The following is a 57,671-nucleotide window of genomic DNA, read 5'->3' as shown; positions in this document are numbered from 1 at the left end:
CGACCCGTCAAAGGTGACGCTACGTTTTGCCGGCGACGATGGCCGCGTGTTCGAGCAATCCGGCGCCAGTTTTGCAACCAGCGACAACGACATCGGCTGGTCGCCAACGGTAAGCGGTGAGACGCTGCTGGTGGAAATCTCGTTGCCGGCCGGCCAGTATCCGGAGAACTTCAGTCTGCGCATTCCGCAGCTGTCGCATCTGGACATCAGCCCCACCGCCAGTACGCGCGAGATGATGACCATTGCCATCGGCGAAAGCGACTCATGCCAGAACGATGTCGTCTGCCGAGCCAATCCCACTGCCGGTTTCACCAATGCCACAAAAGCCGTGGCACGTATGGTGTTCACCACCAGCCAGGGCTCGTTCCTGTGCACCGGCACCTTGCTCAACAACAGCAACTCGCCCAAGCGCTATCTGTTCTGGACTGCCGCGCACTGCATCAGCACCCAGACCGTTGCCAATACACTGCAGACCTACTGGTTCTACGATGCAGCCAGTTGCAACGGCAGTACAGTGAGCTCGCAGGCAACGACATTGAGCGGCGGCGCGTTCCTGCGCCATGCCAATACCACGCGCGACACCGCCTTGCTGGAACTGAAGAGTGCACCGCCCAGCGGGGCGTTCTATGCGGCCTGGAATAGCGCAGCGATCGGCGCCACCGGCACCTCGATCGTGGGCATCCACCACCCGGCGGGCGACGTCAAGAAGTATTCGCTGGGCACCGTCAATGCACTGAGCACGTCCCTGGACGGCAAGAGCCCGCTGTACCGCGTGGTCTGGAACGATGGCGTCACCGAAGGTGGCTCGTCCGGCTCCGGCCTGTTCACCGTCGCCAGCGGTGGTGCGTATCAGCTACGCGGCGGCCTGTATGGCGGTTATTCGTTCTGCAGCGCGCAAACAGATCCGGATTACTACTCGCGCTTCTCGGACGTGTATTCCACGATCTCCAGCTACTTGGGCCAGTAAGCGGTTCAAGGCACGTGGCGGGTGGTAGACCGCCTGCCACGTTCGATCGCACCTGGCTTACAGTGAGCGCTTTCGACAGGAGGCCTCATGTCCGCCGCTTCTCCACATCGCTCCCGTCGGCAGCTGCTGCGCATCGCATTGGCTGCGGGCACGCTGACCGTGGCAGGTCAACTCGGCGCTGCACGACGGGTCGAGTCGAAGAAAGCAGGTTCACCAGCCGACCCGGCACCGCCGGCGCCTTTCCCTGACAATTTTCCGGCCAAGGGCAGCGTGCTGGTGCTGCTCGGCACCAAGGGTGGCCCAACCCCATCGCCGCTGCGCGCCGCAGCCGCCAATGCCTTGGTCATCGACGGGCAACCGTATCTCATCGATTGCGGCAATGGTGTTGCACAGCAACTGGCCAAAGCCGGCATCCGCCTGCCTGCGCTACGCGATATCTTCCTGACCCATCACCACTCCGATCACAACGCCGACCTGCTCAACGTGGTGTGGCTGGCGTGGGCGAGCGGGCTGCAAACCCCGGTGCATCTGTATGGCCCGCCTGGTATCGCCAGGATGGTCGACGCCTTTGTCGACATGAATGCCATCGACATCGAGGCACGCATCCGCGAAGAAGGCCGCCCGCCGTTCAAGCCGCTGATCCACGTACACGAATTTGACCGACCCGGCACGGTGCTGCAGAACGATCAGGTGACCGTCACCGCGACGCTGGTCGATCACTACACACTCAAGCCGGCATTTGCTTACCGCTTCGATACACGCGACCGCAGCGTGGTGTTCTCCGGCGACACGCGCTACGTGCCGGCGTTGGCCGCGTTCGCGAAGAACACCGACATCCTGGTGCATGAGGTGATGTATCTGCCAGCACTGGAGAAGATGCTCAAGACCAACGACAGCGCGCCGACGCTGCTCGACCACCTGCTCGAGAGCCACGCCACCAGCGAGGACGTGGGCAAGATCGCGACGGCGGCGAACGCAAAGCGACTGGTCCTCAATCACTTCGTGCCCGGCGGCGACCCGACCATTACCGATGCGATGTGGAGCGAAGGCGCGCGCAAGCACTACGCCGGACCGATTGTGGTTGGCAAGGATCTGATGCGATTGTAGCCAAGCAACGGGGCGAGCCGATGCCAGCGCATCCCGGCGGTGTCACGTCATGTGCCTGTGCACCAGCGAGCATGCACGAGCGAACGGCGCAGAGCAGGCGCTGCATGAACATCGACAGCGCTGCATCTCCGTTTGCCTTTTACGCCACAACCGGATTGCGCAACCCCCATACGCTCGCTCCGGCTTTGCAATACCCATCGATAAACGCCTGCTGCGATGGCATCTGCGCCACCGCATGCCGGATCGGCTGTGCGATGCCGTCGAGCAGCCGGTGCAGGTCCCGATCGGAGATGGCGCGTGCCAGCGGGTGATGCTGCTGCGGCATGATGCCCTGGCCCATCAATACATGGGTCCAGGAATCGACGCGGAACAGCTCATCGGCACCTTGCCACGCATGCGCACGTTCGCGCCAGGCACGCAGGCGCAAGGCGAGCGACGCGGGCAGTTCCATGCTGCGGCATTGCTGCCATAGCGGTTCGTCACGCTGGGTGGCGTGGTAATGCAGGATGACGAAGTCGCGCACGTGTTCCATCTCGGCGCGGCTGATGTCGTTGAACAGGTCCACCTGCGACGGCGCGATACCTTCTGCCGGGAACAAGGTGAGCAGGCGCACGACGGCGGCAATGGTGAGATGGATGCTGGTGGATTCCAGCGGCTCGATAAAACCGCTGGCCAGGCCCAGCGAAACCACGTTCCTGTTCCAGGCCTTGAGCCGGCGGCCGGTGCGGAACGGTACCAACCACGGTTCCTTGAGCGGCGTTGCGGCAACGTCGCGCAGCAACTTGGAATGGGCCTCGTCATCGGATAAATGCCGGCTGGAAAATACCAACCCGTTGCCTACCCGATGTTGCAGCGGGATGTGCCAGCGCCAGCCGGTGGCATGCGCGATGGCGCGGGTATACGGCACCGGCGGACCGACCGCTTCGGTCTGCACTGCAACGGCGCGGTCGCACGGCAACCAGTGGCTCCAGTCTTCGTAGCCGGTGTGCAGGGCCTGTTCGATCAGCAGGCCGCGAAAGCCGCTGCAATCGATAAACAGATCGCCTTCGAGCACCTGCCCGTCGTCCAGCACCATACTGGCGACATCGCCGCTATCGGGCTGCAACGTCACCTGCTGAATCTTGCCTTCGATGCGTTTGACGCCATAGGCTTCGCTGCGCGCGCGCAGGAATTTCGCGTACAACGCCGCATCCAGGTGATAGGCGTAATTGACCGCAGGCTCGCGCAGCAAGGCAAAACGGTCGACGCGCGAGGCCGCCGTCTCCAGGCAGTAATCGCCGAACGTGCCGGGCATGCCGCGACGCTGACCTTCCAGCCATAGATGATGGAAGGCGCAGACCAGCGTGCTTTGTCCGGTGATCCCGAACGGATGGAGATAGCGCTCTCCCTCGCGACGCCAATGCTCGAAGGAAATCGACAACTTGAAGGTGCCGGCCACTGCACGCAAGAATTCCTGTTCGTCGATCTGCAGGAAACGATGGAAGCTGCGGATCGGCGGCACGGTGGATTCGCCCACGCCCACGGTGCCGATCTGCTCGGATTCGACCAGGGTGATATCGAGCAACTCGCGGAACTGATGCGACAACGCACATGCAGCGATCCAGCCAGCGGTACCGCCGCCGACGATGACGACCTTGCGAATCCGAGCCTGGGTCACTGCGCGCTCCTGTGCGTAGGGTTGGGGCGGCCAACAAACCGGTGCCAGCGGTTGCAAGGTGGCTGCAGATCGATCAGAAAACCCGGAGTAAGCGAGCGTCAAATAACGATTCCGGACAGCCGTCTTGCCTGCCCGGCGGCTGTGCAGTGCGCTGGCGATGCGCGCTCGAGCTGATCCCGGCCCTCAACGATTCAACCTGCCGATCAACATGGCGCGCAGCTGGCGCGCCAGGGTGGGATCGATCGGCCCCAAGACATGCCGCGCCTGTTCGGGGAGATGTTCGCCGGCACGCTCGGCAGGACCGAACACGTAGTAATCGAACAATGCCTGCCACGCCTGTTTTTCCGAAGCGGGCCGGTCGCGGATGGCCCACAGCGCGTGATACAGCGCCTGCATCGGCGCCGGCAGGTGGGCGGGCATGCTGCTCCACCAATAATTGACCAGCACGTTGAACGGCTGCAGCGACTGCACGTGGTGCCACCACATGCTGGGAATAAACAAGGCATCGCCCGGCTCAAGCACGGCGGTCTGTGCGTGTGCCAGCGCGCCGGCCACACGCGGATAACGCTGCAGATCCGGGTTGGCGATATCGACCATGCTCACCACCTGCCCGCCCGGAGTGGGCTCCAGCGGGCCGGGATACAGGTTGGCGATTTGCCCTGGCGGAAACAGCGTGAAACGACGCTGCCCCACCGCGCAGCAGGCCAGATTATTGGGGGCATCGTAGTGGCATGAAGCAATGACACGATTGCCGATCCAGATGCTGGGCTGCACCGCGTTGCCATCAGCCACCACGTCGAGCGCATTGGCCGCACGCAAACCCGGCAAGCTGTCGTCGACCGGCAACGAAGCCAGGTAATACGTGGGCGGCTGCGGGTCATCGCGATGGCTGGCGATGGCATCCAGCAACATGCTCAGGCTGCCGCGCTGCACATCGAAGTTCAACGCCGTGCAATCGTCGGTATAGAACGGGCGGCCGGCGATGGTCGGGGCACCATAGGAGAACTGCAGGATACGTCCGCTGTCGTGCGTGCGCAGCAGCGCCATCGCCTCGTCCGGGCTACGACGCCCTGCCTGCACCAGCGACCAGTCGCGTGCGATGCCGCGCAGCACCACCGGCACGGCCGCCTCGCAGAGTTCGGCAAGCGGCAATGCGTCAGGCTGGCAATCGCCGCGCTCGGCAATCGCGGCGATTGCCGGCAGTGACGCCATGGATGCGCTCGCCGTCATCGGTCAGGCGTATGCGGCGGCGGCAGGCGTGCGCTGTGCCTGCTGCTGCAAGCGGCGTTGTTTCTCGGCCATCAACCGGCGCACATTGTGCAGCGAGGCCAGCATCAGGAATGCGGCTTCCAGATAGCCGGCCTGATGCAACTGCTGCAACGCTTGCGCATCGAGCGCGGCAAGCCGCTCGCGGTCGATGACGAACAGACCTTCCAGCTGCGTGGCATGGGTTGCATCCAGCATGACATCCAGCTGCATGGGCTGGATCAGCCCGAGCGCATCGAAGGCAGCGGCCATCGCCTGACCGGCCTCCACGCCGTCGCGGATGCCGCGCAGCACACCGATGATGTGCTCCAGATAGGGGCTGTGGCCGCCCTGCGGCAAAAACACCGCCTCGCCTTCGTCCCGGCTTACGCGCGGGTGCTCCAGATCGACATGGATCACCGGCTCCTGCACCAGTACGCCATCGACGTGCTGCTCCTGAAAACCGATCAGAAATGGCCCCTTGGCCACGATGCCCGGCAGGTAGCTGGCATTCCAGCGCCCGTCATGCAGGAACAGATTTTCATCCTGGGCAAAGCCCAGCAACGCCACCGACTGGTAGCCGGCAGTTGCAGGATCCTTGCGAAAGAACAACGGATACTCACGCTGCAATTCGGCGTACTCGGTGACGAAGGCCGGCACCAGGCCGAGCGCATCGCCGAACTCGGCGCCGAAGCGCAGGATGACGCGAAGATCGTGATGGGCCACGTTGTTGAGCACTGCGTATCGCGTCATCTGAACCTCCAGCAGTGATCCGCGACGGACGACCGCATTGCGTGGGTGTGAGCCGATCATGCGGCGGCATGCTGCGCTAGCCGGAGACCAGCATTGCCAAAAAGCCGCAGGCGGGCAAGCGGCAAAGCAGCATGCACTGCAGGGCTGCAGACACCGGTGCCGCTATGCGCACCCTGCCAATATGAGGCTAGCCGCACTTTCGCATGCACGCGCGGCTCTGCGCACGGTGGCGGCCACGACAAGGACGCGTGGGCATGCGCCTCGGCAATACGGTCGCGGCCGCCGTCCAGGACAGCGGCCGCATCGATATGCAGCACACCGATCCCCTAGAACACGTAGCGCACGCCCAACGTGTAACGCGGTTGCTGGTCGATCAGGCGGATGACCTGCTTGTCCGAGCGCCCGTGCCAACGCACGTCTTCGCCAGTCAGATTGATTGCCTCAAACCCCACCGATAGTTGCTTGCTGAAGGCGTAGCTGACACTGAGATCCCACTGCTGGTAGGCCTCGACGTAGTAGGGATTGCGGTTGGAATTGTCCTGGTTGGCGGCGATCAGATACTCGTCGCGCCAGTTCCAGGCCAGACGCGCGCTCCAGCCGTACTTTTCGTACATCAGCATGGCATTGGCGGTGTCGCTCAGGCCGAGCAATGCGAACTGATCCCGATCGATCACGGTGTTGTCGAAACCCACATCGCCTTCGACGATGGTGTAGTTGGCGTAGATACCGAAACCGCTGCTGCCGAAGAAGTACTGCCCGCCCAGTTCCCAGCCGTGGATGTTGGCCTTGTTCTGGTTGATCGGCCGTGACACGTCGAACTGATACAGCGGGTCGGACGTATTGCCGACGATGTCGTAGGCGCTCTCCAGTGCAAGGCTCTGCGCAGAACTGCCGTTATAGGCAGCCAGGCCGCCGGTGGCAGCGGCGTTGCGCAGCAACGCCATCGCGGCGAACAGCGAGGTGTCGTTGGCCGAGCATGCCGCCGCGACGTCGTTGCCCGACGCCCCCACCTGCGCAGCACAGGCACCGCTCTGCAGGAAGGCCAGCGCCGATTGTGCGTCCGGGCCGGAGGTGGGATCGCGCAGCCCGTACAGCGATTCGCGCGAGACCGTGTTGCCGATGAAGTTGCTGACGCGCTTGTTCCAGAACGTGGCCGACACGTAGCTGGCGTCGGCGAAATACCACTCCAGCGCCAGATCGAGGTTGTCCGATTCCAGCGGGTCCAGTTGCGGATTCTGCGAATCGCCGCCGGCACGGTTGGATGGATTGATCAGGATCGAGCCATTGGGCGTATTCGGCGTCGGGCCTGCGATGAGGTTGTTGTAGGGCGCACGCGCAATGGTCTGGCCGAACGACGCGCGGCCCTTCAACTGGTCGGTGATGTCGATGCTGAAGTCGAGATTGGGCAGGATGTAGTTGTAGCTGGTCTTCTCGCTGAAGGGTTGCTGCTGGCCGGAGCGCTCCAGCAGGAAGTCGTTGTTGGCCTGCCAGAGCAGCCCGGTGGGCGTGGCCACCTGCGAGGTGGACTCCACATCGGTACGCTCGTAGCGCAACCCCAGCCGCGTATTGGTGGTCATGCCGGAGATGTCGCCCTTCAATTCCAGCTGCACGTAGGCGGCGCGGGTCTTTTCTTCCACCTGGTTGTTGGCGCTGTACTGCGGGTTGTAGCGCGTGGTGGCACCGTACTGGCTTCCGCCCCAGAGTGCGAGCTGATCGGCATCGCCACGCCACGCATTGGGCGCGGCACCGTTGGCGTTGAAGTCCTTGAACATGCCGGTGATGCTCACCGGCCGCAACAACGCCTGCATGCCCGGCTCGTTGCCGGCATTGGTCACACCCCAGTCGCCGAGCGTGGAATTGGTGTCGCTGGTGAGCCGGTTCATGGTGGTATTGGCCGTGCTTACACCGAACTGGAAGCGCCCGTCATCGAAGTCGAAGGTGCCATCCACGCGCCCTTCCTTGATTTCGGTCACCTGCGATTGGTAGTAGATGCGCAACACCTGCGAGCCGAGCTCGGCGGGAGTGAAATCCGGGTTGACCACGCCGTTGGTGCCGGCCAACGAATCGGCGGCGGTGGGATACCAGGTGCGTGACCCGATCGGCAGCGAGTTGTTGAACCACAGTTCCTGCCCCCACTGACCGTTACAGGACGGGCCGTTGGTGCAGTTGTTGGTGCCGGCGAAACTGAAATAGGTGGCACTGCCGCCGGTGACCGGGTCGTTGGGCATGCTCTTGGTTTTGGAGTTGTGCGCGTCGAACGAGAGCTGGAAACGATCGCTCACTTGCCAGTCGGCATTGAAGCCTAGCGAGCCGAGCGTGTACTTCTGCTCGTTGCGCTGCTGCTCCATGCCGAAGTCCTTGGCGCCGTTGGGCACGTCGCGCAGATACACCGGCGTGGCCACCGCCTGGCCGGTGTCGAAGGTCAGATCGGTGAAGCTGTTGGCGCGTTGCAGCCAGATCCCCTGCTCACCGCGCTCCTCGCGGATTTCATTGGACGAATAGGTGTAGTCCAGGGTCAGGGTGAGGCTGTCGCTCGGCGCGAACTGCATCACCGCCTGGCCATTCATGCGCTCGCGCTGGAAGTCGGCGAATGCGTAGCGCAGATCGTTGGGCATGCCGTACAGCTGGCCGATCGCCGGTGCGTTGGTCACCACCGCATCCGGCCGTAGCGCCGGATCGGTGCCGGTCCAGCGCTGGATATTCCAGGCGTTTTCGGTGGCCTGCACCGAGCCGCCGTGCCGCTTCTGGTAGCTGCCGCTCAAGCCGATACCGAAGGTCTTGTCGGGATTGGTATAGCTGAAAATGCCCGACACCTCAGGCGTGAGCGAATCGCCGAACGGCTGCGACCGGTCGGAGACCATCTTGGCGCCGGCATTGGCGACCACCCCGGAGTGATTGAACGGCTTGTCGGTCTGGATGTTGATGGTGGCGCCGATGCCGCCGCTGGGCGCGGTGGCGCGGCTGGTCTTGTAGACCTCGATGCCGGTGATGGCTTCGGAGGCGAGCTGGGCGAAGTTGAACGCGCGCGTGCCCACGTCCACGCCACCGATCGGCGTCTGGCCCGGCGCACCGAACGCATCGGCACCAGGAATCAGACGACCATTGAGCGTGACGGTGTTGAACTGCGGGCCGAAACCGCGTGCGGTGACCTGTGCACCTTCGCCGTCGCGGCGTTCGATCGAAATACCGGTGATGCGTTGCAGCGACTCTGCCAGATTGGTATCGGGAAATTTACCGATGTCCTCGGCACTGATCGCATCCACCACGCCGGCTGCATCGCGCTTGATGCCCATCGACTGATCCAGGCTGCTACGGATGCCGGTGACATTGACCGCATCGAGCGTGGTGGCGTCGGTAGCGGACTGCGGCGTTGCGACCTGCCGCGCGGGCACGTCCTGCGCAAATGCAGGGTTGATGACCAACAGGCCACCGACGAAGGTAAACATGGCCTTCGACTTCAAACTGCTCAACGTACGACGCATCGATCTATCCTCGGGTCTGGAGTCAACACCCACGGCCGCCGTCGCGGGATGCGACACGGCGATTGTTTGGCTACGCGACTTGATCCGCCACGTGCGCTTATCTCTCTGCAGCACTGCATCTGATTCCCCGCGTGTGATGCACGCGGCCATCCCCCTGATGCCGACCATGCGTGCCGGGTTGCAGACGAACCCGGCCTGAGCCACAACCCATGCAACACCTGCGTACCGACCTTTCAAGCGGCACGCCTGCGACCAACGCTGCTACGCGACCACTCGCTCAAGCCAGTGCCAGCAACCGTTTCAAGACTGATAGCGCTAACACGGGGCGCAGCCTAGTCATGCGTGCCAGTGCTTGTCACCGTGCGTTGCAACAAACACGCAATGCCACGCGACAGCACAAAACAGCGCGCGCGCTTGAGCCTGCAAGGTAAATGCAGATGCACCGTGGCTGTAAGCGTTATCAGCCGATGCCTGCGGTGATGCGGCATCCCCCTTTCCCGCGCGCGCAATCGCAAGGCTGCACGAAGGCGGCGTTGAAAAGTTGCGCAAACTCTCGCAGTGACGGAACAGCACATGCGATGCAAGGTCGCGATGGCAACACTGCAACGCCATCATCCCCAAGCCGGAGACGGGCACATGCGCTGCGGTTGTCGAGTACGTCGCTCGCACTGGCCACAACAAAAAAGCGCGCAACCGTTGCAATCGATTGCGCGCTTTTGCGCTCCAGCCTGGCACATCGTGCCCGTCGCATCCGCGCCATGGCGGCGCGGATGATTGCATCGGCAACAGCTAGCCGATCACATCCAGTCGGTTGTCGCTGCGTTGCGCATCGGGCAACACATGGTCCGGGTCCAGCGTGACGTGCAGCACCTTCTGCGTGGTCGGCAGCGTCAACGTGGGCGCGGTGCTCTGCAGCCACGTCTCCACCGGCACACGGCGATCCAGATGACTGCCGTCGGCCAGGTCCACGCGCACGGTCACCGGCATCACCAGTTTCTGCCGGCTGCGCAGCGTGAGCTGTACGCCCTTGGCAGGATTGTGATCGATGTAATGCGCCTCGCTGATTCCCATGTCCAGCTGCCAGTTATTGAGATACCAGCCGCGCCACCACCATGCGAGATCCTCGCCGCTTTCGCTTTCCATCAGCCTGAAGAAATCCGACGGCGTGGGATGTTTGTAGGCCCAGGTGGCGATGTATTTGCGGAAGGCCGGATCGAAGCGTTCCGGCCCGAGGATCTGCTCGCGCAACAGCACCAGCCCCAATGCGCCTTTGAAATAGGTCAGTGAATGGCGGTACTTCTCGCTGGTGGAATCGGCATTGTCCATCAACGTCGGCGCGCTGGTATCGGCCAGCAACGGCAGGATTTCATCGACCGGGTTGCCGCCCTTGGGCGCATATTCCGAATCGCGCTTGGGCGCGTATTCGCCCTTGTTGAAGGCGTCCGATGCATACACGTCGATGAAGGTGTTGAAGCCTTCATCCATGAACGCATGCCGGCGCTCGTTGGAGCCGACGATCATCGGGAACCAGGTGTGGCCGATCTCGTGCGCGGTGATCCAGAACAGATCCTTGCCGCCATCTTCAAAGCCATCGAAGACGATGCCCGGATACTCCATGCCCGCGCCATACCCACCCAGGTTGACCGCCGCCGGCCATGGATAGGGGTACCACTGCGAAAAATGCTCGATCGCGCCTTTGACGTATTCGGTGGAGCGGTTCCACTTGTCCGCGCCCACGCCTTCGACCGGATACACCGACATCGCCAGCGACTGCTTGCCGCCGGGCAGCTTGATGCGCGCGGCGTCCCAGACGAACGCAGGCGAGGCGGCAAACGCAACATCGCGCGTGTGTTCCATATGGAAGCGCCAGGTGCGCGTGCCGGCTCCCGCCGGCTTGGCAGCACGCGCGGTCACTTCATCGGGGGTGCGGATCAGGACGGTGCGATCGCTCTCACGCGCCTGTTCCAGACGTTGCTGCTCGGCGCGGCTGAGCACCTCGGACGGGTTGGTCAGCGCGCCGGAACCGGCGACCAGAAAGCCCTCCGGCACGGTCACCGCATAGTCGAAATCACCGTATTCCAGATAGAACTCCGAGCCCAGATACGGCTGCGTGTCCCAGCCACGCAGATCGTCGTAGACCGCCATGCGCGGATACCACTGCGCGATCTCGTAGATCTCGCCCTGCTTGCTGGCACTGAACGCCGTACGGCCGCCCCAGGTGCCCGGAATCGTGTAGCGGTAGCGGATATGCACGGTGAGCGCCTTGCCCTGCCCGGGCAGCGGCTGCGGCAGGTCCACCCGCATGCGGGTGTCGTCGACGACAAAGTGCGCGGGCTGGCGGCGGCCACCGGTGTCGATCTCGACACTGGCGATCTGCATGCCCTCAGTGAACTGGGTGCGCCGCGACGGCCGGCTGGCGGCAGCGCGCGCATCGGTGCGGTAGATATTCTGATCCAGCTGCAACCACAACACGTCCAGCGTGTCCGGGCTGTGGTTGGTGTAACGGATCGCCGCCTCGCCGGTGAGCGTATGGCTGGCCGGATCGATACTGGCGTTGAGGGTGTAGTCGGCACGGTTCTGCCAGAACAGCGGGCCGGGCACGCCGCTACCGCTGCGGTAGGCACTGGGTGCATCGGGCAATTGCAGCGGGGCGAACAGGGCCAGCGGATCGAACGCGGCGTTGGCACCTGGCGGGCTTTTTGCCGGCGCGGCCTGCGCATACGAGGTGACGCACGCCAGCGACAGCGCAATGGTGAGCGAGCGACGCAAGCTGGGGAACATGGGGGAGATCCTGCGGCGGAGGGGATGCCCATCCTACGGTTGCCTTCGCCTGCCGTGGCACTGCCATTGGTCCCGGTTGGGGCGTTCAGGTATCGCCCGATGCCGGGCACGCCGGCTTGAGACGCCTCGCAGCGCAACCGCTGCGGGCGTGGGCCAGAGCGCCAGGCTGCTGGCCCGTCCACGCTCGCCCGAAAGCGACGCCGCTGCCCGGCCGACGCCGTCAGTCGGCGGCAAGCCGTGCCAGTCGCATCGGGCCATCTCCACCCTCGGCCAGCGTGTCGTCTGGATTGCTCAAGCGACAACGCCGCAGCGACAGGCAACCGCAGCCGATGCAGTCGGTGAGCTGATCGCGCAAGGCCTGCAGCTCGGCGATACGTGCGTCCAGTTGACCGCGCCAGCGCGCCGACATGCGCGCCCACTCCGCGCGCGTGGGGGTGCGCTGGTCCGGCAATACCGAGAACGCATCGAGCACCTGCTGCAGCGGTACACCCAGCCGTTGCGCCACGCGGATGACCGCAATGCGTCGCAGCACATCGCGCGCATAGCGGCGTTGATTGCCCGCCGTGCGCAGGCTGTGGATCAAGCCTTTGCGCTCGTAAAAATGCAGCGCCGACACCGCCACGCCGCTGCGCCTGGCCACTTCACCCACGGACAACTCACGCTGCATTGCCTTGACCTCAACCTTGGTTGAGGCAGGATGCTGCGCTGCCATGACCGGTGCAAGCACTGTCGCCATGGCCTGCACACTTCAGTTTCTGGATATTCGATGCCCGCCGATACCGCCTCGCCCGCTACAGCCAATCGCCACACGCACCCCACGTCCATCCTCGCCGCTCCCTATCGCGCCGCGACGCTGGGCATGGTGGCACTGGTGTCGCTCAACGCTTTCGAATCGCTGGCAGTTGCCGCCGCCATGCCGACCGTGGCACGCGAATTGAACGGGTTGTCGCTGTATGCGCTGGCGTTTGGCGGCACGCTGGCGACCAGTGTGGTGGGCATGACCGCTGCGGGGCACTGGAGTGATCGTCGCGGCCCGGGTGGCGCGCTGGCCGCAGGGCTGGTGTGTTTCGTGATCGGCCTGTTGGTTGCCGGGCTGGCGCCGAGCATGCCGCTGCTGATCGCCGGCCGCTTGCTGCAAGGACTCGGCGCCGGCGCGTACTCGGTGGCGCTGTACGTGATCGTCGGCCAGCTGTATCCGGCAGCCTTGCAACCGCGCGTGTTCGCCGCGTTCTCGGCCGGCTGGGTGGTGCCCTCGTTGATCGGGCCGGGCATCAGCGGGTTGATCGTGCAGCACGCGGGATGGCGCTGGGTGTTTCTGTCGGTGCCGCTGCTGGCCATTCCGGCCGGGCTGATGCTGTGGCCGGCAATCCGCGGGCGGGCGTGGTCGAGCGCGGCACCCGGCGACTCCACTGCGGCATTGGGCTGGGCGATCGGCGCGGCGATCGGCGTGCTCGGCGTGTATCTGGGCGGACAATTGCAGGGAATGTTCGCGTTGTTGGCGATGACGCCAGCGCTGTTGCTCACGGTGTTCTGCGCCTGGCGCCTGCTGCCGGCCGGCACGCTGCGGCTTGCCCGCGGCCTGCCCAGCGTGATCGCGCTGCGCGGCATCGCGGCGGCGGCGTTCTTCGGTTTCGAGGCGTTTCTGCCGCTGCTGCTGTCGCGCGAACGCGGGCTGTCGCCATTACTGGCCGGGGTCGCGCTGAGCGTCGGTGCGCTGGGCTGGTTCAGCGGTTCGTGGTACCAGGGCCATAGCCGTGCTGGCTGGTCGCGCCCACGCCTGCTCAAGACCGGCGCGCTGTTGATGTCGTTGGGCATCGTGATCAGCGCCGGCGCGGTGTGGCCGGCGATTCCGGTGCCAGTGGCGATGACGGGTTGGGCGCTGACCGGCCTGGGGATGGGGCTGCTGTATCCGAGCCTGTCGGTGTTGATGTTGTCGCTGTCGCCGCCCGCGCAACAGGGTGCCAACAGCTCGGCGCTGCAGTTGAGCGAAGCGATTGCGGTGGCCGCCGCGCTGGCGCTGGCCGGTGCGTTGTTCGCCGCGCTGCTGACATCGGCGACGGTCGCCGCGTACCTGAGCGTGTTCGCACTGGCCTGGCTGCTGACGGCGGCGAGCTTTTGCGTGGCGCGTCGGGTGTGATGGCTGGCGCGGCGTCCAGCCAGCGATGCAGCGAAGCGCTGACCATGGAGGCGGGCCAACCGATCTGCATCGCACGCAACCGCTGCCGCGATTGCACGGTGCACACCGGCGCCTCGCTCGGCACGTCACGCATCGGTCGCACGCTGCCGGCCAGCACAGCGCACCGATGAACGTGCCAGGCGCTTTGCCGATCCTGTCGGGATCACTCTGGCAGGGAATGAAAAACCTAACTCGCCAGCGACTGGTCATTTTTTCGCCACCCATCTTGACAGCGTTGCGGGCCGGGGCCTGTACGCACTTGTCCACAGCCTTGTGCAGCGTCCATCCACAGGGGGTGTGGAAAACCTGCGCAGCTTGGCAGGCACTGCAGGGCTTGCGCGCAACGTCAGCGTGTGCGACGCGATAAGCCGCATCGCCGCACATCCGTCTGGCTGATGGCACAACGCCTGCCGCCGCATGCATGCCTCTGCTCGAGGCATGCCGTCACCACCAGCATTCGACCCGACGCGCAGCACCGCCACCTCACAGTGGCGATGCATGCTCAGCACCGGATCACCCGACGATGACGTGTGGCACGAAGCGCGAAGTGTCGCGGGTGATCGGGCCGTCGTCGTCGCGCATACCCAAACCGGCGGGGCGATCGGCCACCACCCAGCTGCCCACCAGGGCATGCCGGCCGTCGAACACCGGCAACGGATGATGTGCCTGCAGGATCGCCGGTCCATCCATATACGGCCCATCGGTCTGCGCGGCGTCGCCTTGTGCGGTCACCAGCGAAATGTTGGCGCCCTCGCGCGACAGCAGCGGCTTGCGCACCCAGCCTGCCGTCGGCGCCTCGCCGGCTTGCGCAAACCGCGCAGGCAACAGGTTGGGATGGCCCTGATGCCGTTCCCACAGCAGCGGCAGGATGCCCTTGTTGCTCAATACCGATTTCCACGCCGGCTCGATCAGGCGCACGCGGTTGGCGCACAGCGCCGGGCCGAAGCGCTCTTCCATCATGAATTCCAGCGGGTAGAGCTTGAACAGGGTCTGGATCACCCGATCCTGCTCATCGGTGAACCAGCCCTCGGCACTGAGGCCGATGTCTTCGATGGCCACTTCTTCGGTGCTGATGCCCACCTGATGTGCGCAGTCGCGCAGGTAACGCACCGTGGCGCGATCTTCCAGCGAATCGCGTACCGCCGAAAAATGCATCTGCGCACCGATCGCGCCATCCACCGCCAACGCGCCCAGGGTCTCGCACAGCAGATCCTGGATCAGGTTGTACTGATCGGTGCCCTTGGGCAACGCACCGGCGGCAATCTGCTGCTCCAGCCACAACCACTGGAAATACGCCGACTCGTACAGCGACGTCGGCGTGTCGTAATTGAGCTCGTACAACTTGGCCGGGCCGTTGCCGGAGTACGCCAGGTCCATGCGGCCATACAGATGCGGGTCGCGGTTCTTCCACGAATTGGCGATCCAGTCCCAATAGAACGGCGGAATCGCCAGCTGCGTCATCAGCTGTTCGGAGCCCACCACCTCGTCCACCAACTGCATCGCCATGTCGTGCAGGTCTTGCGTGGGCGCTTCGATGTCGTCTTCGATCTGCTGCAGCGAAAACGCGTAGTACGCGCTTTCGTCCCAGTACGGCTCGCCGTCGATGGTGTGAAAATGGAAACCGAGCGACTCGGCCTGCGCGCGCCAATCCGGCCGTTCGGCAATTGCGATGCGTTGCATGTCAGCCGCCGAATCCGGAACTGCGCCCGCCGCTGCCGAACGAGCTGCGCGCCGCCGCACTGGAGCCGAAACCCGAGCGCGACACGGTGATCGCGCGCGTCGGCATGTCGATCGCACCGCTGCGGCCGCGCACGGTGCCGATGCGGTTGCTGGCCAGATCGCCGTTGGGCTTGTAATACCCACCGCTGCGGTAATCGCGGTACAGCGGGATCGAGCCGCCATAGCGATAGCCGCCGCCACCGCTCATGTTGCCCAGTGCGTAGCCCAGCAGAAAACCGCCCATCGGCGGGATCCAGCTCTGCTGGCCCTGCGCCGTCTGCACCGCCGTACAACTGCCGAACTGCTCGTCGCACTCGTAACGCGTATTGAAGCGCGGGGCTGCCTGCTGGTGCTTGGTCACCGCCTCGTCGTAGGCCTTGAGGCATTGCTGGATATCGGTCTGTTCCTGCTTGATCTTGTAGCAGTCGGAGGCCGATTGCAGCACCACACCCGTTTCCGGTTCGGAACCGCAACCGGTAACCAGCGCGGCCGGCAATGCGGCCATCAGGGTGAGTTTGAGATTGCGTGATCGCTTCATGCCTGCGCTCCGTTACGGCGTGATCGCTGCGGCATTGATCAGCCCGACCGCGATCGAGACACCAGCCGAAAAGATGCCGGCGGCGGCGACGTTGTCGGTGATCTGCCGCGAGATGCGCCCGGCCACCAGATTGGCCAGCAGATACGCCACCACCTGGATGCCGCAGGCGACCACGCCCCAGATCAGCGCATCGATCAGGCTCACCGAGTGGGTGATGGCCGAATGCAGCGGCAAGGCCACGCCGATCAAATTGCCGGCCAGCGCGGTGGCGGCCGCCACATTGCCCTGCCGCAGCAGGGTGAAATCCTTGTGCGGGGTGACCAGGGTCACCAGTACCACCGAGACGATCAACACGCCCAGGCCGGTACCGAAGTAGGAAACAAACGCGAGAAAACTTTGCAGGTTGATCGGGTTCATGGCAGGACCAGGGTAAGGGGAAGACGAGCGCGCACGCTCAGGTGATATCCAGATCGGCGACGGTGACATCGATGCCGACCGCATAGGTGACGCAGAATTCGTTGGGGCCGGAATCCTCACCGGTGACCAGCAGGAACTCTTCGCGCTGCAACGCCGGCACATCGCGGCTATAGAGCATGGCGTAATGGGTCAGGTCGCCATCGCGGCGCGGCGGCTGATAGCGGTACAGCACCTCGTCGTAGGCGATCGGCGGGATGCGCGCACTGTCGTCGGTGGATTGGGTGGCGCGCTCCCAGCGCTTGCCGGCGTACTCGATCTGCGCCGCGCCCAGATGCGGGTGCTGCATCACGAACTCCTGGAAGGCCTGCTTGCTCGGCGGGTTCACCGTCTCGCAATACACGAACGCCTTCATCGCCTCCAGATCGCCGCCGACCGTGGTGACCTGCAAGAACGCATCGTCATCCAGATAGAACCGATGCAGCGAATAGCCATCGCCCAGATTGACGTGGCCGTAGCACGGGATGCCCTGATTTCCGCCCGGCAACTCGGCAGTCATGGCATCCGGCGCCATGCGGTACAAGGTGGTGTCGATCTCCACCTGACCACCGACGCGCAGGCCCAGCGGCAGCGTGTGGCCGATCGCGCCGCTACCGGTGGTGGGCAGCGGCGGCGGCTGTGGTTGACCGAACAACTTGCTGAAAAAACTCATCGTCATGCACCTCGTGGCGATGTAGGAATGGAAGCAGCCGCTGGGCGCAGGGCCTGCCATGCGATGGCGTGCACCGGCACGCGCTGCTCGGCCAGGTAATACAGCATGGCACCGGCGGCCACTGCGGTGTGTGCGGGCGGGTTCAGCCGTAACGCGCCATCGGGGGCGCGCAGGCCCAACAGCAAGGCGCCCCGCTGACTGAAATCCGCAGCCAGCAGGCTGTAATCCAGCGGCATCGCATCGGCCGGAACCATCAGGCTGAACTGGGTGGGGCCGTCATCCACCGACAGCAGCTCGGCGGTGATCGCCGCGCTGCCCGGATCCTGCGCAGCGCGCGCCAGGATCTCGGCAGTCATCGGTCGTGTGCATTCGATCGCCGGATAGTGGCAGTTGACCAGGCGCGCGGCGCTGCCCGAGTCGAAATGCGCCACCACATGCGCACGCGGCGCATGCGCCATCAACGCGAAGACTGCGGCCAATGTCTGGTCGTCCGACGGCGGGTTGACGATCACCCGCGCCGCGCCTGCGATGCCGGCACGCAGGTACACCTCGGTATGGGTGTACGACTCGGCGGCGATGAAGCGCATGTGGTCGGGCATCGGGTTCTCGGCCACGCCCTCGGCGATCAGCACCACGCCTTCGTCGTCGGTGGCGGTGTCGGACAGCAACAGCTCCAGCAAGCGGGTGGAGGCGGCGCCCTGCCAACCGATCAGGATGGTATGCCCGCGCAGGTCGGCGTAAGCCATCTTGCCCATGTGGTGGCGCCTCCAGAAAGTGATGAGCACGCCGCTGGTCTTGGCCAGCACCGTGGCGAACAACGCCACTGCGCCCGGCATCAACACGAACGCGGCGATATAGCGCCCGGCCACCGAGCCCGGCGACAGGTCGCCGTAGCCGATGGTGGTGGCGGTGGTCATGTAGTAGTACGGAAACGCGTCCAGGCCGACGAGCTTGTGCTCGCCGGCCAGCAGCAACAACAGCCAGCTCAGCCCCATGTGCGCCAGCAGGGCCAGCGCCACCATGCCCCAGCTGACGCGGCGCACGTGGCGTCGCAACACCCGGAACAGCTTTCCGACAATGATCATGGCGCGTCCTGTGCCGTGCGGTGGATCAGCTGTCGCTGCGTGGAACCTGCTGCACGTCGCGCACCTGGCCGATCAGCGGTGCGCTGCCGCCAGCGTTGTCGTGACCGAGCTGGGCCGGCTTCTTGAAGCGCGCCAGCACGGCGGCGGCGTTGGACTCGCCTTCCATCAGGCCGGCCGCAGCCAGACGCCGATTGAGATCGCCGTCGCCGCTGGACGCTTCCAGTTCTTCGGCCGATTCGATGCGTGCGGAGGTTTCGGCCTGACGCGCCTTGATGCGCTCCAGCGATTCCAGCGCCGAGCCCATCTTGCTGCTGGCGCCCGAATGGCGAGCGGCAATCGCCGCCTGCGCCTTCTGCACCGCGTCGGTGGCCTTGACCGTATCGATCTGCTGGCGCATGCCGCGCAGCTGGTTCTCGGTCTTCTGGATGGTGGCCTTGAGCGTCACCACCGACTGGTCGAGCGAGGTCTTGGAGGCCTTGTCGCCAGCGTCCTCGCTTTCCAGCGCGGCCAGTTTGGTCGCCACATCGTGGGCCAGCGATTCGTCGCCCTTGGCCAGCGCACCTTCGATATAGCGCGTGTATTCGGCCATCTTGCCGGCGCGCGCGTCGATCTTCTGCTGGGCGAGCTTGCTCTGCGCCATCAGCTTGGTCAGCTCTTCGCGCGAGCGCGTGAGCTGGGCGCCGGCATCGCGCATTTCCTGGTCCAGGATGCGCAGCGCATTGGCGTCAACGGCCTTCTGGCCGGTTTCGTGTGCAGTGCCACGCAGCAGCGTGATCAGCTTGGAAAAAATACTCATGGCAACACGCCTTTAGGAAAAGAACGGCTTGAGAGATTCGGCGGCATCCAGCGTATTGGCCGCCAGGGTCTGGATTTCCTCGTCGATCTGGTCGAGCGTGGACGACGCCGACAGTTCGCCGAAGACCACATAGCTATCCTTGCCATCGACCTGGACCAGGCCCAGGTTGGACAAGGGATTGAGCGGATTGAGCCGTAGGCAGGCATCGTTGAAGGCCGCCCGATCGCTGACCTGGTCGGCATTGGCCAGCAGCGTGGACACGAACACCTGCGAGCCGGAGGCCGCAACCTGGATCTGCATGTCGCCATGGTCGGCCAGGGTGAGGTTGATGGCCGGCTCCAGGCCGTCGATCAACTCGACCTCGATCGGCTGGTCGCGGTAGCGCTCGGCCAGCAGGCCGTGCAATTCGACAGTGGTGTACTGCGTCATAGGATGTCCTGTCCTTTGGTCATGGAGCGATGTGATGCAGCAAGAGTCGTGCAATGGGCGGACATACTACAGACTGTTTGCGACCGGCAGAAAGGGCCCGAAGTCAGCTGGTCAGGCAAGCTGCAGGCGGAAGCAGACCACCCGTTCAGTTGGCTCGAAACCGCACGCCGCATGCGCCGCCTGGGCGCCGCTGTCTTCCAGCCGCGCATCGGAGGCCAGCTCCACGCAGCCCTGATCCCGGGTCCACTCGGCCGCCGCGGCAACCAGCGCACGACCGAGACCGCGGCCGCGCCAGGCCGGAATCACATACCACCCTTCCAGAAAGCCCACCGGCGTGCTGTCGGTGCCATTGACGTATTCGTGGCGCACCGAGACCTCGGCAAACCCCAGCGCCGCATCCGCATCGTCCACCACCACCAGGTAGCGGGCCTCTGATTGCGCCAGCGCGGACTGCAGCTCGTCCAGGCCATCGTCGGCATCCGGCCACAAGGCCAGGCGCAAGGCCAGCAAGGCCCGTGCATCGGTACCGACCGCCGCGCGCACCCGCCAGCCGGCCTGCGCGCTCACGGATACAGCATCCGCTTGCTCCAGCGGCTGGCCGCATCGGCCTCGTAGCGCCAGCGCTCGTGCAGGCGGAACTTGGCGCCGTACCAGAACTCGAACGCCTGCGGCACCACCCGGAACCCGCTCCAGCCATCCGGGCGCGGCACCTCGCGCCCGTCGAAGGTGGCTTCGACCTTGGCGATCGCCGCATCGAACTCCTCGCGCGAGCCCAGCGTCTGCGACTGCAGCGAGGCCCAGGCGCCGATCTGGCTCATGCGCGGGCGCGAGGCGAAATAGGCATCGGCTTCGTCCGCGCTCACCAGTTGCACGCCCCCTTCGATGCGTACCTGGATCCCGGCCTCGCGCAGGCTGCGCCACAGAAACAGCAATGCCGCCTGCGGGTGGGTCTGCAGGTCGCGGCCCTTGGCGCTGTCCAGATGGGTGTAGAACACGAATCCGCGCGCATCGAAGGCCTTGAGCAACACGGTGCGTGCGCTCGGCCGGCCATCCACATTGGCAGTGGCCACGGTCATCGCGCTGGCTTCGAGTTCGGCGCTGTCGTGGGCCTCGGCGTACAGCGCGGTGAAGGTGGCAAGAGCTTCTGCGTACAGGTCGGTCATGGCGGTGCGCGGGTGGCAAGATTGGTGCCTATTGTGGGCGCATCGCGCGCGCTTCGCCTATGTCCGTGTTGTCGCAGCATGCGCATGCTGCGCGCCGGCAGGCCGTGTGATGTGAGCGGATGCGGCAGACACGCGTGCTGCCGGGATCGATCCGGCCGCACAGAGCGGCCCGATGCGCGGGCGTGAATGCTACGATCCGTGCGAATGAACCCCGCTCCCAATCTCGTGATGGTCGGCCCGATGGGCGCCGGAAAAAGCTGCATCGGCCGCCGCCTGGCCGAGCGCTTCGGGTTGGAGTTCGTCGACGTGGATCAGGCCATCGTCGAGCAGGTCGGCAGCAGCATCCCGGCGATCTTCGAACAGCACGGCGAAGCACGGTTTCGGCAGCACGAGCTCGCAACCTTGCGGGCATTGCTGGAGCAGGACAACAAGCTGATCTCCACCGGTGGCGGCGCGGTGCTGGATCCACTCAACCGCCAGCGCATCCGCGAGCGCGGGTTCGTGGTGTACCTGCACGTGAGCGTGCCGGCGCAGCTGACCCGGCTGGCGCGCGACCGCAATCGTCCGCTGTTGCAGCGCGCCGACCGCGAACAAGTCCTGCACGCGATGGCAGCGCAGCGCACCCCGCTGTACCAGGAGGTCGCCGACCTCAGGCTGGAAACCGATCACCTTTCCCCCGCCGAGGCGACCGCGCAGCTGGTGCTGCGTCTGGCCGCGCAATGGCGCATGTCGAGTCCCCCCGCATGACACTTTCACGTTCCTCGCGCAGCGTCGATGTCGACGGCGCGCAGCCTTACACCATCACCATCGCGCCCGGCCTGCTGGCCGACGGCGCGCGTCTGGCCAGCCATGTGCGCGGCCGCCACGTGCTGCTGCTCAGCGACTCGCAGGTCGCCCCGCACTACGCGGCCGGCGTGCGCAGCGCACTGCTGCAGGCGCGCCCGGACCTGCAGCTGGGCGAGCTGGTGATCGCGGCCGGCGAAGCGTCCAAGACGCTGGACAATTTCGGTGCTGCGATCGCCGCGCTGGCCGAATTGGGCGCCACCCGCGATGCCTGCGTGTTCGCGCTCGGCGGCGGCGTGGTCGGCGACCTGGCCGGGTTCGCGGCCGCGTGCTGGATGCGTGGCGTGGACTGCGTGCAGTTGCCCACCAGCCTGCTGGCGATGGTGGATTCGTCGGTCGGCGGCAAGACGGCGGTGGATATCCCGCAGGGCAAGAATCTGGTGGGCGCGTTCCATCCACCACGTGCGGTGATCGCCGACACCGACACCTTGGGCACCCTGCCCGCACGCGAGCTGCGTGCCGGCCTGGCCGAAGTGATCAAGTACGGCGCCATCCGCGACCCGTTGTTCTTCCAGTGGCTGCATGCCGAACGCCGCGCCCTGCTCGATGGCGATGCTGCTGCATTGGCACAGGCGATTGCGCGCAGCTGCGAGCACAAGGCCGAGATCGTGGCGCGCGACCCACTGGAAAAAGGCGAGCGCGCGCTGCTCAACCTGGGCCACACCTTCGGCCACGCGATCGAGACCGAACAAGGCTACGGCGCACCGGGCAACGACAACCTCAACCACGGCGAAGCGGTGGCGGTGGGCATGGTGCTGGCGGCCCGGCTGTCGGCCGCATTGGGCATGAGCGATGCGCAGGACACCGACGCGCTGCGCGCCCTGCTGCACGACTTCGACCTGCCCACCGAGATCCCGCCCGGCCTCTCGCCCGACGCCTTGCTGGGGCGCATGCGCCTGGACAAGAAGAACATCGCCGGCCGCTTGCGCCTGGTGTTGTGGCGCGGCATCGGCAAGGCCGAAGTGGTGCCCGATGTGGACGAAGCCGCCGTGCTGGGGATTCTGGCGCGCTGAGTCGTCCACGGCGGCTCGGGATACTGCCGGGTCGTGGATGCAGCGGAGATCGCGTGACTGAAGCCCCCGGCAGCGGGAACCTGCGCTGGTGAGCGCCAGCGAGATGGCGACGCTGCATCACGGCGTTGGACGCATTGCCCGCCAACCGCTTAACGCGCAGGTTGCACGGCAAACCGGATGCCGCGACATGCTCGGGTTGGATCGGCCGGGCGCGCGCTGGCACCCACCGTGCTTGCCCCAGCACGCCCCAGCATCCCGAAGACCTAGCACCGTTCGCAGCTGCGCGGCCGGTCCGGTCACGCTGCAACTGGCCGTCTCCACGTCCGAATTCCGACTCTCCCCAGCCTTCAGCACCGCCCGGCTACAATCGGCGCCATGCGCATCCTCCTGCAACACGATCCGGGCGGCAACGAACCGCTCCGCTACGTCCAGCTGACCCTGCAACCGGACCTGTTCGGTGGCTGGGAGTTGCTGCGCGAAAGCGGCCAGATCGGTGGACGCACGCAACTGCGGCGGGACCAGTACCTGCAGCAGGAGGAAGCGGACCGTGCCTTCGAGAAGGCGCGCGATACCCACATCAAACGCGGCTTCCAACTCATCACCAGCGGCGCCGACGCGCCGCGCTGAGGACCCCCATGCTCAAGAACGATCGCCTGTTGCGTGCCCTGCGCCGCGAGCCCGTAGACCGCACGCCTGTGTGGCTGATGCGCCAAGCCGGCCGCTATCTGCCCGAATACCGCGCCACCCGCGCGCGCGCCGGCAGCTTCCTGGGCATGGCCAAGAACCCCGAGATCGCCTGTGAAGTGACGTTGCAGCCACTGCAGCGCTTTCCGTTGGACGCGGCGATCCTGTTCTCCGACATCCTGACCATTCCCGATGCGATGGGCCTGGAGCTGTACTTCGTCGAAGGCGAAGGCCCCAAGTTCCGCCATCCGGTGCGCGATGCGGCCGCGATCCATCGGCTGGGCGTGCCGGACATGGAAACCGAGCTGCGCTACGTGATGGATGCGGTGCGGCTGATCCGCCGCGAGCTCGATGGCGCGGTGCCGTTGATCGGTTTCTCCGGCAGTCCGTGGACGCTGGCCTGCTACATGATCGAAGGCGGCGGCAGCAAGGAATACGCGCGCATCAAGGCCATGGCCTTCAACGCGCCGGAGGTGCTGCATCACCTGCTCAGCACTGTCACCGATGCGGTGATCGCGTATCTGTCGGCGCAACGCGCGGCCGGCGCGCAGGCGCTGCAGGTGTTCGACACCTGGGGCGGCGTGTTGTCGCCGGCGATGTACCGCGAATTCTCGCTGCCCTATCTCACCCGCATCGCACGCGAGCTGGAACGCGGCGACGGCGCGCAGCGCACCCCGCTGGTGCTGTTCGGCAAGGGCAACGGCGCCTACGTGAGCGAGTTGGCGGCCAGTGGCGCCGATGCGGTGGGGGTGGACTGGACCATCTCGCTGGCCGACGCCGCCGAGCGCGCCGGTGGCCGCGTCGCGCTGCAGGGCAACCTGGATCCGGCCACCTTGTACGGCTCGCCCGACGCGATCCGCGCCGAAGTCGGCAAGACCCTGGACAGCTACGCACAAGGCAATGGCGGCTCGCGCGAAGGCCACGTCTTCAACCTCGGCCACGGCATGTCGCCGGACATGAATCCGGACCATGTCGGCGTGCTGGTCGACGCCGTGCAGACGCTGAGCAAGCGGTGATGCACCGCGCGATGGACAGCGCATCGGCGCTGTCGATCGCGCGAAGGGTCGATGATCCATATTGGAATGCGTGGAGCCAGTTGACCTGGCCGGCCGCTGCGGCAGACCGCGATGTATTCAATCACCGACCCGCACGATACCGTGTGCATTCGACCACGGCATCGATAACCGAAGATCGGCCACGCGCCCGCGCATGCGATGCCGCGCCACCGCGATAACGGCCTGCACAGTTGCCGTCCTTTCATCTTGCTGCGATCGCGACGCGGCTTGATGGCGCACAGGCCACGCCATGCGCAACCCGCGTTATCGCTCTTCCAACCGAAGCCGCATGCTGCTGGGTCGCAGAATTGATCGCGCCTGCAATCAATCGTGTCTCTCTACCAGGCATGAAACGCCGTTGCCCGCGGTTATTGAAAACGGCGAAGAAAACGCCGGCCATTGACGACCCACGCGATCGCGATTCGGCTCGCACACCAGACGCCAGACAGAAACTCCCCTAGTGGAGTTCGGTTACCGCTTGCGTTCGCAACCGGAGACGACCACACCAACACGGCGGCGCATCCATCGCCGTAACGACAAGCGGACACGAGCGTAATCGCTGCGATCTGCACGGTGGGATCAAGATCCGGACATCATCGATCCCGCCCTGGTTTTTGGTCAATCACGTTGCGATTCATGCGCAGATGCACCGCATTGACCAAAAAGATCGCAGGCATCCACATGGCGACCGTAATCGCCGATCTGTTCTCCGTCGATAAAACCGGCATTACCGTTATTTACACCAATTCTCCGGCGCGATATCGCCTTATCGTCTGTTCACGGTGATGCGGTGCCAACCCCGCAAGTTCCCTGGCGGAACGAGCGATCGACCTGGCCGTGACACCGTTGCGTTCGACCGAGCCTTCCACATCATCCGCATGACCCAAGGAGCGAGACATGGCATTTCCGACGTCCGTCAACGACCAAATCACCGACTCTGTTACCCAGGCCAATACCAAAGTGTTGGGCGATGCCCCGGCCATTGCCATGGGCAACCTCTACCAGGCCACCGCACAGGCGCTGGCCAACGCAGCGCACAACGCGACCAACGCACAGCAGCAGAGTTACGTCACCGCGCAGTCGGCCACCACGATGGGCGTGGCGACGCTGTATTCCATCGACACTGCCACCACCGGCGTGGCGACCAAGCAGATTCTGAGCACCGGCGTGAAGGGCCTGGGCTGAGCCAACCGCATTGACCCCTGGCACACAAGGAGCACGACATGGCATTTCCGACCGCAGTCAATAACCAGATCACCGATTCCGTTACCCAGGTCAACACCAAGGTCCTGGGCGATGCACCGGCGATCGCGATGGGCAATCTTTATCAGGCAACCGCGCAAGCCCTGGCCAATGCCGCCCACAACGCCACCAACGCCCAGCAGCAGAGCTATGTCACCGCGCAGTCGGCCACCACGATGGGCGTGGCGACGCTGTACTCCATCGACACCGCCACCACCGGCGTCGTCACCAAGCAGTTGCTGAGCGTTTAATCGCCCGGCTGACGCCAAGGACATCAGCCAATGGCATTTCCCACCGCCGTCAACGACCAGATCACCGATTCGGTCTCCCAGGCCAACCTGCAGGTATTGGGGAGCGCTCCCGCCGCAGCCATGGGCAATCTGTACCAGGCCACCGCGCAAGCGCTGGCAAATGCGGCGCATAACGCAACGCTGGCGCAACAACAGATGTATGTGACCGCACAGGCAGCCACCACGATGGGCGTCTCGCTGCTGTACTCGCTCGATACCGGCACCACCGGTGCCGCCACCCGGAAGATTCTCGGCTAACGCTAACGCCGCGGGCTCTTCTTTCTTTCACTCCACCAAGGAACTATCACCATGGCCTTTCCGACTGCCGTAAATAGCCAGATCACCGATTCCGTTTCTCAGGTCAACACCAAGGTCCTTGGCGATGCGCCAGCGATCGCAATGGGCAATCTGTTCGTTGCAACCAGCCAGGCGCTGTCGAACGCCGCGCACAACGCCACCAACAACCAGCAGCAGTCCTACGTGACGATGCAGGCGTCGACGACGCAGGGTGTGTCCACCCTGTACTCGATCGATACCGCATCCGACGGCGTGGCCACGCGCGAAATCCTGAGCGCCGGGCTGCGGTAAACGCCAACCAGGCGCCGCTGCCGCATGAGCGGCGCCTGGATCGCGGCGCGACGCCCTGGCACAGACAGACAAGCCGCTCGGTCATCCAGGCGAGGCTTGTTGAATCGAGAAAGGACGCACCATGTTGCATTTACGCAATGTCCCAACCTCCAACACCCTGGACGTGGTTGTGAAGCTGCTCAGGGAGCACACCATCGTGGCAACGTTGGCGCCGAATCAGAAAGCCGTGATGCATGTCGCTTTCGACAGCATCCTGCCCGACGTTGCCGGAGTCCCGCCGCTGCTGTATCGCCAGCAGCGCGGCGATGCGATCGACGTGGATCACGAGCATGTCGCGTCTCTGGAACGCGTTGCCGATGGCGTGGCGCTGCAATACGCCCGCCGGCACGCTCCGCAGAACACCGTTTTGTTTTCGGCATCGTCAGGCGTTGGACCGCACAAGGCGTTGCCGGCCTAACCACCTCACTGCGGCTGCCCCGTCATGGAGCCTAGCGCGCCTGCAGCAAGCGTCGCCAGCCTGGTTGGCACAGCCGGCACCGGCGCGGCGATGACGCTCGGGCAGGCCCCGGCTTTCGCGATGGGCGCGACGTATCTGGCGCTGTCGGACTCCATCGCGCTGGCGATGGGAAACGCAGTCGCCAGCCAGCAGCGCGGACAGGTTCTTGCAGATGCAGCCCTCACCCAGATTCTTGCCTTAATCATCCAGAAGGGAGCCACTTCGCCATGATCGACGACAGTACCGTGAACAGCCAGATCGTCGACGCGGTCAGCAGCATCGTGACGCTGACCACCGGTCAGGCGCCGGCACAGGCGCTGGGCATGCTCGACGCCGTGATGCTGGAGACGCTCGGCATGGCGATGCACAACGCGGTCAACCGGCAACAGGGCGCCGGCATGATCAATGCGGCGGCGATCACCGCTGCCTGCGCCAAGATGATCTCGGCACCATTTACGGTTGCGGCCCCATTGCCGCCCCCGCCGCCCGGCCCACCTCCGACGGTCGCGCCGTTGCCAGGCCCGCCGCCTGCACCGTCCCCGCCAGCGGCGCTCATCGCTGCCGCAGCCGCGGAAGGCAAGGTGGCTGTCGAAGTGCTGAAAACACAAGCGCAAGGCGCATCGGCAAACGCTGCCACGGCAGCCGCTGATCTCATGGAACTGCATGCGATGAGCGTGCCCCCACAGCCCGCCACTTCCCCACCTGCTCCCGCTGCTGGCTCCGACCATGCTGCCACTGCTGCTCCTGTTTCTGCTGCTACGGCTCCCCCTGCTGCCACACCTCCTCCTGTTCCTGCAGCTGCACCTGCACCTGCTGCTCCTGTTGCACCTGCACCTGCATCTCCATCTGCACTTCCACCTGCGCCAGCACCACCGTCTCAGCCATAACTCCTCGGCACAGACGAGGTGTTCCACCACCAGGCCTCAGTGAAAGGCCACACATCATTCCATGGGAGCGAAGATGGAACCGACGAAGGTCAATGCACAGGTCATCGATGTCATCAACCAGGTCCAGCTGGCGACGATGAGTCCGCAGGTTGTGCTGACCAGCGGGGCCGGAAAGGCCTACCAATCGGTTGCGCAATCGACTGCCATCGCCGTGCAGGACGCCACCGATGCGCTGCGCAACGTCTCGACGATTGCAACCACCGCAGTGGGTGTGGCGATGGCGCAATACCTGGCCACCGGCGACGACAAGTACGTCATCGCGCTGACCCAGGCGCAGGCGCTGATGCAGGGGGCGACGGACGACTTCGCCCGGATCGGTTCGGCGGCGGGGTCGGTGCTCAAGAACTTTCCTGCCGGTTAGCGCATGTCAGGCGCAGTGCGAGACGCCCGGCCGGCGTTCGCTACTGCACGCATCCGACGCGCGGCCTGGGCGACGCCAATGCCATCGCACCGCGCACGCTTGCCAGCGTCGCTACAGATCGCCACAGCACACCGCCGTCGGCGTCGTGGCTCAGCTCGCCTGGTACGCGTCACACCGCAGATAACCCCTGCACCATCAACCCAGGAGGAGTGCCATGACTGTCACGGTCGCAGGTCGCTTGATCAGCATGCCCAGCATGTTGTCTGCACTTTGCAGACATGCATTGAATTTCATCGACGGCGGTATGCAGTGGCTGGACTGGGCGATGCGGTCGCCCGGATCGCGTTACGACTTTTCCGACGAGAGCACCTTGCTCGACGAAGTACAGCAAGGCCTGCATGCCTCGCCTTTCGTGCTGCTTCCGCAACTGGGGCTGAAAGTGAGCCCGATCAAGTTGATGACGCTGAGCCTGAGCGATCTGAACGTGCTTGCGCAAGCCGAAACCGGCGAAAACAACGCGGTACTCAGCGCGCAGCTGCAACGCATCTTCCACGACAACGCGTTGTTTACCGCGAGCGATCTGGGAGCCGGCCGCAGCATGCTCGGCGAGCTCGGGATCGACACCGCAGCGGTCTTCCAGGCACTGAATTTCGAGGACAGCCTGGCGCTACGCGCACTGGCCGCCGAAGCGACGCCCACCACTACGACGCCGGCAGTGCAGAAGGAAGCGGCCGTGTTCGCGGTCGAACAGGCACGCACGCCACTGGAATTCTGCGACTACTACCGCTTCTATCTGTACTACACCGCCGCACAAACGACGCAGGACGAACGCGCGCACGCCGCCGTATCGGGACTGCAGACCCTGTTGCCGCTGCTGTTCCCGACCCTGGATTGCCCTCAGGTGGAAAGATTGCCCTCGCCCGATGAAGTCGAGCGCAGCGTCGCGGAATGGCTCGCCCGTGGCCGGCAGATCGGCTTTGCGCGGCTTTCCCTGGCGGCGCAGCAGATCGCCCAGCACACCAGCTACCGGGGCGGCGACGTGAACAGCGCACGCAACGCGCTGCAGCTTTATCTGCAGTCGGCACAGGCCTTCCTGGTCGCCAACCGCCCCACCCGCGGCGTGCTGGGACAAGACGGCAGCAGCTGCATGTTTTCCATGCAGAACGACACGATGTCGGCCTTGCTGCAGGTCAGCGGCGGCGTGATCTCGCTACGCGACTTCGGTGCAGTGCAGCCCCGCACGACCTCGGTGGCAGCGACCGACACCGACACTGGCACCGACACGGAGTTCGCCTCGTGAGCGCCTCAGCAGAACAGAACGCGCAAGCCGATCCGACCGTGCCTGCCGAGAGCGCCGCAGACGCCGTGCGCAACGCGGTGCATCAAGGGCGCGCTGCCGCTCTGGCGGCGGCACGCCAGAGCGTCGTGCAGGCCGAACAGGCATTGAGCGACATGTTGCGCAATCTCGTCCCATTCCATCCTGTCCCCGCCCCACTGCCCACCGCGGCGCCGACACAACGCGACATCACCAATACGAACGCGCCATGCGCGGCCGATCGCACTCAAGGAGAAAACAGCATGACCGACGACACACAACCGCTGCCGAACGCAGCCAGCGCCTCTGCCACCTCCACCCCGTCCCTGGCCGAGGTCGCACTGCGCACTGCGCAGGAGCAGGTCGCGCAGGCGATGCAGGCCAGCGACCGGGCCGTGCAGCAAGCGGCAACCAGCAGCGATGATTCCGTCGCCCAGGCCGTCGCCAACGCAAACCAGGCCTGGCAACAGGCAGAGCAGGCCGCCAGCGCAGCGGGCGATGCAGCGCAGCGGCAGGCCGAGCAGGCGATCGCTGCGGCCATGCCCACAGCGCAACCGGCTGCAGAAGCGGATGCATCGACACCGGACCGGAGCTGATGACATGTCACAGGTCTATGCGGCGGTGTCGGACGGCGCCGGCCATTATCTGATCGCGCGCAAACGCCTACTCAATCAGTGGTGGGCGGAATACGCGGCGCCGGTACTGGCGATGGAAGCGCTTGCGCTGGTATGTCAGACCAATGCGGATCCAGCGCAGGATTGGAACACTGCCCGGGTTCGGCTAGGTAACGCATACCAGGCGGCAAACGGGGTCTTGTGCGACGGGATACCCGTCTTTCCCGACGCAGCAAGCGCACTCGATCGTGCAAGAAACGCATGCATCGCCAATCCCGACGGGAAAGTGATCGCCAACAACGCGCTGTTCGCAGTCCAGAATCTCATCGATGTGACGATTGCACGCCGCCCGGCCATTCCGTTTTCTCCGCACATCAAGGCCGATACCGCCACGCTCGCATCCAGCATCGCCGCTGCCGGGGGCAATCCCCTGCAATGGAACACCCCGCGCGCGCAGGCCGAGGCGATCGCGGCCGCGCTCGATACCTGGGCAGCCGCCCAACCACCAGGCATCGTCAATCAGGCAGGCCAATGGGCATTACCCGGTGGCGGCATCCACGACGGCGAATCTCCCGAGACTGCGGCGCGGCGCGAGTTTGCCGAGGAGACCGGTTTTTCGCTCGACAACGTGAGTGACTTCCCGAGCGATCCGCCCGTGCAACTGACCGACCCGGAACGCAACTCGTTCTGGCTGGCGTGTTTCTCGACCAGGCTTTCTCTGGATGACATTGCGACATCCATCAATCGGGCCACTGTTCCACGCGCAATCGGCAATCGACCGGCCAGCAGCGCAGTCTGCGATTGGGAAATCGAAGGTGTGCAACGCGTCGAGAAATCGCAACTGCGCGCCTATCTGGGTACCTACCAAGTCCTGTCGCGGGCCGCTGTAAGCAACGCGGCTTGCGCCCAGGCACGCATTGACCATCCGGGTTCGCCTACCCCAACCAGTTATGACAGAAAGTGGCAGAAAAGCAGACGCCATGCCATCGATTGGTACGCGCTGATCGCCATGCATCTGCAAGTCACTGTTTGATTACCCGTTCCACCAGCCCTCTCCACACGCGGAACTTCACCATGACCTTCCACATCGGCTTTGACACCGACCGCTTTCCGGGACTGCCCGCGCTCGCCTGGTTGAAGACACAGACCGGGCTGGCCTGGTGCGGCTATTACCTGGCGCCTGCGCCCAGCCATGCGGATACCGGATGGATGGGATGGCGACCGACGTTGGTTGCCAATGGCTGGGGGCTGGCGCCGATCTATCTTGGCCAACAGAGCGCCGGGCCGGGCTCGCATACCGTGACCGCAGACCAGGGCAGCGTAGACGGCGCAAACGCGGCTTTCCTGGCCGATCAAGAGGGCTTTCCCGTTGGTGCGACGGTCTATCTTGACTGGGAAGACGGCGGGGAACCCAGTGACGCTGGAATCGCCTACATCCGCGCCTGGATCGCGGCACTGGTCGCTGCCGGCTACGCGCCGGGCCTGTATTGCTCGCACGTACTGGCCGCCAGCCTGGTGGCCGCACTCGCGCCGGGGCCGACGCTGCAGGTCTGGGCCTGGCGCGTCGCCAACGCCAACACCCACACCTACGCCGGCGACATCCGGACGGTGACCGCATCCGATCCGGCCGGCTGCGGTTATGCGCATGCCGCGCTCTGGCAGTGCGAACAGAACGCGGTGCTGTCGCTGCCGGGAACGCCCTGCGATGGTCTGCAGATCGACCTCAGTTACTCCGACGCCGCAGATCCAAGCGCTCCCTGAGCAAACGCCCCCTTCCCCTTTGCGAGCCGAGACCACGCCATGAAGGAATCTCCCGAACAAGAACAACTGCGCCGTGCGATCAGCGGCGAGTTGACCAAACGGATCAACGACGCGGCGCGCTATCCCAACGTGCGCTCAGCGGTGATCCAGGCATTGGGCACCATCCAGGATCGGATCGCAGCTCTATGCATCGCGTTGCGCGAGCAATTCATGTTGCGCGACGACCAGCCGCTGGCACGCTTCTACATCAAGGGCGGCAATGCATTCACCGCCTGCATGGACCTGTTGCAGGGGCAAGACCAGCACCTGTTCGATTCGGGAAGCTCGGATTGGGACACGCAGGTCGCGATCGATCCCTGGCTTCCCATACCCGTGCAGGATGCGCTGCATGCGGAAATCGAGGACATCGTCGTCGATGAGATGAAGAAGGCCGGCGTCCTCATCGCCTTCGAGCTCAGTCTGCTGACGGCCCTCGAATCTCCGCTGTCAGAGCGGCTTTACCCCATTCCACGTGCGCAATGGAGTCCGAACACAGTCGACGTGAGGTGTCTGGTCACCTGTGACGCGCCGCAAACATTACGCCGGGTCTTCGAGCGTGACCGCACCGGCCTGTCCGCCTATACCGGCGTGGAGATCGCCAAGATCGGGGAGCGCGATACCCCATCCCCGCCAGGCATCGTGCTGAACGACGGGATCAAGCCCTTCGTGCTCTATCGCCTGGGTTACACCTGGCACGCCAACCTCATGGAAACCTATGTCGACCGGATTGTTACGGAACCGGCAAGTCCACGCGGCGTCCTGATGGAATTGATCGACGTGAGCCTGCCGCGCCGCGACACGATCGAAGCGATCGCGATCTGGTCGGAGATGGAAAACGGCCACCTGACCATCGCCACCGCTGGCGGCGCGCAGGAGCGCTGGCAATTGCCGTTACCGGACCTGGACTACCATCTGCGCGAGAATCTGCTGATGTTGTGCGAGATCGCCAGCGACCCGCACGCGCTGGGCGCGCACAAGGAAGCCAAGCGGCGCGAACGCGTGGCCGCAATCCATGCCTGGTACGCGTCCAGAGCGCAGCTGCCGCACTTTCAAAGCGTGCTCGATGGAATGGCGGGCAGACACGTCGGACAGGTAGGCGACGATGCCACCGCGCTGGTGAACGCATTGATGGCATCGGTGCGCGCACGCACGGTGGGAGCCGCACCGGACTACGTCAACGGACAGCCGACCGATGCCACGCGCACGCGCATCATGGCCGCACGCTACGGCACCGCCACCATGCTCACCTTGCTGTCGTCCGCATTCACCGCGCCGGTCGTGCTCTCGGCCGCCTTCAGCGACGATCTTTTGTTGATGCATACCCTCGCCCAAAGCCCCTATCTGGCGGTCGATCAGCTGCGCTTTTCCGGCGTGGACATGGCGGCCGTGGCTCGGGTCAGCCATGAGCAACTGCGCGGACTGGATATCACCGTGTTCGAGCAGGCTGTCGGACGCTGGCTGGGTGAGCAGGTTCAGGTGCTGGCCCAGCCCCACAATACCCCACGTGTGGGCAGCCTCAGCTACGAGTGCACGCTGGTGGTGTTCCTCAACAACAAAAAGCCCCCCTTCGAGAAAAAGGCGCTTGCATTCTTGACCCTCACCACCGCCACGAGCGCGCAGGCGCCTTTCCACGCCGACCCGGTCGCAGATGGCAGCGCCTATGCAGCGCTGCTGGATATCGATAACCAGCGCAAGGCAGCTGCGGCGCTGGTCGATGAGTTCGTGCTGCGTGACCTGCTGTCCAAGCAGCACGAAGCCATCAAGACACTGTTACCGCAGGCTTGACGGGGGCGATGGTTCTCCTCCGCCATGGGTCTTGCGGAACTGGCGTGGACAAATGCCCACCAACCGCCGGAAGCTCTTCTCGAAATGGCTCAAGTCGCCGAAGCCAACCTTCAGCGCCACCTCGGTAATGCGCAATTTCTGCTGAGCATGCAGCAGTTCCTTGGCCTTTTGGATGCGCAGCCGTTGTAGCAGCGGCTTGAACGTGGTGCCGAGTTCCTCCCGAAACAGAAAGCCCAGATGCGACTGGCTCACATGCGCTTGCCTGGCCAGATCCCCCAAGGTCAGCGGCTCGGCATAGTGCTCACCAAGGTGCACCAGCGCCCGCCGTAGCGCATCGTGCAGGGTGGCAAGCCGCTGGCCCTGCCGATGCGGGAGGTCGGCAATCCAGTCGTCCGGGGCGGTCGGTTTCGGTGCTTCGCATGCAGCATCCTGCGACCGGCACACGCTTGCATGCAGATCGTCATGCGGTCGTTGCAGCAGGCTCTGCGTAAGAGATGGCGCATACCGTTGGATGTCGGCAATCTCGATCGGCTTGCCGCCGGTCATCACCGCCAGCCGCACGATGACCCGTTCCAGCTCCAGGAGATTTTCGGGCCAATGGTAATGACGCACGGCATCCATCAATGCATCGGTGACAACGTGACACGCATCGAAACCGTGCAGAGCCAGCACGCGTGCGAGGTGGAATTCCAGGTCGTCCCGCCGGTTGCGCAAGGTCGGCAACTCCACTGCCATAAAATCCAGCTGCGACAACAACGTGCGCGAAAAGCGACCTGCACGCACCCGTTGCCGCAGCTCGGCGGTCGTGGAGGCAATCACCCTGCTGACGCCATTGCCGTCGGTTGCGGAGCAGTGGATTTGTGCCAGCCGAATGCGCTCAGGCACCTGGCGCTGCAGCGCTGCATCCAGCTCGTCGATATCCTGCAGAAACAGCGTTCCGCCTGCGGCGCGCTTGAACCACGCGGCAGGATCTTCGGCAGGATCGGCGCAATTGATCGTGACGAACGGCCCATCGCGCAATGGCCCGTGCGCGTGCAACATGAGCGCCACCGCATCCGTCTCGGTGCCGAATTCGCCGCGCAAGAGTGCTGGGAGGCGGGTATGCGCAACGCGCTCGACGAATTCGTCAAGTTGCCATACGGCATCACAAACGCCGGTGATCGATGACGAACGATTCATCCGCTCTTCGGCCCAGGCCCGCGCTTCATGGCGTTTGATCAAATGGCCGCAGCGCTTTGCAACGCGCTGACACAGCGCAGCCATGGGCTGGCTCATCCCGCTGTGGGCCAACATCACCGTCAGTTCGCCGAGCACCCGCTCTGCATACACCACCGGAAAATAAAACACCCGGTGCTTGTCGCCATCACGCATCACGTCGGGATACGGCGGATGCATCGTGGGTGCCCAGGTAAACCGACACGTGCCTCCCTTGAAGCTGTCATGCCGGCACAACGCGCCGGCAATGTTTTCCAGCAACACCGGAAGAGGATCCCCTGGGAGATAGACGCGCCGCAGTAGATCGATGACCTGATTGTCCATTGAGTATTCCTGACCTGATTGTTGGCGCGCTCAAAAGCGGCCATACCCAAGTCGCGCCATCCCTGACCAGACCGTCGGCAGAGCTCCAGGCAATGAATCCCGCTTTTGGGTAGCCCCAAGGGCGTCTTCGTTTCTCACACGACTGCGTCACCGAAAGCGAGACCGACCTCACCTCGATGCCCAGACCCGTTTGAGGCGCAAGATCGTCGCCAGCGAATCAGATGCTTGTTGCAAGCCATCCCGGTCTTTAGCACTGCGTGCTAGGCCAATCCCGACGATCTGTATCCAATCGGCGCTTCGTATTCGATTAGGTGAGCTTCGTCGCACTCGTTGCCGATGCAGCAGCAACAAGGCACGCGCAGGGAGTGCGCGTGGAGCAGGAGGTATTCGACATGCCGCGCGTGTCGATCGAGCGCGAGCCGGTGCGATGCGGGGCCAACCCGCGATGCACACTCCGGCACAAATCCGGGGCGGCAGCCGACCTTGCGCGTCCCTGACGACACTCCCAACGCATCGGGGGCGCCACAGGGGTGGATGGACCGATGGATGACCATCGCGGCGATGGCACCGGCAAGCGCCACGTCCCGCAGGCAGGAAGGCCCCCTTGCCGAGTGAGCACGCCTCTCTGGGTTTCTGCACGGCGGTGCTGGGATAATGCAGGTCCTCTTCGATAGCGACCACCATGTCCCGACCCGTCCCCGTCCTGCGCGACTACGACACCATCAAGCCCTTGCTGTGGCTGGTGTCGCTGGCGATCTTCATGCAGATGCTGGATGCGACCATCGTCAACACGGCGTTGCCGTCGATGGCGCACAGCCTGCACGAAAGCCCCCTGCAGATGCAGTCGGTGGTTTTCAGCTATGCGCTGGCGGTGGCGATGTTCATTCCCGCATCGGGCTGGATTGCGGACCGCTTCGGCACCCGGCGCACCTTTCTGGCCGCGATCATCGTGTTTACGCTGGGTTCGTTGCTGTGCGCAGCCGCACAACAGCTGCCGCAACTGGTTGCCGCACGCGTGGTGCAAGGTATCGGCGGCGCGATGCTGCTGCCGGTGGGCCGGCTGGCGGTGCTCAAGACGGTGACACGCACCGACTTTTTGCGCGCGATGAGTTTCATCGCAATCCCGGCGCTGATCGGCCCGCTCATCGGCCCCACGCTGGGCGGCTGGCTGGTCGAAATCGCCTCGTGGCACTGGGTGTTCCTGATCAACCTGCCGATCGGGGTGATCGGTTTCATCGCTGCGTTGAAGGTCATGCCGGACCATTATGGCGATGCGCGCAAGCGCTTTGATCTGGTCGGCTATCTGATGCTGGCAGTCGGGATGGTGGCGTTGTCGCTCGCATTGGACGGCATTTCCGAACTCGGATTACGGCATGCGTTCGTAATGCTGCTGGCGATCGGCGGGCTGGCCGCGTTGGCCGGTTATTGGCTGCATGCGGCCAGTGCGCCGGCTGCATTGTTTCCACTTGTGTTGTTCAAGGTGGCCAGCTATCGCATCGGCATTCTGGGCAACCTGTTCGCGCGCGTGGGCAGCGGCTCGATGCCGTTCCTGATTCCGTTGTTGCTGCAGGTTGGTCTGGGCATGAGCCCAATGAATGCCGGGTTGATGATGGTGCCGGTGGCGCTGGCCGGCATGGCCTCCAAGCGCGCCGCGGTGAAACTGGTCGGCCGCTTCGGCTACCGGCGCATCCTGATGCTCAATACCGTATTGGTGGGCCTGGCGATGGCCAGCTTCGCGCTGATCGACGTCGGTCAGCCGCTGTGGCTGCAGTTGATCCAACTGGCCTGCTTTGGTGCGGTGAACTCGCTGCAGTTCACCGTGATGAACACCGTGACCCTGCGCGATCTGGACCGCGAGCAGGCCAGCCCCGGCAATAGCCTGCTGTCGATGGTGATGATGCTGGCCACCGGCTTCGGCGCGGCGGCGGCGGGCAGTCTGTTGGCCGCCTTCAACACGCATCTGGGCGATAGCCACGGTGCCACGGCGGCGCTGCATGCCACCTTCCTGTGCGTGGGCGGCATCACCCTGTCTTCGACGCTGATCTTCTGGCAGCTGGCCGAGACCCGCCCGCATCCCCGGCAGGTGGAAGAAGTCGCCGAGTAACCGTTGCGCTACAGGCCCGCGCGCGGGCGCCGTCGCAACGCCTCGGCAATCGTGTCGGCCAGCATGTCGCCGGTCAGCGGCTTGCGCAGGAAACTGTCGAATCCAGCCTCCTGTGCAGTGGGTTCGACCGCTTCGTCCGAGCGTGCGGTCACCGCAATCAGCGGCATGTCGTAGCCGAACACGCGCAGCTGTCGTGCCAGCGCGAAACCATCCAGGCCCGGCAGGTCCAGATCCAGCAAGGCCAGGTCGAAGGCGTTGTCGGCCGCCTCGGTCAACGCAGCCAACCCATGCGGGGCATGCACCACCGAGTGGCCTTGCGAACGCAGCAGACCGACGATGACCTCGGCGATGGTCGCGTCGTCTTCCACCAGCAGGATGCGCTGCGGTGCGATCGCCGCGCTGGCACGCGTCACCTCGCCGCCGAGCGTGGCATTGGACGTCACCCAACGCAGCGGCAGATCGACCACAAAGCGCGTGCCGGCGCCCAGGCGACTGATCACCTCGATATGCCCGCCCATCGCCATCGCCAGTTCCTGACAGATCGCCAGGCCCAGGCCGCTGCCGCCGTAACGCGACGTGGTCTTGGCCCCATCGCCTTGTTCGAAACGCTGGAACAGCCGTGCCTTCTGATCGGCATTGATGCCCGGCCCGGTATCGGCCACTTCGAAACGCAGGCCTTGATACGAGCCCAGCGTGGTCAACTTGAGCCCGACCACGCCGCGCTCGGTGAACTTGATCGCGTTGCTGAGCAGATTGAGCAGGATCTGGCGGATGCGGGTGACATCGCCGCTGGCGGTGATGTCGCCCAGCAGGCCGATTTCCAGACTGAAACGCAGGCCGCGCTCCTGCGCCAGCGGCGCCATCAGCCCCTCCACTTCGGCCACCAGCTGGCGCACCGAGAACGGCTCCAGATCCAGCTCCAGGCGCCCGGACTCGATCCGCGCCAGATCCAGCGCATCGTTGACCAGGCGCAGCAGATGCGCGCCTGCGCGGCGAATGGATTCGGTATAGCTGCGTTGCTTGTTGTCCAGCGTGGTCTTGAGCAACAACTCGCTCATGCCCAGCACACCGGTCATGGGCGTGCGCACTTCATGCCCGAGCGTGGCCAGAAAGCGGGTCTTTGCAAGCGATGCCTGCTCGGCCAGTTCCTGCTTGTGGACCGCCAGTTGCCAGGCATTCAAGCGATGCAGACGCCGGCGGTACAGCAGCACCGCAGCGGCAATGCTGCATAGCGCGAGCAGGCACAGCAGGGTCAGACCCCACGGCGACAGCCACCACGGCGGCAGCACCTGAAAGCGTAGCGTCTGGCTGGCCGACCAGATGCCGTCGGCGGTGCGCCCCTGCACTTCCAAGGTGTAAGGGCCCGAAGGCAGCCGCGAAAACAGCCGCTCGCCGCTGGGGCCGACATCGATCCAGTCCGGGTCGTAGCCGCTCAACCGGAAGCGGTAACTGGTGGACTCGGGACTGGTGAAGGTCGGCATGCGCGCGACGATGTGCAGATCGCGGTCGCCGTCGAGCATCTGCAGCGGTTCGATGCCGGTGACATCCAGGCCTTTCTCGCCACGACGCAACCCCACCCGCTCGATCAACAGCACCGGCCGATGCAGACTGGGACGCATGGCGCCCGGATCGAACAGCACCACGCCGTCGGGCGTGCCGCCCACGATCTGCCCGGTGTTTGCCTGCACCAGCGTGTCGGGCTGGAATTGCTGGTTCGGCAGTCCGTCGTGCACGCCGTACACGCGCACCAACTTGCTGCCGGGATCGATGCGGATCAGTCCGCGCGCGCTTGAAACCCAGGCCACCCCACCGGCATCGATCACCAGCCCGTTGGGCTCCACCATCGGGAATTCCTGCGTGTCGTCCACCGTATCCAGATGCTTGAGCCGGTGACCGTCCCACAGGTAGCGCCGCATCTGCCCGACCAGCCCGATCCAGACAATGCCGGCCTCGCCGAATCGAAACACGTGTACTGTCTGCGCAGGCGCACCGGGCACCGGCACGAAACGATCCGTCTGCGGCTCCCAGCGCCACAGACCGGTGCTGTTTGCAAGCCAGACCTCGCCATCCGGGCCCGTTCGCAGATCGCGGATGCTGGAGGTTCCCAGGCCGTGCTGTCCTGGTGCGATGCTGCGTAGCAGGCGACCGTCTTCGTCGCGTATCTGCAGCCCGCCCCTCATCAGAGACACCCACATGTGTCCCCGCTCATCGGCGACAAAGTGGCCCGGCGAATCCGAATAGGCCACCGATGTGGGGTCATCCGAGATCGGCAAGCGCCTGATCTGCCTGGTGCGCGGGTCGTAGCGCACCAGACCCGCCTTGAAGCCGATCCAGACAATTCCCTGTGGGCTTTCGAGAATGGCGTCCGGCCAACGCAGGCCATAAATCACCCTGCCGTGGCGCTCCAGTCGCCCCGTCGCCGGGTCCAGGCGTTCCAGCGCCCCGCGCGTTCCGGAGAGCCACACCCCACCTGACACCGACGGCGTGGCAACCCGTACGAAGGGATTGCTCATCGATTGCGGATCGTCGGCGTGATACGACAACACCGAGAAGGTGTTCCAGTTCGGTGGCAGGTGCCAGAGCCCGCCATTGAGACTGGAGAACCACAGCCCGCCCTCGCGGTCCTCGTAGGCCGTGGCCCAACTGGGCTTGACCATTCCATGTGCGGAGGGGCTGTAGATCGGCACGTTGCTGACCTGTCCCCCGTCGGAAATACCGAGACCGGACATCGTATCCAGCCAGTAACGTCCACTGCGATCACGCAGCAGCATGCCGAGCACGCGCTGGGTTCCGGTACTGTCCTGCCAGGGCTGTTGCACAAAGTGGCCGCTGGGGTCGAGCTTGAACAAGCCTTTATCGATATCACTGACCCACAGCGTGCCGTCGCTTTCCATGCGCAGCCCATTGGTGTTCTGTGATGAACCAGGCAGCGGCAATCGCTCGAAGTCCTTGCCATTCCAGCGCGCAAGGCCGGCGCCGGTGCCGATCCACAGATCGCCCGCAGGGGTGACCTTCAATGCGTTCACGGTATTGGACGGCAGGCTGTGCGGGTCTCCCGCAACCGACTGAAAGCGCTGCAGGCTGCCGTCGGCGCGGCGCCGATACAACCCGTTACTGGACGTCCCGAACCAGACCTCACGTCCCAGCGCGGCGATCACCCAGACCGTGCTTTCCTTGAGTTCGGGAAATTCGGGACTCTCCAGCCGCTTGAACACCCGCTGCCTGGCGCTCATCACCCCGGTGCCACCGTTTTCAAAGCCGACCCAGACCTGGTCGTCGGCGTCGATACAGATCGCCCACACACCGTTGTTGGGCAGTCCTTCCTCCATCCGCCAGATGCGGTAACTGCGCCCATCGAATCTACTCAGGCCGTCGTCGCTGGCGAGCCATAGATAGCCCTGCTTGTCCTCGGCGAAATCATTGACCGTATTGGACGGCAAGCCATCGGCGACGGTGAGCTGGACGGGGACAGGGGTGATCGGCACGCTCGCACAGGCAAGCGCAGGCAGCACTGCGATCAGCAGACACACACACAGCCTGGCAAAGCGCTGCCGGCAATCGAGGCGAGGACGTAGATGAGACATGAAGGTTTCGCTGCAGGTTGCTGCATAGTGCGGGCCGCACCGTGCACGGGCAAGCCTGTCGCGGTGCAGGCGGACGCGCAACCTGCGATGCGACCTGCCAAGCATGCAGGTGACCGTGCAGTCACGCTCGCTTGGACCGACAGATCGGCGCTGGCGGATGTGCGCAGGCTGCGCCGTACCCTTGTCGCGCCGGCCCTGTTGCGATCATTGAATCGCGGCGAGCGGCCAGCGGAGGCAAACCGACCACAACGCCTGAGACAGCATCCCCCATGATCCATGCCGCAGCGTGCAAGGCCTTACACGGCCAGCGCTTGCGGCATTGGTCAACGCGAGTCGATGGCCGGGCCGTCCCGCGTATCGGCAGCGTCGGCAAGCACCTGCGCCAGGGCCTGCGCGAGCAACTCGCCGGTGACCGGCTTGCGCAAGAATCCGTTGCAGCCAGCCGCCATCGCCTGCGGTTCTGCATCGGCATCGGCACGTGCGGTCACTGCGATGATCGGGAAGCGCGCGCCGCGCGCACGCAGTTGCGCCACCAGCGCAGCACCGTCGATCCCCGGCAGATCCAGGTCACACAGGCCCGCATCGAAGCTGCGTGTCGCCACCTCGGCCAATGCGGCCAGGCCATGCAGCACATGGGTGACCTGATGGCCGCGCATCTGCAGCAGGCCGGTAATGACCTGCGCCACGGTCGGGTCGTCTTCGACCAGCAGCAGTTGCAACGGGACCGAGGCCTGCGCCGAGGTGACGCGCGGCGCGGCAAGCTCCGGGAGCGCACGCGCCCAGCGCAACGGCAACTCGACCACGAAACACGCCCCCTGCCCCAACTCGCTGCTGACGGTCACCGCACCGCCCATCGCCGCCGCAAGCTCGCGGCAGATCGCCAGCCCCAGGCCGCTGCCGCCATGTCGCGCGAGCGTGTGTGCGCCTTCGGCCTGCTCGAAACGCTGAAACAGGCGCCCACGCTGCTCGGCGCTCATGCCCGGACCGGTATCGCGCACCTCTACCCGCACCCCCCGCGCCGGACTGTGCGGCAACACCGACACGCGCAGCTGCACGCTGCCGCGCTCGGTGAACTTGACCGCGTTGAACAACAGGTTGAGCAGGATCTGTTGCACCCGGCTGGCATCGCCATGCAATGCAGGCGGCAGCGCGTCATCCAGCTCGCACTCAAAAGCCAACTGCTTCTGCTCGGCACTCGGGCGCACCAGCTCGGCCACCTGCCTGACCAACTGGCGCAGATCGAAATCGCGATCATCCAGCGGCAGCTTGCCGGCCTCGATCCGCGCCAGATCCAATGCATCGTTGACCAGCCGCAGCAGATGCTTGCCTGCCGACTGGATCGCACTGGCATAGCCCTGCTGCCGTGCGTCCAACGGCGTCTGCAGCAACAACTCGCTCATGCCCAGCACACCGGTCATCGGCGTGCGCACCTCGTGCCCCAAGGTCGCAAGAAAGCGCGTCTTGGCCAACGACGCCTGCTCGGCCAGCTCGCGCTTGTGCTGGGCCAACTGCCATTGCGCACGCATCCGCACACGGCGGCGGTACGCGGCGGCGAGCAGGCCGCCCAGCAGCACTGCCAGCATGCAGATCAGCGCAATGCCGGCATCGCTGCGCCACCAGGGCGGAGTGACCGAAAAGCGCAGCGATTGCACCTGCGATGCATTGCCCAATGGATCGATCCCCTGCATCTCCAGGACATAACTGCCTGGCGCTAACGAGGAGAATTCGCGCATTCCCGCAGCACCATGTTCCACCCACCCGGTATCGAACCCCGACAGCCGCGTACGGTAGCGATTGGCCATCGGATCGACGAACGAGAGCAGCCGCATGTTGATCCGCAACTGGCGATCGCTCGGCGCAAGCGAAAAGCCACCGAGGATCGACAATGCCTGACGGCGATCGGCGCGCTGGATGCTCACCGCTTCCAGGCGCATCTGGGGGGTGAACGACGGCACATCCGGCGCCTTGGTATCGATCAGCAGCGTGTAGCCGTCTGCAGTGCCCCCGACGAGGACCCCATCGCGCGCCATCAGCAGACAGCGGCGGCTGAACTCCTGACTGGTCAATCCGTCGCGCGCACTGAAACTGCGGATCCGGGCGGGCGTGGTGCGTGCATCGATGCGCCACAGGCCGCGCGGACCGGACATCCACACGCGTCCAAGCCCATCAAGCTCCAAACCGTATGCGTCCATGGCCGGAAAGCCTTCCGCCGCACGAACCCGGCGCACCCGCTTCCACGCGGCACCGTCTTTCTGCCAACGCTCAATGTTGCCTGCGCGGTAAAGCCACAGGTGGCTTTGATCCTCGAAGACAAAGCGTTGGATCGGATCGATCTGCAGACCTGGTACCGGTACGAAGCGATGTGACGCGGACTGCCAGACGTACATGCCGCCGACGGCACTCAGCCACAGGTTCCCATCCGGTGCCACGCTCAGCTGACTGGGAATCACCTGCTTCAGGCCATGCGGGTCGGCCTGGGAAATCGTCTCAAGCACGCGCCCGGTCACCAGATCTCGCCGCTGGATCACCTGCTCGTAAGCGGTCCACAACGTGCCGTCGCCGGATTCGCCCATCCAGATGACCGTCTCAGCAGGTCCGTCATCGCTGAAATGCTCAAGCGCGCCCGTTTCGAGGTCCAGACGCGACAACCGGTGCTCGCCATTACCCAGCCAGAGCTGCCCCCGACTGTCTTCCAGGGTCATTGCAATCTGCAGATCGCGCAGGTCGGGATGTTGGATACCGGTCTGCACGAGTGCCCCGGTGGACGTGTCGTAACGCAGCAACCGCCCACTGCCGTCGAACTGCCAAAGCCCACCGGATCGATTGGCTGGCGCAAGACTGCAGACGATGCCCTTGCCCTGGTCGTTGATCTGTTTGAAAGCGGCAGTGCGGCGCCAGTCTTCACGCAGATAGGCAAGCCCGCGTCCATGCAGTGGCACCCAGATTCCCCCGTGCGGACTGCGCCAGATGGTGGTCACGTGGCGGTTGGAGACCAGCGGGGCATCGCCATTGTTGACCGGCGTCGGCGGATGATCCGGACGGGTATGCCATAGCCCCTGTTCGGTGCCCAGCCAGAACTCGCCATCGCCAGCGTCGGCCACTGTCCAGACCCGGTTGCCGGCAGCAAACATCGGTGCCCAGGAGGGCGTATGCCACGCACCGGACGCGTCCATGTAGCGCAGCCCGGTGTCCATGGAAGCCCACAGCCGCTGGCCGACCCATTGCAGCGCATTGATGCCGGTGTCGTCACCATCCGGGCGCACGCGGTGCAATGCCAGGCCGTCGTAATAGGCCAACCCGCCCAGGGTGCCGATCCACATCCGGTCGCGATCGTCCAGCGCAAGCGCATACACGGGACTGGGCGTCAGCGGCTCCTCCATCTTGGCCAGGTCGAAGGAGGTGAATTGCCCCGTGGCCGCCAGACGCAAGACGTTGCCGGTGGACAAGCCAAACCAGACCTCGTCGCCGCGCCCGGCGATGGCATAGACGTCTCCCAGCGCCAGTTCGGGTACGTCATCGGGAAGATACGCGGTCAGCTTGCGGCGATCGGCACTCAGCATGGCCACGCCCGCGCCGCCCAGCGCCAGCCAGATCCGATCCTGGTTGTCGATATACAGCGCCTGCAGGAGATTGCTGCGCAGCGAGTAGCGATCGGTCGGATCGTTGCGCCAGACCTTGAACTCTGCGCCGTCGTAGCGGACCAACCCATCGGTGGTGGTCATCCACAGATAGCCGGCGCGGTCCTGCGCAATGGCGGTGATCATGGTGGAGGGCAGCCCCTCGGCAGCCCCGACGATGCGGAAACGCGGAATCGCCGGCACCTCCGCCAGCGCCGGAAATACGGTCAGGGCGGCAAGCAGCATGAGCAGCAGATAACGCATGTGGGCATCCTTTCCACGTCCAGCCCGCATGCTCGCAACGGATCGTTGCGAGCGCAAGCCGCGCGCACATCCTCGGGATATGCCTAGAATCCGCCCATGACAACCTTCGCCCACCTGTTGCTGCTTGCCATCCTGGGAATGACCAGCCTTGCCGCTAGCGCCGCGCCGGTGCGCTATGCGCTGGATCCGGTGCATACCCGGGTCATGTTCGCGGTTGAACATGCCGGGTTTTCCAAGGCGTTAGGCGCCGTTTCCGGAACTAGCGGCACCTTGGTCTTCGACCCGGACGACTGGGCCGCAGCGCGGCTGGATGTCAGCGTGCCGCTGCAACGCACCGACCTGGGCGATGCCAAGTGGAACCAGGCCACGCTGGCGCGCAACCTACTCGACGCCGAGCGGTTTCCCGACGCCCGTTTCGTCTCTACGCACGTAGAGGCCAACGGCGAAAACCGTGCCAAGGTCACCGGAAATCTGACCCTGCATGGGGTCACTCGCCCGGTCACCCTGGACGTGACCCTCAATGCACTCAAACGCCATCCGCTGCCACCGTTCCGCCGCACCGCCGGGTTTTCCGCGACCGCCACGCTGAGCCGTGCGGAATTCGGTATCGACGCGTGGAAATCGATGATCGGCGATACGGTCGAACTGCGGATCGAAGCCGAGGCCGTACGCGAAGGCCGCGCCGACGATGACGCACCGCAACCGCAAGATGCCCCCACCGCCCCTGACACTGCCGCCCCTCCGGAAAACCGAACATGAGTCTGAAAAATATCGAACGCTGGGGCGGTGTCAGCCAGATCCTGCACTGGCTGATCGCGCTGCTGATCCTGGTGCTGGGCATCGTCGGCCTGACCATGGGCGAACTGCCCAAGACACCGAAATATTTCTGGGTCTATACCGCGCACAAATCGCTCGGGCTGACCGTGCTTGCGTTGGTGATCGTGCGGCTGGGCTGGCGCCTGTATGCGGGCGCGCCGCCGCCGGTCAACGGCACCCCACGTTGGCAGGAACGCATCGCCAGCCTGACCCACTGGCTGCTGTACGCGATGCTCTTTGCCATGCCGCTGTCGGGCTGGTTGTACGACTCCACCAGCGGGCTGCGGCCGTTCCGTTGGTTCGGGCTATTCGCTGTGCCCAAGCTCAGCCCGCCAGACGAACAACTGCGCGCAATCGCGCATTTCATCCACGAATGGGGCTTCTGGCTGTTGATTGCCGTGGTACTGGCGCATGCCGGCGCTGCGTTCTATCACCACCTGTTCCAGCGTGACGCCACCTTGGCGCGGATGTTGCCGCGCGGCTGGCTCTCTTCCAAAACCTAAGGATTTCTCATGTCGTCCAAGCTGTTTGCCTCTCCCCTGCTGGTCGCGGCCTCGTTGGTCGCCACCTTCGCCGCCGCGCCGGTCCTCGCCGCCGATTACATCCAGGCACCCGGCTCGTCGCTGGTGTTTGCCAGCAAATACGATGGCGAAGTGTTTACCGGCAAGTTCCCCGGTTTCGACACCACGCTGAGTTTCGATCCGGCCAATCTTGCCGGCGCCAAGCTCGATGTGCGTATTCCGCTGGCCAGTGCCATCAGCGGCAATAACGACCGCGATTCAACCCTGCAGGGGCCGGACTTCTTCAATGTCGCCAAGTTCGCCACCGCGCGCTACCGCGCCGACAAGTTCCGCGCACTCGGCGGCAACCAGTACGCCGCCGACGGCACCCTGGAGCTGCGCGGCGTCAGCAAGCCGGTCACGCTGACCTTTACCTGGACCCCCGGCGCGCAGCCGGTGCTGACCGGCAAGGCCGTGGTCAAGCGCCTGGACTTCGGCGTGGGCAGCGGCGACTGGGCCGACACCAAGACCATTCCCAACGAAACCGCGATCAGCACCAAGGTCGTGTTCAAGGCGAAGTAACGCCACCGGCCGCACCGGACGCGGCCATTGAACGGCGGACTACCTCGTCGGGTCCGCCGTTTTTTTGTGCCTGATGATTGAATGACACCGCGCGACAGCTAGACTCGGCACTCGCCCCAAGGACGCCGACGATGCGCGCACATGGAACGTTGACCCGCTGGAATACCGACCGCGGCTTCGGCTTTATTACCCCTGCTCAGCCGGGCGATGACGTGTTCGTGCACATTTCCGCGTTTCCGCGCAGCTTCGAGGCGCCGCGCATCGGCGAAGTGATCTCCTTCGAAACCGAGCCTGGCCCGGATGGTCGCCCGCGCGCGGTGCGCGTCGTGCGTGCCGGAACGCACGCGCCCAAGCATGACGCCCCTGTGCGACGCAACGCGACACGCACGGTGCCGGCAAAAGGACAGATCGGACTTGGCAAGGTCTTGCTCATAATGCTGGTGCTCGGTGGCGGGGCGTTCGCCTATCAGCAGCGCGACTACTTGATCGATGTGTTCACCCCGGCACCGGCACTAGAGCAAACGCAGTCGCCAACGCGGCCCGTAGCAACCACGCCTGCGTCTGCGCCCACCGCGCAATACAGCTGTGGCGGGCGCACGCGTTGCACACAGATGAGTTCCTGCGCCGAAGCTACTTACGTACTGCACCATTGCCCCGGTACCGCGATGGACGGCGACAACGATGGCGTGCCCTGCGAGGACCAGTGGTGCCATTGAATCAATGCGGCTGACACCTTGAACGGGCGGCCGAGAAGAATAGTTTGTTAGCCGCATCTTGTTAGATGCAGTCAAACGCCCAGGTCAAACGCTGAGTTGGTCGAGCGCGCGGTGCCCTCACCGCTCGCGGGACACGCCGTGAACCCGTCCCTGGGGGCTCGGTGGCGGCATCCATGCCGCCACACGGTCCCGCAAGCGGCGAGGACACCGCACCATAAAGTTTGCCGACTGTTTGATTAAAAAAGATGCAAACGACCATCTCCACTGGTCCTTGCCCGCCCACCGTCGCGGGACCTTACGCGGCATGGATGCCGCGTAAGAGCTTACAAGGACGTATTTGCGGCGTGTCCCGCGATGGTGGGCGGGCAAGGGCACTGCAGCCAAGTGGCAGATGGCCGCCCTGCAGCGAAGGCCCAGATCACCTCCCCGCACCAGACCGGCGTGAAGTCGTTTTCAGCCGCTCTGAATCCACACTCTGGCGCGTATCGGGTGCGCACGCACGGCATCAGCGTGTACCGGCATTCAACCACTCGCGCAAACGCTGGCTGTCGAACGGCCACCCCAACTCGCGCCCACCCGCATCGCGCAACACCGGCACCCGCTCACCATAAGCGGCCTCAAGCTCCGCATCGTTATCGATAAAGACGCTGCTGAACTCGCCTGCGCGCACTTGCGCCAGCACCTCCACAGCCTGGTCGCACAGGTGGCAATCGTCGCGTTGGTACAGCGTCAAGGCCATCGCAAAGTTCCCAATGCTGCGCTGCAGCCGTGCTGCAATCGCCGAACGACTAGAATAGCCGCCTTTACGCTCACCCCTCCGGCACGCATGGCTGTCAGCACGTTCGACCTGTTCAAGATCGGCATCGGTCCGAGTTCCTCCCACACCGTGGGCCCCATGCGCGCGGCCGAGCGCTTCGTGCATCGCTGGCTGCTCGACACCGGCCGCCTGCAGGACGTGGTGCGCATCCGCGCCGAGGTATTCGGCTCGCTGGCGCTGACCGGCCGTGGTCATGGCACCGACAAGGCGGTGCTGCTGGGGCTGGAAGGCCACCGCCCCAACCTGATCGACCCGGACATCATCCCCGCCACGCTTGAGCGCATCCGCACCAGCAAACGCATTAACCTGATGGGTCAGCGCGAGATCGTCTTCGACGAAAAACGCGACCTGCCGATGAACAAGCGGCAGAAGCTGCCGTACCACACCAACGGCATGCGCTTCACCGCTTACGACGCCGACGATGCAGTGATCGCCACGCGCGATTACTACTCGGTCGGTGGCGGCTTCGTCGTCAACCAGGACGATGCCGCCGACGACCGCATCGTGGCCGACGAAACCCCGCTGCCCTACCCATTTCTCAGTGGCGACGAACTCCTCGCGCAGTGCGCACGTAGCGGCCTGAGCATCGCCGCGCTGATGTTCGAAAACGAAAAGAGCTGGCGTAGCGAGGACGAGATTTGTGCTGGCCTGCGCGAACTCTGGGCGGCAATGCAGTCCTGCGTGGAGCGTGGCATCCGCCAGGAAGGCACATTGCCGGGCGGTTTGAACGTGTCGCGGCGCGCACCGGCGTTGTACCGCGAACTGTCGTCCAAACCCGAAGCAGCGATGCGCGATCCACTGACCACACTGGATTGGGTCAATCTCTACGCACTGGCCGTCAACGAGGAAAACGCCGCCGGTGGCCGCGTGGTCACCGCACCCACCAACGGCGCGGCCGGCATCATTCCCTCGGTGCTGCATTACTTCGACCGTTTCTGCCCTGGCGCGTGCGAGCAGCGCATCTTCGATTTTCTGCTCACCGCTGCAGCCATCGGCATCCTCTACAAGGAAAACGCCTCCATTTCCGGTGCTGAAGTCGGCTGCCAGGGCGAAGTGGGTGTGGCCTGTTCGATGGCCGCCGGCGGCCTGGTCGCCGCGCTCGGGGGCAACCCCGGGCAAATCGAGAACGCGGCGGAAATCGGCATGGAACACAACCTGGGCCTGACCTGCGACCCGATCGGCGGCCTGGTGCAGATCCCCTGCATCGAACGCAATGCAATGGGCGCAGTCAAGGCGATCAATGCCAGCCGCATGGCCATGCGTGGCGACGGCAAGCACAAGGTGTCGCTGGACAAGGTCATCAAGACCATGCGCGACACCGGCCGCGACATGCAGGACAAGTACAAGGAAACCAGTCGCGGCGGCCTGGCAGTCAACGTGATCGAATGCTGAGCCGGGCGCGGTTTTGAACCGCGGCATGGATTTGCATTGACGCAGCAATGCAGCGCCAACCTCTCGTCCGCCGCGAAAGGTAACACCCAACGCCGTCCATTTCTGGCAGACGCAGAAAGCTGCGCAGTCGAGAAAGCTGCGCAGCCCACCCTGCAACAAGCCCCCGCTTCCAGCTTCCCTTCTCCCGCCTGCGGGGGACGGTGCCCGAAGGGCGGATGGGGGCCGGCCATCGCCATCGCCGTCATTCTCCCTCGCCGCAGGCCGGCATCCAGCGGCGCAGCCACACAACCTGCACCGCCAAGGCGCACCTGCAGGCGCTTCCGGCACTGCCGCACACCGCCAAACGCACAGCGATGCGACCACCCGCAGCGCCCGCTGACGCAATCGCTCAACACTGCAGAGCTGTACGTGCCCACCACATGCCACCGTGTACCGTTTGCCGCTGGATTCCGATGGAGATCGCGATGCGACAGCTTGTCTGCACTCTCGCCCTTGCCCTGGCCTGCGCGCCCTTGATGGCGCAGGAAACCCGCTATGGGCCGCGCCTGGAAGGCTTCGACTACCCGTACCCGGTCAAGACGTTCGCCTTCACCTCGCAACGGCAGCCGCTGGAAATGGCGTATCTGGATGTCGCGCCCACCGGCAAGCCCAACGGGCACACCGCCGTGCTGCTGCATGGCAAAAACTTTTGCGCCGCCACCTGGGAGCAGACCATCGCCGCGTTGAGCACCTCCGGCTACCGCGTCATCGCGCCGGACCAGGTCGGCTTCTGCAAATCCAGCAAGCCGGCCGCCTATCAGTTTTCCTTCGCGCAGCTGGCCGACAACACGCAGGCACTGTTGAAGAAGCTGGGTATCGAACGTGCCGTGGTGGTCGGTCATTCGATGGGCGGCATGCTCGCCATCCGCTATGCACTGATGTATCCGCAAGCCACCGAACAGTTGGCATTGGTCGACCCGATCGGCCTGGAAGACTGGAAGGCCGAAGGCATCCCCTGGCGCAGCGTGGATGCCTGGTACGACAACGAACTGAAGATCAGTTTCGAGCGCATCAAGAAGTATCAGATGGAGGTCTACTACGCCGGCCAATGGAAGCCCGAATTCGAACGCTGGGCGCGCATGCAGGCCGGCATGTCGCTGGGCAACGGCAAGCAGGCGGTCGCCTGGAACCAGGCGCTGACCTACGACATGGTGTTCAACCAACCGGTGGTCTACGAACTGCCCAGGCTGGCCGTGCCGACGACGCTCTTCATTGGCCTCAAGGACCGCACCGCGATCGGCAAGGACACCGCGCCGCCCGAGGTCAAGGCACGCGTCGGCGACTACACCAGGCTGGGCAAGCGCGCCGCCAAGGCGATTCCGAACGCGAAGCTCGTCGAGTTCGCCGACCTCGGACATTCGCCGCAGGTGCAGGACCCAACGCGTTTCAATGCTGCGCTATTGAAGGCGATTGCGCCGTAATTGCACGACCCGCTGCACTGTGGTCGATGTGGGTCCATTCCTCTAAAAACCGCAGGTCGGTAACGTCCGGGCTGCGGCGCACTGCAGTTGAATGTTCGGCGCAGACGCACTGCCTCAGTCAGCACGACAGACAGCCGCCAATCCCCGCACGCAAGTCGGCAATCGAGTTCGGCGCCACATCCCGCCAGCGCATCTCACCGACCCGTTACCCAGCCACGATCCGCAACACATCATCCAGCAACGCCGCCGCCGTCACGTCGGCACCCGCGCCCGGCCCCTGGATCAGCAATGGCTGTTCACGATAACGGTCGCTGCTGATGGCGACCCGGTTGTCGGTGCCCGCACCGCCGGCCAGCGGGTGATCCAGCGCCAACTCGCGCAAGCCGACGCTGGCGCCATGCGCATCCACGCGTCCCACAAAGCGTAGGCAGCGCCCTGCGGCACGTGCCTGCTGCCAGCGCGCGCCCACCACCTCATCCAGCGCGTCCAACTGTGCATCCAAGGCCGCAAGCGGCACGTACGCGATGCGCGCGGGCACCAGCGATTCCACATGTACCTGTTCGGCCTCCAGCTGCCACCCGGCCGCACGCGCCAGGATCAGCAGCTTGCGCCGCACATCCTCGCCCGACAGATCGATACGCGGATCCGGCTCGGTGTAACCGGCCGCCACCGCCTCGCGTACGCAATCGGAAAACGCGCTACTGCCGTCGTAGCGATGGAACAGCCATGCCAGCGAACCGGACAATACGCCTTCGATCGAATGAATATGGTCGCCGCCCGCCACCAACGCGCGCACGCTACTCAACACCGGCAACCCCGCACCCACCGTCGCGCTGTCACCGTAATGCGCGCCACTGGCATGACGCGCCGCCTGCACCGCCTGCGCCCGCGACAATGCGGTGCCCTGCCCGAGCTTGTTGGCGGTAACCACGTGCACACCACGCAACAACCATTCCACATGCCAATCGGCGACCACATCGCTGGCGGTGGCATCCACCAGCACATCGCCGGCACGCAAGGCGGCGGTTTCGGCCCAGGGTTGCAACACGGCCTGGCCACGCGGCGCGGCGTTGGCTTGTTGCAAAGCCTGGGCGGCGCTGGTGCCGCAATCGTGCGCGACGCGCGAGTTGGCCAACCAATCGAAGCGCGGCAACTGCAGCTGGCGCTCCTGTAGCGCGGTGTAGCGCGCCACAAACGCGCGCCCCACCGTGCCGGTGCCCAGCAAGGCCAGCCGTGGCGTTGGCGTCACTGCTGCCGTCGAAGCGCGACGCGAAGCAGGCAGTACCGCGCTCACGCGTCGACCTGTTTGCGGCTTGCAGTGGTCAGCGTTGCTTCGGCACGCGCCAGACCTGCGCGTAGATCGATCAGCAGATCCTCGGCCGATTCGATGCCGATCGACAACCGCAGCAGGCCGTCGGAAATCCCGGCCGCAGCCCGGGCTTCGGCGGTCATCGCCGCATGCGTCATCGAGGCCGGATGGGCGATCAGGCTTTCCACACCGCCCAGCGACTCGGCCAGGGTGAAGTAACGCAGGCCATCGACAAACGCGCGCACTGCGGCTTCGCCACCATCGAGCTCGAAACTCATCATCGCGCCGAAGCCCTTCTGCTGGCGCGCGGCCAGCGCATGTCCCGGATGCGCAGCCAGGCCCGGGAAATACACCTGATTGACCACCGCATGCCCGTCCAGCAGTGCGGCGATCGCATCGGCGTTTTCCTGGTGCACGCGCAGGCGCGCATCCAGCGTGCGCAGACCGCGCAAGGTGAGGAAGGCATCGAACGGCGAGCCGGTCAGGCCCAGCGCATTGGCCCACCACACCAACTGCTGATGCAGCTCGGCATCGCGCGCAACCACCGCGCCACCCACCACATCGCTGTGGCCGTTGATGTACTTGGTGGTGGAATGCAGCACCAGGTCCGCCCCGAATTCCAGCGGCTTCTGCAGTGCCGGCGACAGGAAGGTGTTGTCCACCACCGTCAACGCACCCACCTTCTTCGCCGCCTCGATGACGAAGCGCAGATCGGTGATGCGCAGCAGCGGGTTCGACGGAGTTTCGATCAGCACCAGCTTGGGCGAGTGCGCCAGCGCATCGGCCAGCGAGCGCGGGTCGGTGAGGTCGGCGGTGATCAGCGCGAAGTGGCCCTTCTTGGCCAGCGCATTGAACAGGCGCCAGCTGCCGCCATACGCATCGTGCGGCACCACCAAGGTATCGCCCGGCTGCAGCAGCGCGTTGAGCACCAGGTTGATCGCGCCCATGCCGGTGGAGGTGATCACCCCGCCGGCACCGCCTTCCAGTTCCGCCAGCGCTTCGCCGAGCAGATCGCGGGTCGGGTTGCCGCTGCGGGTGTAGTCGTACTGGCGCTTGTTGCCGAAACCATCGAAGGAGAAGTTCGACGACAACACGATCGGCGGCGTCACCGCGCCATACGCAGTGTCGCGATCGATGCCGGCGCGCACGGCGGCGGTGGCGGCGGTACAGGGGGCGTCGGCGGGGTCACGAAAGCTCATGCGGTTTCTCCGGTGAAGCGAAGGGCAGTGGTGAGGATCGCGTCGATGCGATCGATTTCTTTCAGGAAGGCGTCGTGGCCATACGGCGAGCGCAACACGCGCAAGCTGCCGCGCGGCCCCAAGCCTTCGACCAAGGTGACAAGGTCGGCCAGCGGCACCAGGCGGTCGCCTTCCACCGCAACAACGACGGTGGGCACGCGCACCTGCGCGGGATCGATGCGATGCAGATCGATCGATTCGGACAGCCGCAGATACGCGTTCACCGGCGTGCGCGCCACGTATTGCGCGCCGGCGGCATCCAGATAGTCTTCGGCCGCCACCCGCACGCGGCCATTGATCACTTCCGGCGGCGCGTCGAAGCGCTCGCTGAATTCTTCCGGCGTGCGGTAGCTGAGCATGGCGAACTGCCGTGCCAGCGCCAGCCCATGGTTTTCTGCGCATTGCAGCTGACCCAGCGCCACCGCGCGGCGCTGCAGTGCACGCCAGGCGGCGGCATACGGATGGGCGCGATGCGCGCCACTGACCGCTACCAAGGTGCCGACGCGGGCGGCGTGCCGAATGGCGAACTGCAAACCGACCAGCGCGCCGTACGAGTAACCGACAAAGCCATGCAAACGCGCGATGCCCAGCACATCCAGCAACGCGGCGATCGCATCGGCCTGGTCGGCAGTGTCGATCGGCGCATCCAGCGTGCCGTCGGCGCCAAGGAAATCGAACGCCAACAGACGACGCGATGCCGGATCCAGCGCGCGGCCGTTGCCGACCAAGCCATCCATCCAGCCCTTTTCGGGGAACAACGCACTGGGAGCCAGATGACGGTGCGCGGAAATTCCGCCGGCCACGAACACCACCGGCGCATTGGCAACGCCAATCAATTCGTAGCGCAGCCGCACCTGGCGCATGCCGGCGTGCCGCATCGGCAAGGCGATGACGAGATCGCCGCGCACGGCAATCGTCCCGTCATCGGTGACGGCGGGTGGATCGGCGTAATCGGTAGGTGACGGCGATGCTGTATTCACGAGGCTCATGGCGATATCCGGGGTGGATCGGCCATCGAGCTTCGCGGGAGCTCGCGTTCGACGTGCACAAGGCACGATTCGAACCATCTTTCGGCGGACGCGACGGTCCCCGCAGGATTTGGCACCAAACGCGGGCGCTTACGCGCTCCGCTGGCTGCCCCGGCATCAAAGGGCCTGTCCCTCCGCCGGTCTCGATGGTGAGGCTAAGATGCCACCGCTTTTTTGCGATGTCAATCTCTTCATGCGGATGGAAAGATATATTTTCATCCGATACCACTCCGGCCAGTGATGGGCCACATACTTGCCGCTCCCTTTCGTCCGAGCCCAGCGCGTGGCCCTTCAGCTGTCCTGCAGCGCCGTGTCCCCTCTCGCATTGGCCTTGATCGCCGCGCTGCTGGCCTGCGCAACACCGGCGGCTGCACAGCAACGCTGGCATTGGCCAGGCGCCACAGCCGTCGCCCAGCCCGCGACGACGACACAAGCACCGGCTGCATCCAGCGGTACCAGCCCGTCGCTGCAGCTGGAATGGCAGGCGCCGGCCTACCTGGTCTGGGTCAGCAATCCGCTGGCCGGGCCTGCACAGGTCCAGCTGAGCGCACCGCCCAGCGAGGATTACCGCGCCGTGCCCCAGTTACCGCTGACGGCGCAATTGGCCGCGCACGAGCGCCGGCTACTGGCCCGGCTGTATCCGGCCAGCAACCAGCGCAGCCTGGGCGGGCTGGGCCTCAAGCTCGACGCAGTACCCGGCGATCCGCAGGCACGCCCGCAGCAACAAGTCTGCTATCAACTCCCGTTCCGCGATGTGCCGATACACGTGGACCAGGGCTTTGGCGGGCACTTCAGCCACACCGATGCGGCCAACTGGTACGCAGTGGATTTCGCCCTGCCGCAGGGCACGCCAGTACTGGCCGCGCGCGCGGGCGTGGTCATGCAGATAGCGCGCGATATCGTCGAAGGCCGTCCGCACGACCAGGCGGCCGGGGGCGGCAACCTGGTGCGGGTGCTGCACGCCGACGGCAGCATGGCGCTGTATGCCCACCTGGCACCCGATGGCGTGGCGGTGCGCCCCGGCCAGGTGGTCCGCACCGGCGAGCGCCTGGGCGCCTCGGGCAATACCGGCTTCAGTACCGCCCCGCATCTGCATTTCGCAATCCAGCGCAATGCGGACATGCAACTGCGCTCGCTGCCGTTTCGGATGCTGGGCCCGCAGGGCGAGCTCCAGTTTCCGTCGCCAGCGCCGTGAGCGACGGGGGCCGGGAAGTCACGGCTTGCCGACGGGGGAGTTCCGGGCCGGGACCGCAGAAGCCCACCGCACCGAAGCCGCTATAATCACCGGCTTCCTCAGTTTCCGCAGGCGTCCGACCGGGCGCGCCCAGCCCATGTCCGACGTCTCCAACGAAGCCGCGCGCCGGCGCACCTTCGCCATCATTTCCCACCCCGATGCGGGCAAGACCACGCTGACCGAAAAGCTGCTGCTGTTCGGCGGCGCGATCCAGATGGCCGGCTCGGTCAAGGGCCGCAAGGCCGCCCGCCACGCCACCTCGGACTGGATGGCGCTGGAAAAGGAACGCGGCATCTCGGTGACCTCCTCGGTGATGCAGTTCCCGTACGAGGGCAAGGTGATCAACCTGCTCGACACCCCCGGCCACGCCGACTTCGGCGAGGACACCTACCGCGTGCTCACCGCGGTGGACTCGGCGCTGATGGTCATCGACGTCGCCAAGGGCGTGGAAGAACGCACCATCAAGCTGATGGAAGTGTGCCGGCTGCGCGACACCCCGATCATGACCTTCATCAACAAGCTCGATCGAGAAGGCAAGAACCCGATCGACCTGCTGGATGAAGTCGAAACCGTGCTCGGCATCCAGTGCGCCCCGGTGACCTGGCCGATCGGCATGGGCCAGCGCCTGAAAGGCGTGGTGCACCTGATCACCGGCGAGGTGCACCTGTACGAACAGGGCCGCAACTTCACCCGCCAGGATTCGACCATCTTCCCGTCGCTCGACGCGCCCGGCCTGGCCGAAAAGATCGGCGCACAGATGCTGGCCGAGCTACGCGACGAACTGGAACTGGTGCAGGGCGCCAGCAATCCGTTCGATCTGGATGCGTATCGCGCCGGCCAGCAGACCCCGGTGTTCTTCGGCTCGGGCGTCAACAACTTCGGCGTGCAGCCGCTGCTGGATTTCTTCATCGAACACGCACCGCCGCCGCAGGCGCGCGACACCACCGGCCGCCGCGTCGAGGCCACCGAAGCCAAGCTCAGCGGCTTCGTCTTCAAGATCCAGGCCAACATGGACCCGCAGCATCGGGACCGCGTGGCGTTCATGCGCGTGTGTTCGGGCAAGTTCACCGCCGGCATGAAGGCGCTGCACGTGCGCAGCGGCAAGGACCTCAAGCTGGCCAACGCACTGACCTTCATGGCTTCGGACCGCGAGATCGCCGCCGAAGCCTGGCCGGGCGATGTCATCGGTATCCACAACCACGGCACCATCTCCATCGGCGACACCTTTACCGAAGGCGAATCGCTGTCGTTCACCGGCATTCCCAACTTCGCGCCGGAGCTGTTCCGCCGCGCGCGCCTGCGCGACCCGCTCAAGCTCAAACAGCTGCAAAAGGGCCTGGCGCAGCTGTCCGAAGAAGGCGCCACCCAGTTCTTCCGCCCGTTGATGAGCAACGATCTGATCCTGGGTGCGGTC

The 57,671-nt window shown here is 64.9% G+C and carries 51 protein-coding genes, 1 pseudogene and 1 riboswitch (2 of these 53 only partly in view); of the genes and pseudogenes, 29 read left to right on the top strand and 23 right to left on the bottom strand.

What is annotated here, in order from left to right:
- Together GGR61_RS08085 and GGR61_RS08080 are read left to right on the top strand one after the other, a co-directional pair.
- Positions 1-967, top strand: partial view of a trypsin-like peptidase domain-containing protein gene (locus tag GGR61_RS08085; protein WP_184407066.1) — the 3' portion only. 431 nt of this gene lie to the left of the window's left edge; only the last 967 of its 1,398 coding nucleotides appear in the window; the start codon falls outside the window, past its left edge; the stop codon is at positions 965-967.
- An 87-nt stretch (positions 968-1,054) separates the two neighbouring features.
- The gene (locus tag GGR61_RS08080) at positions 1,055-2,074 is read left to right on the top strand and encodes an MBL fold metallo-hydrolase (RefSeq protein ID WP_184621071.1); all 1,020 of its coding nucleotides are present in this window, start codon (positions 1,055-1,057) and stop codon (positions 2,072-2,074) included.
- A 139-nt stretch (positions 2,075-2,213) separates the two neighbouring features.
- Here the strand turns inward: GGR61_RS08080 and GGR61_RS08075 are convergent, their stop codons facing one another.
- The 6 genes from GGR61_RS08075 to soxR all read right to left on the bottom strand — a co-directional run bounded on the left by GGR61_RS08075 (position 2,214) and on the right by soxR (position 12,659).
- Positions 2,214-3,731, bottom strand: coding sequence for a tryptophan halogenase family protein (locus GGR61_RS08075; protein ID WP_184621070.1), 1,518 nt, complete (start codon positions 3,729-3,731; stop codon positions 2,214-2,216).
- A gap of 183 nt (positions 3,732-3,914) precedes the next feature.
- Entirely contained in the window at positions 3,915-4,961 is a 1,047-nt protein-coding gene (locus GGR61_RS08070) for a cupin-like domain-containing protein (RefSeq protein WP_184621069.1), read from the bottom strand.
- Positions 4,962-4,964: 3 nt separating this feature from the next.
- Positions 4,965-5,729 (bottom strand): SapC family protein, encoded by a 765-nt coding sequence (locus tag GGR61_RS08065; protein ID WP_184621068.1) that lies wholly within the window; start codon positions 5,727-5,729, stop codon positions 4,965-4,967.
- 326 nt (positions 5,730-6,055) lie between these two features.
- Positions 6,056-9,211, bottom strand: a complete 3,156-nt coding sequence (locus GGR61_RS08060) for a TonB-dependent receptor (protein ID WP_184621067.1) — start codon at positions 9,209-9,211, stop codon at positions 6,056-6,058.
- Between the two features lie 789 nt (positions 9,212-10,000).
- Positions 10,001-11,992: a M1 family metallopeptidase gene (locus GGR61_RS08055; protein ID WP_184621066.1), complete on the bottom strand. Its 1,992-nt coding sequence runs from the start codon at positions 11,990-11,992 to the stop codon at positions 10,001-10,003.
- A gap of 220 nt (positions 11,993-12,212) precedes the next feature.
- Positions 12,213-12,659 (bottom strand): redox-sensitive transcriptional activator SoxR, encoded by a 447-nt coding sequence (gene soxR, locus GGR61_RS08050; protein WP_184621160.1) that lies wholly within the window; start codon positions 12,657-12,659, stop codon positions 12,213-12,215.
- 99 nt (positions 12,660-12,758) lie between these two features.
- Here soxR and GGR61_RS08045 point away from each other — a divergent pair, with 99 nt between their 5' ends.
- Entirely contained in the window at positions 12,759-14,129 is a 1,371-nt protein-coding gene (locus GGR61_RS08045; protein ID WP_184621065.1) for an MFS transporter, read from the top strand.
- Between the two features lie 552 nt (positions 14,130-14,681).
- On the opposite strand, the gene GGR61_RS08040 is transcribed toward GGR61_RS08045, so the two are convergent.
- The 9 genes from GGR61_RS08040 to pdxH all read right to left on the bottom strand — a co-directional run bounded on the left by GGR61_RS08040 (position 14,682) and on the right by pdxH (position 21,024).
- The gene (locus GGR61_RS08040) at positions 14,682-15,848 is read right to left on the bottom strand and encodes a glutathionylspermidine synthase family protein (RefSeq protein ID WP_184407076.1); all 1,167 of its coding nucleotides are present in this window, start codon (positions 15,846-15,848) and stop codon (positions 14,682-14,684) included.
- A gap of 1 nt (position 15,849) precedes the next feature.
- Positions 15,850-16,425: a DUF1190 domain-containing protein gene (locus tag GGR61_RS08035; protein ID WP_184621064.1), complete on the bottom strand. Its 576-nt coding sequence runs from the start codon at positions 16,423-16,425 to the stop codon at positions 15,850-15,852.
- Positions 16,426-16,437: 12 nt separating this feature from the next.
- On the bottom strand, positions 16,438-16,842 hold the full coding sequence (locus tag GGR61_RS08030; protein ID WP_184621063.1) for a DUF350 domain-containing protein: 405 nt from the start codon (positions 16,840-16,842) through the stop codon (positions 16,438-16,440).
- A gap of 37 nt (positions 16,843-16,879) precedes the next feature.
- Positions 16,880-17,557 carry a YjfK family protein gene (locus GGR61_RS08025; RefSeq protein ID WP_184621062.1) on the bottom strand — a complete coding sequence of 226 codons (678 nt, stop codon included), beginning with the start codon at positions 17,555-17,557 and terminating at the stop codon, positions 16,880-16,882.
- A complete protein-coding gene (locus GGR61_RS08020) occupies positions 17,554-18,636 on the bottom strand; it encodes an ion channel (RefSeq protein WP_184621061.1) in 1,083 nt (360 codons plus the stop codon). The genes GGR61_RS08025 and GGR61_RS08020 overlap by 4 nt, the downstream gene beginning before the upstream one ends.
- 25 nt (positions 18,637-18,661) lie before the next feature.
- Positions 18,662-19,432 carry a PspA/IM30 family protein gene (locus tag GGR61_RS08015; protein WP_184407081.1) on the bottom strand — a complete coding sequence of 257 codons (771 nt, stop codon included), beginning with the start codon at positions 19,430-19,432 and terminating at the stop codon, positions 18,662-18,664.
- A 12-nt stretch (positions 19,433-19,444) separates the two neighbouring features.
- Positions 19,445-19,861, bottom strand: a complete 417-nt coding sequence (locus GGR61_RS08010) for a YjfI family protein (RefSeq protein WP_005995044.1) — start codon at positions 19,859-19,861, stop codon at positions 19,445-19,447.
- 111 nt (positions 19,862-19,972) lie between these two features.
- Entirely contained in the window at positions 19,973-20,404 is a 432-nt protein-coding gene (aac(6'), locus tag GGR61_RS08005; protein WP_184621159.1) for an aminoglycoside 6'-N-acetyltransferase, read from the bottom strand.
- A gap of 20 nt (positions 20,405-20,424) precedes the next feature.
- On the bottom strand, positions 20,425-21,024 hold the full coding sequence (gene pdxH, locus GGR61_RS08000) for a pyridoxamine 5'-phosphate oxidase (RefSeq protein ID WP_184621060.1): 600 nt from the start codon (positions 21,022-21,024) through the stop codon (positions 20,425-20,427).
- A gap of 204 nt (positions 21,025-21,228) precedes the next feature.
- Between pdxH and GGR61_RS07995 the strand changes: the two genes are divergently transcribed.
- The 11 genes and pseudogenes from GGR61_RS07995 to GGR61_RS21115 all read left to right on the top strand — a co-directional run.
- Complete coding sequence (locus tag GGR61_RS07995) at positions 21,229-21,771, top strand: shikimate kinase (protein WP_184407083.1); 543 nt, start codon at positions 21,229-21,231, stop codon at positions 21,769-21,771.
- Positions 21,768-22,880, top strand: a complete 1,113-nt coding sequence (gene aroB, locus GGR61_RS07990; protein WP_184621059.1) for a 3-dehydroquinate synthase — start codon at positions 21,768-21,770, stop codon at positions 22,878-22,880. The genes GGR61_RS07995 and aroB overlap by 4 nt, the downstream gene beginning before the upstream one ends.
- Before the next feature lie 375 nt (positions 22,881-23,255).
- Positions 23,256-23,507 (top strand): WGR domain-containing protein, encoded by a 252-nt coding sequence (locus GGR61_RS07985; protein ID WP_184407085.1) that lies wholly within the window; start codon positions 23,256-23,258, stop codon positions 23,505-23,507.
- A gap of 8 nt (positions 23,508-23,515) precedes the next feature.
- Positions 23,516-24,580, top strand: coding sequence for a uroporphyrinogen decarboxylase (gene hemE / locus GGR61_RS07980; protein WP_184407086.1), 1,065 nt, complete (start codon positions 23,516-23,518; stop codon positions 24,578-24,580).
- Between the two features lie 936 nt (positions 24,581-25,516).
- Positions 25,517-25,804, top strand: coding sequence for a RebB family R body protein (locus GGR61_RS07975; protein ID WP_184621058.1), 288 nt, complete (start codon positions 25,517-25,519; stop codon positions 25,802-25,804).
- A gap of 38 nt (positions 25,805-25,842) precedes the next feature.
- Positions 25,843-26,112, top strand: a complete 270-nt coding sequence (locus GGR61_RS07970; RefSeq protein WP_184621057.1) for a RebB family R body protein — start codon at positions 25,843-25,845, stop codon at positions 26,110-26,112.
- Positions 26,113-26,142: 30 nt separating this feature from the next.
- A complete protein-coding gene (locus tag GGR61_RS07965) occupies positions 26,143-26,409 on the top strand; it encodes a RebB family R body protein (protein ID WP_184621056.1) in 267 nt (88 codons plus the stop codon).
- A 51-nt stretch (positions 26,410-26,460) separates the two neighbouring features.
- Entirely contained in the window at positions 26,461-26,739 is a 279-nt protein-coding gene (locus tag GGR61_RS07960) for a RebB family R body protein (protein ID WP_022973268.1), read from the top strand.
- 121 nt (positions 26,740-26,860) lie between these two features.
- Positions 26,861-27,196 (top strand): hypothetical protein, encoded by a 336-nt coding sequence (locus GGR61_RS07955; RefSeq protein ID WP_184621055.1) that lies wholly within the window; start codon positions 26,861-26,863, stop codon positions 27,194-27,196.
- Between the two features lie 24 nt (positions 27,197-27,220).
- Positions 27,221-27,466, top strand: coding sequence for a RebB family R body protein (locus GGR61_RS21365; protein ID WP_184621054.1), 246 nt, complete (start codon positions 27,221-27,223; stop codon positions 27,464-27,466).
- Positions 27,463-27,624, top strand: a pseudogene (locus GGR61_RS21115) (RebB family R body protein); the annotation flags it as partial. The gene GGR61_RS21365 and the pseudogene GGR61_RS21115, both read left to right, overlap by 4 nt.
- Before the next feature lie 367 nt (positions 27,625-27,991).
- Here GGR61_RS21115 and GGR61_RS21110 read toward each other — a convergent pair.
- Positions 27,992-28,120, bottom strand: a complete 129-nt coding sequence (locus tag GGR61_RS21110) for a hypothetical protein (RefSeq protein ID WP_260287302.1) — start codon at positions 28,118-28,120, stop codon at positions 27,992-27,994.
- Positions 28,121-28,195: 75 nt separating this feature from the next.
- Between GGR61_RS21110 and GGR61_RS07940 the strand changes: the two genes are divergently transcribed.
- From GGR61_RS07940 to GGR61_RS07915, 6 genes are all read left to right on the top strand, one after another.
- On the top strand, positions 28,196-28,543 hold the full coding sequence (locus GGR61_RS07940; protein WP_184621052.1) for a hypothetical protein: 348 nt from the start codon (positions 28,196-28,198) through the stop codon (positions 28,541-28,543).
- Between the two features lie 214 nt (positions 28,544-28,757).
- Entirely contained in the window at positions 28,758-29,843 is a 1,086-nt protein-coding gene (locus GGR61_RS07935; RefSeq protein ID WP_260287207.1) for a hypothetical protein, read from the top strand.
- Entirely contained in the window at positions 29,840-30,454 is a 615-nt protein-coding gene (locus tag GGR61_RS07930) for a hypothetical protein (protein ID WP_184621051.1), read from the top strand. The genes GGR61_RS07935 and GGR61_RS07930 overlap by 4 nt, the downstream gene beginning before the upstream one ends.
- A gap of 4 nt (positions 30,455-30,458) precedes the next feature.
- The gene (locus GGR61_RS07925) at positions 30,459-31,505 is read left to right on the top strand and encodes an NUDIX domain-containing protein (RefSeq protein WP_221237323.1); all 1,047 of its coding nucleotides are present in this window, start codon (positions 30,459-30,461) and stop codon (positions 31,503-31,505) included.
- Between the two features lie 41 nt (positions 31,506-31,546).
- On the top strand, positions 31,547-32,233 hold the full coding sequence (locus GGR61_RS07920) for a glycoside hydrolase domain-containing protein (protein ID WP_184621050.1): 687 nt from the start codon (positions 31,547-31,549) through the stop codon (positions 32,231-32,233).
- Positions 32,234-32,386: 153 nt separating this feature from the next.
- The gene (locus GGR61_RS07915) at positions 32,387-34,057 is read left to right on the top strand and encodes a hypothetical protein (RefSeq protein ID WP_184621049.1); all 1,671 of its coding nucleotides are present in this window, start codon (positions 32,387-32,389) and stop codon (positions 34,055-34,057) included.
- Here the strand turns inward: GGR61_RS07915 and GGR61_RS07910 are convergent.
- Positions 34,043-35,371: a helix-turn-helix domain-containing protein gene (locus GGR61_RS07910; RefSeq protein ID WP_326520624.1), complete on the bottom strand. Its 1,329-nt coding sequence runs from the start codon at positions 35,369-35,371 to the stop codon at positions 34,043-34,045. The genes GGR61_RS07915 and GGR61_RS07910 overlap by 15 nt on opposite strands.
- A 907-nt stretch (positions 35,372-36,278) precedes the next feature.
- Here GGR61_RS07910 and mdtD point away from each other — a divergent pair.
- Entirely contained in the window at positions 36,279-37,700 is a 1,422-nt protein-coding gene (gene mdtD, locus GGR61_RS07905) for a multidrug transporter subunit MdtD (protein ID WP_184621047.1), read from the top strand.
- 8 nt (positions 37,701-37,708) lie between these two features.
- Here mdtD and GGR61_RS07900 read toward each other — a convergent pair whose 3' ends face one another.
- Together GGR61_RS07900 and GGR61_RS07895 are read right to left on the bottom strand one after the other, a co-directional pair.
- Positions 37,709-41,284, bottom strand: a complete 3,576-nt coding sequence (locus GGR61_RS07900) for an ATP-binding protein (RefSeq protein WP_184621046.1) — start codon at positions 41,282-41,284, stop codon at positions 37,709-37,711.
- A 323-nt stretch (positions 41,285-41,607) separates the two neighbouring features.
- Positions 41,608-45,165, bottom strand: a complete 3,558-nt coding sequence (locus tag GGR61_RS07895; protein ID WP_184621045.1) for an ATP-binding protein — start codon at positions 45,163-45,165, stop codon at positions 41,608-41,610.
- A gap of 96 nt (positions 45,166-45,261) precedes the next feature.
- On the opposite strand from GGR61_RS07895, the gene GGR61_RS07890 reads away from it, so the two are divergent.
- From GGR61_RS07890 to GGR61_RS07875, 4 genes are all read left to right on the top strand, one after another.
- A complete protein-coding gene (locus GGR61_RS07890; protein WP_184621044.1) occupies positions 45,262-45,924 on the top strand; it encodes a YceI family protein in 663 nt (220 codons plus the stop codon).
- Entirely contained in the window at positions 45,921-46,484 is a 564-nt protein-coding gene (locus GGR61_RS07885; protein ID WP_184407091.1) for a cytochrome b, read from the top strand. Before GGR61_RS07890 ends, GGR61_RS07885 begins: the two co-directional genes overlap by 4 nt.
- A 9-nt stretch (positions 46,485-46,493) precedes the next feature.
- Positions 46,494-47,063: a YceI family protein gene (locus GGR61_RS07880; RefSeq protein WP_184407092.1), complete on the top strand. Its 570-nt coding sequence runs from the start codon at positions 46,494-46,496 to the stop codon at positions 47,061-47,063.
- A gap of 131 nt (positions 47,064-47,194) precedes the next feature.
- Positions 47,195-47,779, top strand: coding sequence for a cold shock domain-containing protein (locus GGR61_RS07875; protein ID WP_184621043.1), 585 nt, complete (start codon positions 47,195-47,197; stop codon positions 47,777-47,779).
- 505 nt (positions 47,780-48,284) lie between these two features.
- Here the strand turns inward: GGR61_RS07875 and GGR61_RS07870 are convergent.
- Positions 48,285-48,518 carry a glutaredoxin family protein gene (locus tag GGR61_RS07870; protein WP_184407094.1) on the bottom strand — a complete coding sequence of 78 codons (234 nt, stop codon included), beginning with the start codon at positions 48,516-48,518 and terminating at the stop codon, positions 48,285-48,287.
- Between the two features lie 87 nt (positions 48,519-48,605).
- Here GGR61_RS07870 and GGR61_RS07865 point away from each other — a divergent pair, with 87 nt between their 5' ends.
- Both GGR61_RS07865 and GGR61_RS07860 read left to right on the top strand, forming a co-directional pair.
- Positions 48,606-49,988 carry an L-serine ammonia-lyase gene (locus GGR61_RS07865; RefSeq protein WP_184621042.1) on the top strand — a complete coding sequence of 461 codons (1,383 nt, stop codon included), beginning with the start codon at positions 48,606-48,608 and terminating at the stop codon, positions 49,986-49,988.
- A 452-nt stretch (positions 49,989-50,440) separates the two neighbouring features.
- Entirely contained in the window at positions 50,441-51,448 is a 1,008-nt protein-coding gene (locus GGR61_RS07860; RefSeq protein WP_184621041.1) for an alpha/beta hydrolase, read from the top strand.
- A 205-nt stretch (positions 51,449-51,653) separates the two neighbouring features.
- On the opposite strand, the gene GGR61_RS07855 is transcribed toward GGR61_RS07860, so the two are convergent.
- The 3 genes from GGR61_RS07855 to GGR61_RS07845 are packed head-to-tail and all read right to left on the bottom strand — an operon-like array spanning position 51,654 to position 54,984.
- A complete protein-coding gene (locus GGR61_RS07855) occupies positions 51,654-52,742 on the bottom strand; it encodes a homoserine dehydrogenase (protein WP_184621040.1) in 1,089 nt (362 codons plus the stop codon).
- Positions 52,739-53,956, bottom strand: a complete 1,218-nt coding sequence (locus GGR61_RS07850) for an O-succinylhomoserine (thiol)-lyase (protein ID WP_184407098.1) — start codon at positions 53,954-53,956, stop codon at positions 52,739-52,741. The genes GGR61_RS07855 and GGR61_RS07850 overlap by 4 nt, the downstream gene beginning before the upstream one ends.
- Positions 53,953-54,984 (bottom strand): homoserine O-succinyltransferase, encoded by a 1,032-nt coding sequence (locus GGR61_RS07845; RefSeq protein ID WP_184621039.1) that lies wholly within the window; start codon positions 54,982-54,984, stop codon positions 53,953-53,955. Before GGR61_RS07845 ends, GGR61_RS07850 begins: the two co-directional genes overlap by 4 nt.
- Positions 54,985-55,055: 71 nt before the next feature.
- Positions 55,056-55,176, bottom strand: a riboswitch (SAM riboswitch).
- A gap of 142 nt (positions 55,177-55,318) precedes the next feature.
- Here GGR61_RS07845 and GGR61_RS07840 point away from each other — a divergent pair.
- Both GGR61_RS07840 and GGR61_RS07835 read left to right on the top strand, forming a co-directional pair.
- Positions 55,319-56,218, top strand: coding sequence for a M23 family metallopeptidase (locus tag GGR61_RS07840; protein WP_184621157.1), 900 nt, complete (start codon positions 55,319-55,321; stop codon positions 56,216-56,218).
- A gap of 136 nt (positions 56,219-56,354) precedes the next feature.
- Positions 56,355-57,671, top strand: the 5' portion of a protein-coding gene (locus tag GGR61_RS07835; protein WP_184407100.1) for a peptide chain release factor 3. 288 nt of this gene lie beyond the right edge of the window; the window shows 1,317 of its 1,605 coding nt (coding positions 1-1,317); the start codon lies at positions 56,355-56,357; its stop codon lies beyond the right edge, outside the window.

It is taken from the genome of Xanthomonas sp. 3058, from assembly GCF_014199765.1.
Taxonomy (GTDB): domain Bacteria; phylum Pseudomonadota; class Gammaproteobacteria; order Xanthomonadales; family Xanthomonadaceae; genus Xanthomonas; species Xanthomonas campestris_B.
Note: the sequence above shows the minus strand (reverse complement) of the source record. Positions and strands in the feature narration are given on the sequence as shown.

What these genes read in the sequence shown, in the direction of transcription:
- GGR61_RS07890 (WP_184621044.1), top strand. Translation starts at nt 45,262, where the DNA reads ATGACAACCTTCGCCCACCTGTTGCTGCTTGCCATCCTGGGAATGACC.
- GGR61_RS07860 (WP_184621041.1), top strand. Translation starts at nt 50,441, where the DNA reads ATGGAGATCGCGATGCGACAGCTTGTCTGCACTCTCGCCCTTGCCCTG.
- GGR61_RS07955 (WP_184621055.1), top strand. Translation starts at nt 26,861, where the DNA reads ATGTTGCATTTACGCAATGTCCCAACCTCCAACACCCTGGACGTGGTT.
- mdtD (WP_184621047.1), top strand. Translation starts at nt 36,279, where the DNA reads ATGTCCCGACCCGTCCCCGTCCTGCGCGACTACGACACCATCAAGCCC.
- GGR61_RS08010 (WP_005995044.1), bottom strand. Translation starts at nt 19,861, where the DNA reads ATGACGCAGTACACCACTGTCGAATTGCACGGCCTGCTGGCCGAGCGC.
- GGR61_RS08040 (WP_184407076.1), bottom strand. Translation starts at nt 15,848, where the DNA reads ATGCAACGCATCGCAATTGCCGAACGGCCGGATTGGCGCGCGCAGGCC.
- GGR61_RS07965 (WP_184621056.1), top strand. Translation starts at nt 26,143, where the DNA reads ATGGCATTTCCCACCGCCGTCAACGACCAGATCACCGATTCGGTCTCC.
- GGR61_RS07865 (WP_184621042.1), top strand. Translation starts at nt 48,606, where the DNA reads ATGGCTGTCAGCACGTTCGACCTGTTCAAGATCGGCATCGGTCCGAGT.
- GGR61_RS07880 (WP_184407092.1), top strand. Translation starts at nt 46,494, where the DNA reads ATGTCGTCCAAGCTGTTTGCCTCTCCCCTGCTGGTCGCGGCCTCGTTG.
- GGR61_RS08045 (WP_184621065.1), top strand. Translation starts at nt 12,759, where the DNA reads ATGCCCGCCGATACCGCCTCGCCCGCTACAGCCAATCGCCACACGCAC.
- GGR61_RS08080 (WP_184621071.1), top strand. Translation starts at nt 1,055, where the DNA reads ATGTCCGCCGCTTCTCCACATCGCTCCCGTCGGCAGCTGCTGCGCATC.
- GGR61_RS08070 (WP_184621069.1), bottom strand. Translation starts at nt 4,961, where the DNA reads ATGACGGCGAGCGCATCCATGGCGTCACTGCCGGCAATCGCCGCGATT.
- GGR61_RS07935 (WP_260287207.1), top strand. Translation starts at nt 28,758, where the DNA reads ATGACTGTCACGGTCGCAGGTCGCTTGATCAGCATGCCCAGCATGTTG.
- GGR61_RS07970 (WP_184621057.1), top strand. Translation starts at nt 25,843, where the DNA reads ATGGCATTTCCGACCGCAGTCAATAACCAGATCACCGATTCCGTTACC.
- GGR61_RS07900 (WP_184621046.1), bottom strand. Translation starts at nt 41,284, where the DNA reads ATGTCTCATCTACGTCCTCGCCTCGATTGCCGGCAGCGCTTTGCCAGG.
- pdxH (WP_184621060.1), bottom strand. Translation starts at nt 21,024, where the DNA reads ATGACCGACCTGTACGCAGAAGCTCTTGCCACCTTCACCGCGCTGTAC.
- GGR61_RS07920 (WP_184621050.1), top strand. Translation starts at nt 31,547, where the DNA reads ATGACCTTCCACATCGGCTTTGACACCGACCGCTTTCCGGGACTGCCC.
- GGR61_RS21365 (WP_184621054.1), top strand. Translation starts at nt 27,221, where the DNA reads ATGGAGCCTAGCGCGCCTGCAGCAAGCGTCGCCAGCCTGGTTGGCACA.
- GGR61_RS08030 (WP_184621063.1), bottom strand. Translation starts at nt 16,842, where the DNA reads ATGAACCCGATCAACCTGCAAAGTTTTCTCGCGTTTGTTTCCTACTTC.
- GGR61_RS07870 (WP_184407094.1), bottom strand. Translation starts at nt 48,518, where the DNA reads ATGGCCTTGACGCTGTACCAACGCGACGATTGCCACCTGTGCGACCAG.
- GGR61_RS07895 (WP_184621045.1), bottom strand. Translation starts at nt 45,165, where the DNA reads ATGCGTTATCTGCTGCTCATGCTGCTTGCCGCCCTGACCGTATTTCCG.
- aroB (WP_184621059.1), top strand. Translation starts at nt 21,768, where the DNA reads ATGACACTTTCACGTTCCTCGCGCAGCGTCGATGTCGACGGCGCGCAG.
- GGR61_RS08020 (WP_184621061.1), bottom strand. Translation starts at nt 18,636, where the DNA reads ATGATCATTGTCGGAAAGCTGTTCCGGGTGTTGCGACGCCACGTGCGC.
- GGR61_RS07975 (WP_184621058.1), top strand. Translation starts at nt 25,517, where the DNA reads ATGGCATTTCCGACGTCCGTCAACGACCAAATCACCGACTCTGTTACC.
- GGR61_RS08065 (WP_184621068.1), bottom strand. Translation starts at nt 5,729, where the DNA reads ATGACGCGATACGCAGTGCTCAACAACGTGGCCCATCACGATCTTCGC.
- GGR61_RS07850 (WP_184407098.1), bottom strand. Translation starts at nt 53,956, where the DNA reads ATGAGCTTTCGTGACCCCGCCGACGCCCCCTGTACCGCCGCCACCGCC.
- GGR61_RS07875 (WP_184621043.1), top strand. Translation starts at nt 47,195, where the DNA reads ATGCGCGCACATGGAACGTTGACCCGCTGGAATACCGACCGCGGCTTC.
- GGR61_RS08015 (WP_184407081.1), bottom strand. Translation starts at nt 19,432, where the DNA reads ATGAGTATTTTTTCCAAGCTGATCACGCTGCTGCGTGGCACTGCACAC.
- GGR61_RS07940 (WP_184621052.1), top strand. Translation starts at nt 28,196, where the DNA reads ATGGAACCGACGAAGGTCAATGCACAGGTCATCGATGTCATCAACCAG.
- GGR61_RS08060 (WP_184621067.1), bottom strand. Translation starts at nt 9,211, where the DNA reads ATGCGTCGTACGTTGAGCAGTTTGAAGTCGAAGGCCATGTTTACCTTC.
- hemE (WP_184407086.1), top strand. Translation starts at nt 23,516, where the DNA reads ATGCTCAAGAACGATCGCCTGTTGCGTGCCCTGCGCCGCGAGCCCGTA.
- GGR61_RS08035 (WP_184621064.1), bottom strand. Translation starts at nt 16,425, where the DNA reads ATGAAGCGATCACGCAATCTCAAACTCACCCTGATGGCCGCATTGCCG.
- soxR (WP_184621160.1), bottom strand. Translation starts at nt 12,659, where the DNA reads ATGCAGCGTGAGTTGTCCGTGGGTGAAGTGGCCAGGCGCAGCGGCGTG.
- GGR61_RS08025 (WP_184621062.1), bottom strand. Translation starts at nt 17,557, where the DNA reads ATGACGATGAGTTTTTTCAGCAAGTTGTTCGGTCAACCACAGCCGCCG.
- GGR61_RS07925 (WP_221237323.1), top strand. Translation starts at nt 30,459, where the DNA reads ATGTCACAGGTCTATGCGGCGGTGTCGGACGGCGCCGGCCATTATCTG.
- GGR61_RS07995 (WP_184407083.1), top strand. Translation starts at nt 21,229, where the DNA reads ATGAACCCCGCTCCCAATCTCGTGATGGTCGGCCCGATGGGCGCCGGA.
- GGR61_RS07985 (WP_184407085.1), top strand. Translation starts at nt 23,256, where the DNA reads ATGCGCATCCTCCTGCAACACGATCCGGGCGGCAACGAACCGCTCCGC.
- GGR61_RS07845 (WP_184621039.1), bottom strand. Translation starts at nt 54,984, where the DNA reads ATGAGCCTCGTGAATACAGCATCGCCGTCACCTACCGATTACGCCGAT.
- GGR61_RS21110 (WP_260287302.1), bottom strand. Translation starts at nt 28,120, where the DNA reads ATGGCTGAGACGGTGGTGCTGGCGCAGGTGGAAGTGCAGATGGAGATG.
- GGR61_RS07885 (WP_184407091.1), top strand. Translation starts at nt 45,921, where the DNA reads ATGAGTCTGAAAAATATCGAACGCTGGGGCGGTGTCAGCCAGATCCTG.
- GGR61_RS08055 (WP_184621066.1), bottom strand. Translation starts at nt 11,992, where the DNA reads ATGTTCCCCAGCTTGCGTCGCTCGCTCACCATTGCGCTGTCGCTGGCG.
- GGR61_RS07960 (WP_022973268.1), top strand. Translation starts at nt 26,461, where the DNA reads ATGGCCTTTCCGACTGCCGTAAATAGCCAGATCACCGATTCCGTTTCT.